The sequence below is a fragment of the Brevundimonas sp. 374 genome (genome assembly GCF_900102995.1).
GTDB classification, from domain to species: domain Bacteria; phylum Pseudomonadota; class Alphaproteobacteria; order Caulobacterales; family Caulobacteraceae; genus Brevundimonas; species Brevundimonas vesicularis_C.
The window spans coordinates 335,316-391,068 of record NZ_FNKT01000002.1 but is presented as its reverse complement, the minus strand read 5'-3'; the positions used below and the strand labels follow the sequence as shown (position 1 = coordinate 391,068).

Annotated in this window: 56 protein-coding genes, 1 tRNA gene and 1 pseudogene (1 of these 58 running past the window's edge); 40 read left to right on the top strand and 18 right to left on the bottom strand. The window is 68.3% G+C overall.

What is annotated here, in order from left to right:
• The 8 genes from BLR19_RS09370 to BLR19_RS14840 form a co-directional block, all read left to right on the top strand.
• A protein-coding gene (locus tag BLR19_RS09370) for an alpha/beta hydrolase (RefSeq protein WP_091749998.1) crosses the window boundary here: on the top strand, positions 1–984 show its 3' portion. Its footprint begins 483 nt before the window's first position; only the last 984 of its 1,467 coding nucleotides appear in the window; its start codon lies beyond the left edge, outside the window; its stop codon occupies positions 982–984.
• Between the two features lie 5 nt (positions 985–989).
• Positions 990–1,358 (top strand): hypothetical protein, encoded by a 369-nt coding sequence (locus BLR19_RS09365; protein ID WP_091749996.1) that lies wholly within the window; start codon positions 990–992, stop codon positions 1,356–1,358.
• A complete protein-coding gene (locus BLR19_RS09360; protein WP_091749993.1) occupies positions 1,355–2,218 on the top strand; it encodes a hypothetical protein in 864 nt (287 codons plus the stop codon). The genes BLR19_RS09365 and BLR19_RS09360 overlap by 4 nt, the downstream gene beginning before the upstream one ends.
• Positions 2,219–2,223: 5 nt before the next feature.
• Entirely contained in the window at positions 2,224–2,682 is a 459-nt protein-coding gene (gene ybgC / locus BLR19_RS09355) for a tol-pal system-associated acyl-CoA thioesterase (protein ID WP_091750457.1), read from the top strand.
• Positions 2,683–2,708: 26 nt separating this feature from the next.
• Entirely contained in the window at positions 2,709–3,143 is a 435-nt protein-coding gene (locus BLR19_RS09350) for a hypothetical protein (protein ID WP_091749990.1), read from the top strand.
• 140 nt (positions 3,144–3,283) lie between these two features.
• A complete protein-coding gene (gene tolQ, locus BLR19_RS09345) occupies positions 3,284–4,036 on the top strand; it encodes a protein TolQ (protein WP_055753946.1) in 753 nt (250 codons plus the stop codon).
• 3 nt (positions 4,037–4,039) lie between these two features.
• Positions 4,040–4,492, top strand: coding sequence for an ExbD/TolR family protein (locus BLR19_RS09340; RefSeq protein ID WP_066554427.1), 453 nt, complete (start codon positions 4,040–4,042; stop codon positions 4,490–4,492).
• 5 nt (positions 4,493–4,497) lie between these two features.
• On the top strand, positions 4,498–5,376 hold the full coding sequence (locus BLR19_RS14840; protein ID WP_091749988.1) for a hypothetical protein: 879 nt from the start codon (positions 4,498–4,500) through the stop codon (positions 5,374–5,376).
• A 3-nt stretch (positions 5,377–5,379) separates the two neighbouring features.
• On the opposite strand, the gene BLR19_RS09330 is transcribed toward BLR19_RS14840, so the two are convergent.
• Positions 5,380–5,814 carry a TA system VapC family ribonuclease toxin gene (locus BLR19_RS09330; RefSeq protein WP_066626804.1) on the bottom strand — a complete coding sequence of 145 codons (435 nt, stop codon included), beginning with the start codon at positions 5,812–5,814 and terminating at the stop codon, positions 5,380–5,382.
• The gene (locus tag BLR19_RS09325) at positions 5,811–6,044 is read right to left on the bottom strand and encodes a hypothetical protein (protein WP_017506756.1); all 234 of its coding nucleotides are present in this window, start codon (positions 6,042–6,044) and stop codon (positions 5,811–5,813) included. The genes BLR19_RS09330 and BLR19_RS09325 overlap by 4 nt, the downstream gene beginning before the upstream one ends.
• A gap of 141 nt (positions 6,045–6,185) precedes the next feature.
• On the opposite strand from BLR19_RS09325, the gene tolB reads away from it, so the two are divergent.
• From tolB to BLR19_RS09250, 15 genes are all read left to right on the top strand, one after another.
• A complete protein-coding gene (gene tolB, locus BLR19_RS09320; RefSeq protein ID WP_091749986.1) occupies positions 6,186–7,550 on the top strand; it encodes a Tol-Pal system beta propeller repeat protein TolB in 1,365 nt (454 codons plus the stop codon).
• Between the two features lie 140 nt (positions 7,551–7,690).
• The gene (gene pal / locus BLR19_RS09315; RefSeq protein WP_039246161.1) at positions 7,691–8,254 is read left to right on the top strand and encodes a peptidoglycan-associated lipoprotein Pal; all 564 of its coding nucleotides are present in this window, start codon (positions 7,691–7,693) and stop codon (positions 8,252–8,254) included.
• 127 nt (positions 8,255–8,381) lie between these two features.
• Positions 8,382–9,524 (top strand): DUF3667 domain-containing protein, encoded by a 1,143-nt coding sequence (locus BLR19_RS09310; RefSeq protein ID WP_091749984.1) that lies wholly within the window; start codon positions 8,382–8,384, stop codon positions 9,522–9,524.
• 41 nt (positions 9,525–9,565) lie between these two features.
• Positions 9,566–10,411 (top strand): tetratricopeptide repeat protein, encoded by an 846-nt coding sequence (locus BLR19_RS09305; protein ID WP_091749981.1) that lies wholly within the window; start codon positions 9,566–9,568, stop codon positions 10,409–10,411.
• Positions 10,402–11,646, top strand: a complete 1,245-nt coding sequence (gene tilS / locus BLR19_RS09300; protein ID WP_218119389.1) for a tRNA lysidine(34) synthetase TilS — start codon at positions 10,402–10,404, stop codon at positions 11,644–11,646. The genes BLR19_RS09305 and tilS overlap by 10 nt, the downstream gene beginning before the upstream one ends.
• Before the next feature lie 86 nt (positions 11,647–11,732).
• Positions 11,733–13,688, top strand: a complete 1,956-nt coding sequence (gene ftsH, locus BLR19_RS09295) for an ATP-dependent zinc metalloprotease FtsH (RefSeq protein ID WP_091749975.1) — start codon at positions 11,733–11,735, stop codon at positions 13,686–13,688.
• A gap of 167 nt (positions 13,689–13,855) precedes the next feature.
• Complete coding sequence (locus BLR19_RS09290) at positions 13,856–15,073, top strand: acyltransferase family protein (RefSeq protein WP_176758319.1); 1,218 nt, start codon at positions 13,856–13,858, stop codon at positions 15,071–15,073.
• Positions 15,074–15,137: 64 nt separating this feature from the next.
• The gene (locus BLR19_RS09285) at positions 15,138–15,791 is read left to right on the top strand and encodes a hypothetical protein (RefSeq protein WP_091749969.1); all 654 of its coding nucleotides are present in this window, start codon (positions 15,138–15,140) and stop codon (positions 15,789–15,791) included.
• 3 nt (positions 15,792–15,794) lie between these two features.
• Positions 15,795–16,097: a winged helix-turn-helix domain-containing protein gene (locus BLR19_RS09280; protein ID WP_091749966.1), complete on the top strand. Its 303-nt coding sequence runs from the start codon at positions 15,795–15,797 to the stop codon at positions 16,095–16,097.
• Positions 16,097–16,693 (top strand): YdeI/OmpD-associated family protein, encoded by a 597-nt coding sequence (locus BLR19_RS09275; protein ID WP_091749963.1) that lies wholly within the window; start codon positions 16,097–16,099, stop codon positions 16,691–16,693. Before BLR19_RS09280 ends, BLR19_RS09275 begins: the two co-directional genes overlap by 1 nt.
• On the top strand, positions 16,690–17,502 hold the full coding sequence (gene folP, locus BLR19_RS09270) for a dihydropteroate synthase (RefSeq protein ID WP_091749960.1): 813 nt from the start codon (positions 16,690–16,692) through the stop codon (positions 17,500–17,502). The genes BLR19_RS09275 and folP overlap by 4 nt, the downstream gene beginning before the upstream one ends.
• Positions 17,503–17,566: 64 nt before the next feature.
• A complete protein-coding gene (locus BLR19_RS09265) occupies positions 17,567–17,923 on the top strand; it encodes a DMT family protein (RefSeq protein WP_055806433.1) in 357 nt (118 codons plus the stop codon).
• 42 nt (positions 17,924–17,965) lie between these two features.
• Positions 17,966–18,310, top strand: a complete 345-nt coding sequence (locus BLR19_RS09260) for a DMT family transporter (RefSeq protein ID WP_055806430.1) — start codon at positions 17,966–17,968, stop codon at positions 18,308–18,310.
• Positions 18,307–19,107, top strand: a complete 801-nt coding sequence (thiD, locus tag BLR19_RS09255) for a bifunctional hydroxymethylpyrimidine kinase/phosphomethylpyrimidine kinase (protein ID WP_091749957.1) — start codon at positions 18,307–18,309, stop codon at positions 19,105–19,107. Before BLR19_RS09260 ends, thiD begins: the two co-directional genes overlap by 4 nt.
• Positions 19,104–19,679 (top strand): nucleotidyltransferase family protein, encoded by a 576-nt coding sequence (locus BLR19_RS09250; protein ID WP_091749954.1) that lies wholly within the window; start codon positions 19,104–19,106, stop codon positions 19,677–19,679. The genes thiD and BLR19_RS09250 overlap by 4 nt, the downstream gene beginning before the upstream one ends.
• On the opposite strand, the gene BLR19_RS09245 is transcribed toward BLR19_RS09250, so the two are convergent.
• Positions 19,676–20,065: a DUF983 domain-containing protein gene (locus BLR19_RS09245; protein ID WP_055753964.1), complete on the bottom strand. Its 390-nt coding sequence runs from the start codon at positions 20,063–20,065 to the stop codon at positions 19,676–19,678. The two genes, BLR19_RS09250 and BLR19_RS09245, sit on opposite strands and share 4 nt — an antisense overlap.
• A gap of 123 nt (positions 20,066–20,188) precedes the next feature.
• Between BLR19_RS09245 and BLR19_RS09240 the strand changes: the two genes are divergently transcribed.
• Positions 20,189–23,038 (top strand): tetratricopeptide repeat protein, encoded by a 2,850-nt coding sequence (locus tag BLR19_RS09240; RefSeq protein ID WP_091749952.1) that lies wholly within the window; start codon positions 20,189–20,191, stop codon positions 23,036–23,038.
• Positions 23,039–23,116: 78 nt separating this feature from the next.
• Here the strand turns inward: BLR19_RS09240 and BLR19_RS09235 are convergent, their stop codons facing one another.
• The 3 genes from BLR19_RS09235 to BLR19_RS09225 all read right to left on the bottom strand — a co-directional run bounded on the left by BLR19_RS09235 (position 23,117) and on the right by BLR19_RS09225 (position 24,765).
• Positions 23,117–23,395: an HU family DNA-binding protein gene (locus BLR19_RS09235; RefSeq protein WP_017506838.1), complete on the bottom strand. Its 279-nt coding sequence runs from the start codon at positions 23,393–23,395 to the stop codon at positions 23,117–23,119.
• A 114-nt stretch (positions 23,396–23,509) separates the two neighbouring features.
• Positions 23,510–24,283, bottom strand: a complete 774-nt coding sequence (gene fliP, locus BLR19_RS09230; protein ID WP_091750454.1) for a flagellar type III secretion system pore protein FliP — start codon at positions 24,281–24,283, stop codon at positions 23,510–23,512.
• 206 nt (positions 24,284–24,489) lie between these two features.
• Positions 24,490–24,765 (bottom strand): FliO/MopB family protein, encoded by a 276-nt coding sequence (locus BLR19_RS09225; RefSeq protein ID WP_091749950.1) that lies wholly within the window; start codon positions 24,763–24,765, stop codon positions 24,490–24,492.
• Positions 24,766–25,045: 280 nt separating this feature from the next.
• On the opposite strand from BLR19_RS09225, the gene flgB reads away from it, so the two are divergent.
• Genes flgB through BLR19_RS09210 form a run of 3 tightly spaced genes read left to right on the top strand, consistent with a single transcriptional unit; the run spans position 25,046 to position 26,208 of the window.
• Entirely contained in the window at positions 25,046–25,450 is a 405-nt protein-coding gene (flgB, locus tag BLR19_RS09220) for a flagellar basal body rod protein FlgB (RefSeq protein WP_017506835.1), read from the top strand.
• A 25-nt stretch (positions 25,451–25,475) separates the two neighbouring features.
• Positions 25,476–25,895: a flagellar basal body rod protein FlgC gene (gene flgC, locus BLR19_RS09215; protein ID WP_369796239.1), complete on the top strand. Its 420-nt coding sequence runs from the start codon at positions 25,476–25,478 to the stop codon at positions 25,893–25,895.
• Between the two features lie 10 nt (positions 25,896–25,905).
• Complete coding sequence (locus BLR19_RS09210) at positions 25,906–26,208, top strand: flagellar hook-basal body complex protein FliE (protein WP_045809720.1); 303 nt, start codon at positions 25,906–25,908, stop codon at positions 26,206–26,208.
• Positions 26,209–26,215: 7 nt separating this feature from the next.
• Here the strand turns inward: BLR19_RS09210 and BLR19_RS09205 are convergent, their stop codons facing one another.
• From BLR19_RS09205 to BLR19_RS09195, 3 genes are all read right to left on the bottom strand, one after another.
• Complete coding sequence (locus BLR19_RS09205) at positions 26,216–26,752, bottom strand: polysaccharide biosynthesis/export family protein (protein ID WP_176758318.1); 537 nt, start codon at positions 26,750–26,752, stop codon at positions 26,216–26,218.
• 55 nt (positions 26,753–26,807) lie between these two features.
• The gene (locus BLR19_RS09200) at positions 26,808–28,139 is read right to left on the bottom strand and encodes an FAD/NAD(P)-binding protein (protein ID WP_176758317.1); all 1,332 of its coding nucleotides are present in this window, start codon (positions 28,137–28,139) and stop codon (positions 26,808–26,810) included.
• 99 nt (positions 28,140–28,238) lie between these two features.
• Positions 28,239–29,099: a WecB/TagA/CpsF family glycosyltransferase gene (locus BLR19_RS09195; RefSeq protein ID WP_091749948.1), complete on the bottom strand. Its 861-nt coding sequence runs from the start codon at positions 29,097–29,099 to the stop codon at positions 28,239–28,241.
• A gap of 224 nt (positions 29,100–29,323) precedes the next feature.
• Between BLR19_RS09195 and BLR19_RS09190 the strand changes: the two genes are divergently transcribed.
• The 8 genes from BLR19_RS09190 to ptsN all read left to right on the top strand — a co-directional run bounded on the left by BLR19_RS09190 (position 29,324) and on the right by ptsN (position 35,214).
• Positions 29,324–29,410, top strand: a tRNA-Leu gene (locus tag BLR19_RS09190).
• Between the two features lie 167 nt (positions 29,411–29,577).
• A complete protein-coding gene (locus BLR19_RS09185; protein ID WP_091749947.1) occupies positions 29,578–30,192 on the top strand; it encodes a ribonuclease D in 615 nt (204 codons plus the stop codon).
• A 7-nt stretch (positions 30,193–30,199) separates the two neighbouring features.
• Complete coding sequence (lptC, locus tag BLR19_RS09180) at positions 30,200–30,859, top strand: LPS export ABC transporter periplasmic protein LptC (protein WP_091749946.1); 660 nt, start codon at positions 30,200–30,202, stop codon at positions 30,857–30,859.
• Positions 30,856–31,350, top strand: coding sequence for an LptA/OstA family protein (locus BLR19_RS09175; RefSeq protein ID WP_045809724.1), 495 nt, complete (start codon positions 30,856–30,858; stop codon positions 31,348–31,350). The genes lptC and BLR19_RS09175 overlap by 4 nt, the downstream gene beginning before the upstream one ends.
• 29 nt (positions 31,351–31,379) lie before the next feature.
• Positions 31,380–32,171 carry an LPS export ABC transporter ATP-binding protein gene (gene lptB, locus BLR19_RS09170; RefSeq protein WP_174087076.1) on the top strand — a complete coding sequence of 264 codons (792 nt, stop codon included), beginning with the start codon at positions 31,380–31,382 and terminating at the stop codon, positions 32,169–32,171.
• Positions 32,172–32,449: 278 nt separating this feature from the next.
• On the top strand, positions 32,450–33,949 hold the full coding sequence (gene rpoN / locus BLR19_RS09165; protein ID WP_091749945.1) for an RNA polymerase factor sigma-54: 1,500 nt from the start codon (positions 32,450–32,452) through the stop codon (positions 33,947–33,949).
• 74 nt (positions 33,950–34,023) lie between these two features.
• On the top strand, positions 34,024–34,668 hold the full coding sequence (gene hpf, locus BLR19_RS09160; protein ID WP_055754032.1) for a ribosome hibernation-promoting factor, HPF/YfiA family: 645 nt from the start codon (positions 34,024–34,026) through the stop codon (positions 34,666–34,668).
• 78 nt (positions 34,669–34,746) lie between these two features.
• Positions 34,747–35,214, top strand: a complete 468-nt coding sequence (gene ptsN, locus BLR19_RS09155; RefSeq protein WP_039244754.1) for a PTS IIA-like nitrogen regulatory protein PtsN — start codon at positions 34,747–34,749, stop codon at positions 35,212–35,214.
• 43 nt (positions 35,215–35,257) lie between these two features.
• On the opposite strand, the gene BLR19_RS09150 is transcribed toward ptsN, so the two are convergent.
• The 5 genes from BLR19_RS09150 to BLR19_RS09130 form a co-directional block, all read right to left on the bottom strand.
• Entirely contained in the window at positions 35,258–35,509 is a 252-nt protein-coding gene (locus tag BLR19_RS09150) for a DUF1150 family protein (RefSeq protein WP_017506777.1), read from the bottom strand.
• 64 nt (positions 35,510–35,573) lie between these two features.
• Positions 35,574–36,011, bottom strand: coding sequence for an Hsp20 family protein (locus tag BLR19_RS09145; RefSeq protein WP_091749944.1), 438 nt, complete (start codon positions 36,009–36,011; stop codon positions 35,574–35,576).
• A 115-nt stretch (positions 36,012–36,126) separates the two neighbouring features.
• The gene (locus BLR19_RS09140) at positions 36,127–37,440 is read right to left on the bottom strand and encodes an ammonium transporter (protein WP_091749934.1); all 1,314 of its coding nucleotides are present in this window, start codon (positions 37,438–37,440) and stop codon (positions 36,127–36,129) included.
• Positions 37,441–37,469: 29 nt separating this feature from the next.
• A complete protein-coding gene (gene gltB, locus BLR19_RS09135) occupies positions 37,470–41,981 on the bottom strand; it encodes a glutamate synthase large subunit (protein ID WP_091749931.1) in 4,512 nt (1,503 codons plus the stop codon).
• Positions 41,978–43,405, bottom strand: a complete 1,428-nt coding sequence (locus BLR19_RS09130; protein WP_091749925.1) for an NAD(P)-dependent oxidoreductase — start codon at positions 43,403–43,405, stop codon at positions 41,978–41,980. The genes gltB and BLR19_RS09130 overlap by 4 nt, the downstream gene beginning before the upstream one ends.
• A gap of 232 nt (positions 43,406–43,637) precedes the next feature.
• Here BLR19_RS09130 and BLR19_RS09125 point away from each other — a divergent pair, with 232 nt between their 5' ends.
• A complete protein-coding gene (locus BLR19_RS09125) occupies positions 43,638–46,049 on the top strand; it encodes a membrane-bound PQQ-dependent dehydrogenase, glucose/quinate/shikimate family (RefSeq protein ID WP_091749922.1) in 2,412 nt (803 codons plus the stop codon).
• Positions 46,050–46,226: 177 nt separating this feature from the next.
• Here the strand turns inward: BLR19_RS09125 and BLR19_RS09120 are convergent, their stop codons facing one another.
• Together BLR19_RS09120 and proB are read right to left on the bottom strand one after the other, a co-directional pair.
• Positions 46,227–47,489 (bottom strand): glutamate-5-semialdehyde dehydrogenase, encoded by a 1,263-nt coding sequence (locus tag BLR19_RS09120; RefSeq protein WP_091749919.1) that lies wholly within the window; start codon positions 47,487–47,489, stop codon positions 46,227–46,229.
• Positions 47,486–48,643: a glutamate 5-kinase gene (gene proB, locus BLR19_RS09115; protein WP_091749916.1), complete on the bottom strand. Its 1,158-nt coding sequence runs from the start codon at positions 48,641–48,643 to the stop codon at positions 47,486–47,488. The genes BLR19_RS09120 and proB overlap by 4 nt, the downstream gene beginning before the upstream one ends.
• 201 nt (positions 48,644–48,844) lie before the next feature.
• On the opposite strand from proB, the gene BLR19_RS09110 reads away from it, so the two are divergent.
• From BLR19_RS09110 to BLR19_RS15005, 4 genes are all read left to right on the top strand, one after another.
• Entirely contained in the window at positions 48,845–49,624 is a 780-nt protein-coding gene (locus BLR19_RS09110; protein WP_176758316.1) for a ZIP family metal transporter, read from the top strand.
• A gap of 230 nt (positions 49,625–49,854) precedes the next feature.
• Positions 49,855–52,092, top strand: a complete 2,238-nt coding sequence (locus BLR19_RS09105; protein WP_091750446.1) for a glycoside hydrolase family 3 N-terminal domain-containing protein — start codon at positions 49,855–49,857, stop codon at positions 52,090–52,092.
• A gap of 97 nt (positions 52,093–52,189) precedes the next feature.
• Entirely contained in the window at positions 52,190–53,350 is a 1,161-nt protein-coding gene (carA, locus tag BLR19_RS09100) for a glutamine-hydrolyzing carbamoyl-phosphate synthase small subunit (protein WP_066626847.1), read from the top strand.
• A 4-nt stretch (positions 53,351–53,354) separates the two neighbouring features.
• Positions 53,355–54,299, top strand: coding sequence for a hypothetical protein (locus BLR19_RS15005; protein ID WP_255366565.1), 945 nt, complete (start codon positions 53,355–53,357; stop codon positions 54,297–54,299).
• 10 nt (positions 54,300–54,309) lie between these two features.
• Here BLR19_RS15005 and galE read toward each other — a convergent pair.
• Both galE and BLR19_RS09090 read right to left on the bottom strand, forming a co-directional pair.
• Positions 54,310–55,299: pseudogene (galE, locus tag BLR19_RS09095) on the bottom strand (UDP-glucose 4-epimerase GalE); the annotation flags it as partial.
• Positions 55,300–55,377: 78 nt separating this feature from the next.
• Entirely contained in the window at positions 55,378–55,644 is a 267-nt protein-coding gene (locus BLR19_RS09090) for a hypothetical protein (protein ID WP_039244738.1), read from the bottom strand.
• Positions 55,645–55,753 lie beyond the last annotated feature (109 nt).

Genomic DNA, 55,753 nt, shown 5'->3' with positions numbered 1-55,753 from the left:
GCCTGTCTGAAGGGCTATCAGGCGCAAGGGATCGACCTGAACCAGTACAACGCCGCCGCCATCGCCGACGATGTGAAGGACATGGCCCAGGCCCTGGGTCTGACCAAGATCGACCTGTGGGGCGGATCGTACGGGCCGCGCATCGAGGCGGCGGTCATCACCCACCAGCCCCAGATCGTGCGCGCCGCCGTGATGGACAGCCCCTGGCCGCCCGAGGGCAACTGGGCCGTCGGCACGCCCGAACAGGTCTCCGCGGCGGTGAAAATCATCCTGGCCAAATGCGCGGCCCAGGCGGCCTGCGCGGCGCAGCATCCGGACCTTCAGGCGCGGTTCGAGGCCGAGGCGCGCAAATGGCTGGCTGGTCCGGTGACACGCAAGGACGGGCGCACCTTTACCGTCGACGACCTGTCGGCCTTCCTGATGGACACGACCTATAGCGCGGCGGGCGTGCGCAGCCTGCCGGTCGACCTGGACAAGATCATCGCCGGCGACCTGACGCCGGTCGCGGAGATCGCAGAGGACCGCACCTACTATTTCGAGGGCCAGCACATGGCCCATCTGTGCAAGGAAGAGCTGCCGTTCGAGTCCAAGGCGCGGCTGGCGGCCGGGGCGGCGGGCGATCCGGTCGCCGAGGTGCTGGTCCCGTCGCTGTCGCGGCTGTTCGACGTCTGCGCGGCGGTGGGCGAACGGCCGGCGCTGCCGATCGAGAACCTGCCGGTCCAGACCGACATCCCGACCCTCTTCGTCGCCGCCGAGATCGATCCGGGCTGCCCGCCGCCGCTGACCGAGGCCGCCGCCAAGGGCTATGCGAACAGCCAGGTGGTGATCGTGACCAACGCGACCCACGGCGTCATCAACGCCAGCCCCTGCACGCGCAAGATGGCGCGCGATTTCCTGCGTGATCCGTCCAAGCCGGTGGATCGGACCTGCCTGCCCGCCGCCGACACGCCGCTGGACTTCACCCTGGAAGCGCCCGCCGCATGAGGGTGATGCGCCATCGCAGCCCGCTTCAGCAGCGTGTGATGATCGCGGCGGCGCTGGTTCTGGCCCTGTGCGTGGTCGGCGTCTGGGTGCTGATGCAGCCGTCGAACACCCCGTCGCCCGAGCCGGCCGATGCGCGGGTGATGCGCCAGATCCGCACCCAGGCGGGGCGCGGCGCCGAACTGCGCTACGCCGAGAACGGCGAAAGGCGATCGGTGTGCGGCTATGTCGGGCGCGTCGCCGGCGGGCCAGCGGTGGGCTTCGTCTCCATCCCCAATCGCATCCTTTTCAGCGACGATCCCCTGCCGACCGAGTTCCGCGAAATGCGCCAAAGCTACTGCCCTGGTTTCATGGCTGCGCCGAACCGCCGGCCGTGATCCGTCGTCGGTTGAATGGGCCAGCACTCGCCCTGATCGCACAGATCACGGCGACAGCGGCGATCAGCCTGCTGGCGATCCGGGCGGCCGGGGCGGGGACAGCGTCGGTCGCGGTCCAGGGCGCGGCGTTTCTGATCGGGGCTGTAGCGCTTTGGGCGGCGTCGCGGATGGCGCGGCCGGGCCGGGGTCCGGTGCTGATCTCGGCGGCGGCGATCCTGGTCGTCGCCGTCCTGATGCTGACGACGGACGTGGAGATGCAGGGCGCGCATCGCTGGCTGGCGCTGGGGCCGGTTCTGATCCATCCCGCGTCGCTGCTGGGCGCGCCGCTTCTGTGGCTCGTGGCGCAGGATGCAGACGATGTGTGGACGGCAGGCGTCGCCGCCCTGGCGATCCTGACGTTCGGTCTCGGCTTCGACGGGGCCGCCAGCCTGGCCTTCGCGGTGGGAACGACAGGGTTGCTGACGGCGGCGAGAGGCTCGTGGAAGACGCTGGGGCCGCTGGCGGCCCTGTCCTGGATTCTGGCGCTCTGGAGCCTGACGCGTTCGCAGGCCCTGCCGCGCGTTCCCTATGTCGAGGATGTCGTGCCGACGGTTTGGGCTGTGTCGCCGGTGCTCGGCGCCGCGGCTGGGCTGGCGCTGATCCTGCTGTCAGTCCCGTTGCTTTGGGTGGGATGGCGCGCGCAGGGCGTCGGAGCCGCCGTCGGACTGGCCATGGCCGGATTCTGGATCGGTCTGTCGGCGGCCAATCTGCTGGGCGCCTATCCGGCGCCGGTGGTGGGATATGGCGCTTCGCCCGTGATCGGATGGCTTGTCGCGATCGGACTGGCTATGGCGTCTGCACGACGCACGAGGTTTCAGTGACCGCAATCTCCGACCAACCCACCGCCGGCCGTTTCGATGGGCGCGATCACCTGTTGCCGGTGCGCGTCTATTACGAGGACACCGATTTCACCGGCCTGGTCTATCACGCCAACTATGTGCGCTATTTCGAGCGGGGGCGGTCCGATTTCCTGCGCGCAATCGGGGTGGGCCACGCCGATCTGCTGGAAGAGGCCGAGCCGCTGGCCTTCGTGGTGTCGGAGCTGAACATCAAATATCTCAAGCCCGCGCGGATCGACGACGCCCTGGTGGTGCGCACCGTCTATGAGCAGGTGAAGGGCGTGCGGCTGATCATCCGCCAGAGCGTGGAGCGAGCCGGGGAGGTGTTGTGCCGCGCCGAGGTGACGGCGGTGTGCATTCATCTGGACGGGCGGCCGCGACGCCCCTCGAAGGGTCTGGTCGAGAAGGTCACGCCGTGGCTGGCGGCCGGCGGGGCCGCCGACTAGGATCGCGCCAACGAGGGGGAAACGTCATGGCCGCAGAAACCTACAAGATGTCCGCCAGCGGGGTGATCGTCACGATCCTGTTGTTCGTGCTGCTGGTCGGCGGCGGGCTGGTGGGCTGTCCCTATTACAAGGTTTGGGAGCGCAAGATGGCGGGTCAGGCCGAGCTGCAATACCAGCAGGGCGCGCGCCAGGCCCTGATCGCGCAAGCCGCCGCAGAAGACGAGGCGGCGATCAAGCGGGCCGAGGCGGCGACGCGCCGGGTCTTGGGCTGGACCGATGCGGCCAAGCGCGGCTGCGCCGAACTGGGCCGGGCGGGCGATCGCCAGTGCGAGGAGCAACTGCTGAAGGACGCCGCCACCTATTCCATCGCCAAGGAAGGCCACGAGGGCGTTATCATCAGCGTCGGCGCCCCGGTCTCTGTCGCGGTCGATCCGAACGCGCGGCGGCCGGCTTCCGAGTAACCTGCTGTTAACCCTTATGACGCGCCTGTCAGATGACGGGCGGACGGGTCGGGGCTAAACGGGCCGGACGCCACACAATGGTCACGCCCGCTCGGTCGAAGAGGGGACGTGACGATCTCGATTCCGCCCGGAGCGCCTGAATGACCACGCCTGTCGACGCCGCGATGATGAACCCGGTCGAGCTGTTCATGACCGCCGACTGGGTGGTCAAGAGCGTGATGATCGGGCTGGCGGCGGCCTCGATCTGGTCGTGGACCATCATCATCGACAAGGCGGTTCGGTTTACGGCGCTGAACAAGCGCGCCGACGAGTTCGAAAAGTCGGTTCAGTCCGGCCGGTCGCTGGAAGAGGTGGCGTCCCAGGCCGGACCCGAGCCGGACCACGCCCTGCCGCGCATGCTGGTGATCGCCCTGTCGGACTGGCGCGAGGCGCGTCAACGCGGGGCGCTGAACGAGCATCAGGGCGACCTGCTGCTGGTGCGGATCGACAAGGCGATGAACAGCCTGATCTCGCGCGAGGGGCAGCGGATCGAGAACGGCCTGGGCGTGCTGTCGGTGGTGGCCACCGCCTCGCCCTTCATCGGCCTGTTCGGCACCGTGTGGGGCATCATGAATGCGTTCGGGCGGATCGCGGCGGCGGGCAACACCAATCTGACGACGGTGGCCCCGGCCATCGCCGAAGCCTTGTTCGCCACGGCCATCGGCCTGGCGGCGGCCATCCCGGCCTATATCGCCTACAACAAGTTCTCGATCGACGCGGGCAAGTTCGTCGGCCGGCTGGAGGCCTTCGCCGACGATCTGCAGGCCGCCGTGGCGCGCCGCCTGGGCAGCCCATCGGCCCCGCCGCCTCCGCCCCCGCCGTCCAGCGACCTCAGCCTGAAGCGGGGCGTCTGAGCCATGGCCCTGGGCGGTGGTGCGAGCGGCGGCGGGCGTCGAGGGCGCAGGGGGCGTAAAGGGCCTCTGACCGAGATCAACGTCACGCCCCTGGTGGACGTGATGCTGGTGCTGCTGATCATCTTCATGATCTCGGCGCCCCTGCTCACGGTGGGCGTGCCGGTTGAGCTGCCCAAGACCGAGGCCAGCGCGGTCGAGATCAAGTCCGAACCCCTGTCGGTCAGCATCGACCAGCAGGGCGCGATCTTCGTCGGCGACAGCGAGACGGCGTTCGACGCCCTGTCCACGCGCCTGTTGACCGAGGCGGGCGGCGCCGACAAGGCGGCCGAGCGGCCGGTGTTCGTGCGGGCCGACGGGCGCGCGCCCTATCAGGCGGTGGCGCGGGTGATGGCGCGATTGAGCGCCTCGGGCTTCACCAAGCTGAACCTGATCACCGACACGGCGCCGGAGGCCTGAATTCTTTGCGTCGGCCGAGCCCCGCCATCTTCGGATCGCTCGCCCTGCACGCCGGGGTGGTCGCGCTCGCCTTCTTGATGGTGTCGCACAAGACGGACGAGGACGAGACGCCGCTGGTCGCCTCGGTGCCGGTGACCATCGTCTCGGAGGAGGTGATCCAGGCGGCGCCGGCGGACAATCCGCAGCCCGAACCCTCGCCCGACGACGCGGCGACCGCCCCGGTGCAGCAGCCCGATCCCGTGCCGCCGACGCCCGAGCCGACGCCGCCGCAACCCCAGCCGCGCCCGACCCCGACGCCGCCGCGGCCCACGCCGCCGCGCCCGGCCCCGACGCCCACGCCGACGCCGAAGCCCACGCCGACCCCGACGCCGCCGCGTCCGACGCCGCGACCCCAGCCGCCGACGCCGGCGCCGCCGACCAAGGCCCAGCCGACCCCGCGCCCGGCGACGCCCGCGCCCGCCCGCCCGGCGCCCCAGCGCACCGAGCCGAGCCTGGATTTGGACGCCCTGGCCGGACCGACGCGCCCGACCAACAATCGCGGCCGCCCGGCGACGGGGCAGCAGGGGGCGGGCGCGGCGTCCCAGGCCACGGGCCCGCAGATCACGGCCATCTTCAATCAGGTCTATCCGAACTGGATCCTGCCCTGCGACATCCCCGGCGCGGACCAGCTGCGCATTCAGGTCGAGCTGACCCTGTCGGCCGATGGGCGGATCACGCGCGGGCCCAGCCTGATCAACGCCCAGTCGTCGAACATCTATCGCGCCGCCGCCGACGGCGCCCTGCGCGCCCTGCGCCAGACCGCGCCCTTCGACGTGCCGCAGGGTTTCCCCGGCGGGGTCTATCGCCCCACCTTCAACACCGAACGGGCGTGCCGCAATCGCTGAGCGTCAGGCCGTTATGAGATGCAGGGCAGCCTTGCCGCCCTTCACCGCGTCGGGCGCCAGGCGTCGGTCGAACGTGGCCAGCCGCCCGCCGTTCGAGACGGCTAAGGCCAGCAGATAGGTATCCGTCAACTGGCCCGAGGTGAGCAGGCGATCCTGCGCGATCAAACGGTCGCTCAGCAGACTGATGTCGTCGGGCCAGAACACATGGCCGGGTTGGCTCAGCAAGGAATGAAGCGCGGGCAACACCTGCGCAGGCGCGCCCGGCGAGTTTGGATATTTCGGATTGCTGAGGATTCGAAGCGCGCCGTTTTCGGTCAGCGGGCAGGTCGCCCAACCAGCCTGATGCTCATTTGCGAACCAGGCGTGGGCGGTGAGATGCTCGGTATGGGCTGGATCGATCAATGCGATCAGGACGCTGACGTCCAAAAGCGCGATCAAGGCAGCTCATCGCGCAGAGCGTTGATCTGTTCGGTCGTCACTACAGCGCCCTTGCGGTGCGGCAGGAGACGAATGCCGTTGCGGAACTCGGGCGACGTGTCCGGCTTGGCCTGTGTGATCGAGCGGCGCGCAAGATCGGAAATGACTTCGCCCACAGAGGTTCGGGTCTGAACCGCGATGGCCCGTGCGGCGTTCAGCACGTCGTCGTCGATGGCGAGTGTAGTGCGCATGGCTGTAAGATAATGCATCACGCATCACGCATCAATGATCGCTCCCGTCCCGAATGTCGCCCCATTCCCCGTGAAGCTGGCGAAAGTCGAACGGCCCGGCGATAAGGGGCGGCGATCCTTCGAGACTTATGGGAGCATCTGATGCGTCTGAACCTTCTTCTGGCCTCCGTGGCGGCTGTCGCGATGGCGGCTCCTCTGACGACGGCGGCGCAGACGCCTCAGCAGAACCAGCCGGTCGAGGTCGAGATCGATCAGGGCGTGCTGCGCCCGCTTCAGATCGCGGTGGTGCCGTTCGCCGGAACGCACGGGTCGGACATCTCCAATGTGGTCAGCGCCAATCTGAAGCGGTCGGGCTTCTTCGAGCCGCTGAACCCGTCCAGCTTCATCGAGACCGGCCTGACCTTGGCCAATGCGCCGAACTTCCCTCAGTGGACGCAGATCGGCGCGCAGGCGGTGCTGTATGGCGGCGTGACGCTGCGCGGCGACCAGCGGCTGGACGTCGGCTTCCGCCTGTATGACCCCTACCGCCAGTGCCAGCTGGTCAGCTATCAGTTCACCGCGACCCAGGAGCAATGGCGCCGGATCGCGCACAAGATTTCCGACATCATCTATCAGCGCATGACCGGCGAGGCCGGCTTCTTCGATTCCCGCGTGATCTTCGTGTCCGAGGAGGGCACGCAGCTGAACCGGATCAACCGCCTGACCATCGCCGACCAGGACGGGTTCAATCCGACCTATCTGACGCAGGGCGACGAGGTGATCATGTCGCCGCGCTTCTCGCTGTCGCAGCCGGACGAGATCACCTATGTGGCGCTGGGCAAGGATTACAGCCGCATCTACCTGTATAATCTGACGACCGGCCGGCGCGAGAGCCTGGGCGAGTTCGACGGTCAGGTGCTGGCGCCGCGCTTCTCCAACGACGGCAACAAGATCGCGTTTTCGATCATCCGGGGCGGCAATACCGACGTCTATGTGATGGACCTGCGCAGCCGCCAGATCACGCGTCTGACCAGCGACCCGGGCATCGATACCTCGCCGTCGTTCAGCCCGGACGGCAGCCAGATCGTCTTCACCTCGGACCGTTCGGGTTCGGCGCGTCTGTATGTCATGCGGTCGGACGGATCGGGCCAGCGGCCGATCTCGCGCGGCGGCGGCATCTATACGGCCCCGTCCTGGAGCCCGACCGGCAATCTGATCGCCTTCACCAAACAGGGCGGCGGCCGGTTCTCGACCGGGGTGATGAACGCCGACGGCTCGGGCGAGCGCATCCTGTCGTCCAGCTATTTCGAGGAAGGCCCGAACTGGGCGCCGAACGGCCGCTACGTGATGTTCGCGCGCCAGACGCCGGGCGGCGACACGCGTCTGTGGACCGTGGACCTGTCGGGGCGCGTGGTGTCGCAGGCGGGCTATAACGGGCGCGGGACCGACCCGGCCTGGTCGCCGCTGCTGGACCGCGGCCCGAGCAATCTGGGCGTGAACCAGGGCGCCGACAGCTGCCCCGCCTAGACGCCGCACCGACACCGTCGGAGCCTTAAAGCTCAACTGTGCGTTATCGCCTCTAGCGTCGAAAAATCGCCCGAGGCAGACAGTAAAGCCAAGCTTGAGGCCCGCCCCTTGCCAGAAACGATACGTCAGGAGACGACCCCATGAAGACTTCCCGCATTCTCAAACTGGCGATGGTCGGCTGCGCCGTCGCCGCCATGGCCGCCTGCACCCGAAAGCCCCCGGTCGAGACCGGCGTGCCTGGTCCGAACGACGGCACGACGCAACCGACGGGCCCGGCCTATCCGACCGCGCCCACCGGGCCGGTGACCGGCGGAAACATGGGTTCGGCCGCGCCGGGCACCGAACAGGATTTCGTCGTCAACGTCGGCGACCGCATCTATTTCGACCTGGACTCCTATGAGGTCCGTCCCGAGGCCATGCCGCGCCTGGACGCCCAGGCCCAATGGCTGCAGCGCTATCCGTCCGTGACGGTCCGCATCGAAGGCAACGCCGACGAACGCGGCACGCGCGAATACAATCTGGCGCTGGGCGCTCGTCGTGCAGAATCGGTGCGCACCTATCTGATCAACCGGGGCATTCCGGCCGGCCGGATCGACACCATCAGCTTCGGCAAGGAGCGGCCGATCGCGGAGGGTTCGAACGAGGACGCCTTCGCCCGCAACCGCAACGCCCACACCGCTATCGTCTCGGGCGCGCCGCGCTGACGACCGGCTGATCGGCTGATCTGAAGGAGGCGCCGGCCGCAGGGTCGGCGCCTCTTTTCGTTTCCGCGCTTGTCCTGACGCCGGGCCGGCGGCAGAACCGTCGTCACAGGGATCGGGGGATCAGCGGATGGATATCGAAGGGGCGGGCGCCGTCGTCACGGCTGGACTGGTCGCAGGCGCGATTGAAAAGCCGACGGGCAAGGCCGGCGAGGCCCACGCCCACGGCGTCTGTTCCGACTGCGGGGCGGAAACGAGCGGCAACTTCTGCGCAAACTGCGGCCAGCCGACCCATGTCCATCGCAGCCTGCTGCACCTAGGCGAAGAGCTGCTGCACGGGGTCATGCATTTCGACGCCCGGATCTGGCGCACCCTGCCGCTGCTGTGGCTGAACCCCGGCCGGCTGACGCGCGAGTGGGTCGAGGGCAAACGCACGCGCTACGTCTCGCCGCTGGCGATCTTCCTGTTCACCCTGTTCGTGATGTTCTTCGCGCTCAGCTTCATGCCGCACCCGGAATCCAAGTCCGGCGAGGCGGCGGAGATGAGCGAACGGATCGCGTCTCAGCGCGTCGGCCTGGCCGAGGCCGAAAAGGCCCTGGTCCAGATGCGGGCCGAAAGCGGCGCCCAGCCGGACCCGACGATGCAGATGGCGATCAACGCCGGACAGAAGCTGGTCGACGACCGCCGCGCGGCCCTGGCCCGGCTGGAGATCGAGCAGCGCGACGGCCGCGCCGACGGTCTGAAGCCCGGCAGCTGGCAAGCCGGGATCAAGGACATGGCGACCGGCAAGAGCGGCGAGACCAAGCTGAAGGTCATGGGCAAGGATGCCAAGAAGGAAGGCCACGGCATCGGCGCCACCGTGCTGAAGAAGCTGCAGAACCCGGACCTGGCGGTTTATAAGTTTCAGCAGACGGTGTACAAGTTCGCCTTCCTGCTGGTGCCCTTGTCGATCCCGTTCGTGGCCCTGCTGTTCCTGTGGAAGCGGGGCTTCACCCTATACGACCACGGGGTGTTCGTTCTGTACTCGCTGACCTTCATGGCCATGCTGCTGATGCTGATGGTGCTGTCGGCGACGATCGCCGGGTGGCTGGGCGCCATCGTCATTCCGCTGGGCCTGCTGGCCGTGCCCGTGCATGTGTTCGCCCAGATGAAGGGCGCCTATTCGCTGTCGTGGTTCTCGGCCCTGTGGCGGACGATCGCTCTGTTGGTGTTTTGCAACATCGTCGTCGGCCTGTTCTTCGCGGCCATCGTCTATCTGGGTCTCGGCCACTAGCTCGGCCTTGCGGCGGCCCCAAATCGGTGAAAGCTAGACGCATGACTAAGCTCTCGATCTCTCGCGTCCATCTCCTCGCCGCCGCCGCCCTTGGCGTCCTACTGATCGGGGGCGGCGCGGTCGCCCAGCAGGCCCAGCCCAACATCATGGAGCGGACCGAGTGGGACAATCGCCGCCTGGACCAGCTGGACCGCAATGTGCGGCGGCTCGAGCGCGCCCTGACCCAGAGAAACGCCGCCGGCCAACCCGTGCTGGTCGAGCCGGACCCCGAGGTGGTGACGCTGCAGGGGCAGTTCGCCCTGATGGACCGCCGCCTGGGCGACCTGGAGGCCACGGTGCGCCGGATCAACGGCGACAACGAGCGTCTGACCTTCCAGCTGGACGAGGCCACGCGTGACAACCAGGCGCTGGTCGCCCGTCTGACCGAGGTCGAGGGGCGGTTGCAGAAGCTGGAGACCCAGGCTGAATTGAATGCGCCGATCGAGGCGACCTCGCCGACCGGCGATGCAACCCGCGACTTGGCGGCGGCGGTGGCCCTGCTGTCGACCGACAAGCCGCGCGGCGAGCGGGCGCTGGAAACGGCGATCGCGGCCTGGCCCGATACGCCGCAGTCGCGCGAGGCCAACTCTCGCCTGGGCGACCTGCGGGTCGCGGCGAACGACAAGGCGGGGGCGGTGCCCTATTACGCCGCCGCGCTGAAGGACTGGCCGCGCATTGGCTGGGCGGCGGACACGACGCTGAAACTGGCCGACGCCCTGTTCGCGACGCAGCGGAAGCCGCAAGGGTGCGCGGCCCTGGCTGAGTTCACGCGCCGCTATGCGCCCGCCGCCTCTGATCCGCAAAAGGCGCGGGCGGCCCAGTTGAAGACGACGGGTTCCTGCGCCTGACGTCTGACCCGGATCTCAGAGCGCGAGCCTTCGCGCGGCTGGATGCGCGACTGACGCAGGACACGGGCCGGCCGCTGGCGCTGGCCCTGTCGGGGGGCGGAGACTCCATCGCCCTGTTGCGGCTGACGACGGACTGGGCGCGGACGCGCGGGCGTTCGGTGCTGGCCTTGACCGTCGATCATCGGCTGAATGCGGACAGCGGCCGCTGGACCGACTTTGCGGGCCGGGCGGCGCGGAACGCCGGGGCGGACTGGCGCGGATTGAGCTGGGACGGAGACAAGCCCGCGACCGGGCTGACGGCGGCGGCGCGGGCGGCGCGGCATGGTTTGATTGCGGATGCGGCGCGCGAGGCGGGGGCATCGGTCGTCCTTTTCGCCCATACCGCCGACGATATCGCCGAGGCCGATCTGATGCGGAGCGAAGGTTCCACCCTGGGGCGGGTGCGCGAATGGTCGCCGTCGCCGGCCTGGCCCGAGGGTCGCGGCCTGATGCTGTTGCGGCCGCTGCTGGGCGAGCGGCGGGCGGGGTTGCGGGACTGGCTGGCGGGCGAGGGGGCGGACTGGATCGAGGATCCCGCCAACGCCGATCCCCGCTTCGGCCGCAGCCGGGCGCGGCACGCGCTGGCGGGCGCGGCGCCGCAATCGGTCAATCAGGCGCCGTCGAAAACCGGGGCGCGATCGATCATCGACGGCGAGGCCATGGTGCGTGTGGATCGGGACGTGGGCGCGCGGGCGCTGGCGGCGGCTCTGGTCTGCGTCGGCGGCGGATCGACGCCGCCTCGCGGCCCGCGGTTGGAAGCTCTGATGGCGCGGCTGAAGGCGGGTGAGGATTTCGCAGCGACCCTGTGCGGGGCGCGGATCGAGGCTTTCGGCGCGGCGGCGCGGCTGATGCGCGAGGCCGGCGAACTTCGCCGCCGAGACATTTCGCCGCTGGCGCTGACGCCCGGCGTCGAGGCGGTGTGGGACGGGCGGTTCGTCTTCTGCGCCGATCGTCCCGGCTGGTCTGTGGTTCCGGCGAGGGGGCGGTTGGCCAGCCTGTCGGACGCCGACAGGGCCGAGATCAATTGGCTGCCGGCGGCGACGCGCGGCGCCTGGCCTGTGTTGATCAGGGACGACGCGGTGGCCCCGGTTCTTGCAGGCGAGGGGGTCGAACGGCGCGGCCTTGTCGCGGAACGGCTCAGGCTGGCGCTGGACGAAACGACGCGCGAAGACGACCTGATTTCCGCCACCCGATAGCGTAACGCTGATTAAGCCCCTATTTTCCCAGACAGACACATCCAGACCGTCGATCCCACCGGGGTCGCGGACGACCGAGGACCTCAATGAACCTGCGTAATCTGGCGATCACCGGCGTGATCATTCTGGCGTTGCTGGCGGGCTATGCGGCGCTGTCGCAGGGCGGCGCCATGAACGGCGTGACGGGCCAGCCGGCCGGCAAGCCCGAGGCCATCAGCTATTCCCAGCTGGTGCAGCGCGTGAACGCGGGCGAGGTCAAACAGGTGACCATCCGCCTGGACAAGGTGAACGGCGAGCTGAAGAACGGCGAACGCTTCACCTCCACCACCGTCTATCCGAACGAACAGCTGGTGGCCCAGATGCTGCAGGCGGGCGTCGAGATCGACGCCAAGTCAGGCGGTCAGTCGATCTGGATGAGCCTGCTGCTGGGCATCCTGCCCATCGCGCTGCTGATCGGGGTGTGGATCTTCTTCATGCGCCAGATGCAGGGCGGGGCGAAGGGCGCCATGGGCTTCGGCAAGTCCAAGGCCAAGCTGCTGACCGAGCACAAGGGCCGCAAGACCTTCGACGACGTCGCCGGCGTGGACGAGGCCAAGGACGAACTGCAGGAGGTCGTCGATTTCCTGAAGGATCCGGGCAAGTTCCAGCGTCTGGGCGGCAAGATCCCCAAGGGCGCCCTGCTGGTCGGCCCTCCCGGCACCGGCAAGACGCTGCTGGCGCGCGCGGTCGCGGGCGAGGCGGGCGTGCCCTTCTTCTCGATCTCGGGTTCGGACTTCGTCGAGATGTTCGTCGGCGTCGGCGCCAGCCGCGTTCGCGACATGTTCGAACAGGCCAAGAAGAATGCGCCCTGCATCATCTTCATCGATGAGATCGACGCCGTAGGCCGCCATCGCGGCGCCGGCCTGGGCGGCGGCAACGACGAGCGCGAACAGACGCTGAACCAGCTGCTGGTCGAGATGGACGGCTTCGAGGCGTCCGAGAACATCATCCTGATCGCCGCGACCAACCGTCCCGACGTGCTGGACCCGGCGCTGCTGCGTCCAGGCCGTTTCGACCGCCAGGTGGTGGTGCCGAACCCCGACGTCTCCGGCCGCGAACGCATCCTGCGTGTCCATATGAAGGACGTGCCGCTGGCCGCCGATGTGAATGTGAAGACCATCGCGCGCGGCACGCCCGGCTTCTCGGGCGCCGACCTGGCCAACCTGGTCAACGAAGCCGCCCTGACGGCGGCGCGCAAGGACCGTCGCATGGTCACCCACCGCGACTTCGAAGACGCCAAGGACAAGGTGCTGATGGGCTCCGAACGTCGCTCCATGGCGATGAACGAGGAAGAAAAACGCCTGACCGCCTATCACGAGGCCGGTCACGCCATCGTCGCCATGAACGTCAAGATGGCCGATCCCGTTCACAAGGCGACCATCGTCCCGCGCGGCCGGGCGCTGGGCATGGTGATGCAGTTGCCGGAAGGCGACCGCTATTCGATGAAATACCAGCAGATGATCGACCGGATCGCCATCATGGCAGGCGGTCGCGTCGCCGAGGAGCTGATCTTCGGGCCGGAGAACATCACCTCGGGCGCCAGCTCGGACATCGAACAGGCGACGAAGCTGGCCCGCGCCATGGTCACCCGCTGGGGCTTCTCGGACAAACTGGGCACGGTGGCTTACGGCGAGAACCAGGAGGAGGTCTTCCTGGGCCACTCGGTCGCCCGCAGCCAGAACATCTCCGAAGAGACGGCGCGCACCATCGACGAGGAAGTCCGTCGTCTGGTGACCTCGGGCTGGGACGAGGCGCGCACCATCCTGACCACCAAGGCCGAGGATCACGAGAAACTGTCTCAGGCCCTGCTGGAATACGAGACCCTGTCGGGCGAGGAGATCAAGGACCTGCTGGAGAAGGGCGTCGCGCCGAACCGCGACGAGAACAACTTCCCCAACGCCGGGCCTTCGGTCTCGGTGCCGGTGACGCCGGTGTCGGACGGCACGGACATCGAGGTCCCGGTCGCCGCGCCGGCCGCGACCAGCGTGCCGACGGTCCACTAAACCCAGGCCTGATCTGAAGACGAACCCGCCGGGAGAGCGATCTCCCGGCGGGTTTTTTCTTTGGGCGTCTGGCTGACCCACTGGCCCACCCAAAGCATCATGATGAACAAGTTTGCATTGCAAACATGTCTGTGGGATATGGCGGTCTCGATCTTGGGAGGGACGTCATGGTGATATCGCAAGCAGAGCAGGTGGAGCGGCTGCACGGACTGGATGCGTTGCGCGCCGGGGCGCTGCTGCTGGGGGTGGTGCTTCACGCCAGTCTGTCCTTCCTTCCGCAGCAGATCTGGATCGTGGCGGACGACAGCCGGTCGATCGGCGCCGCCTGGCTATTCTTCGCCATTCATCTGTTTCGCATGACGGCCTTTTTCCTCATCGCGGGTCTGTTCGCCCATAGGATGCTGGCGCGGCGAGGCTGGGTCGCCTTCGCCAAGGATCGGGTGGTGCGGATCGCCGGGCCGCTGGCGGTCTTCTGGCTTCCGGTGATGGCTGGGATCGTCACGGCCCTGGTCTGGAACGCTCATGCCAATGGTCTGGTGACGCCGGGCGCGCCGCCGCCGCCTCCGCCGACCTATGACTGGACCAACTTTCCGCTGACCCACCTGTGGTTTCTGTGGGTGCTGACGCTCTTCTACGCCGTCGTCCTGATCGTGCGGGCCGTGCTCTCCGTGCTGGATCGCGCGGGGCGAGCGGGTCCGGTCGTGGACAGGATCACCAGCGCGCTGATCGGCCCGTGGACGCCTGCGGTGCTGGCCGCCCCGCTGGCTGTGGCCTTGTGGCTGGATCCAACGTGGATCGCCTTCTTTGCCGTGCCGACGCCGGACGGGGGCGTGATCCCGAACACCTCCGCCCTGGTCGGGTTCGGCCTCGCCTTCGGCCTGGGGTTCGCGCTGGACCGGCGGCGTGATCTGTTGGACCGCATCGCCAAGGGGGCGCCGCTGTTCCTCAGCATGGCGCTGGTTTCGGGCGTCGCGGCCTATGTGCTGGCGGGCGGACCCAGCATCGCGCCGATGGGCGAGCCGACGGCCGGCAAGGCCCTGGCCGCCGCCGTCACGGCGGTCGCCGTCTATGCCTCGGCCTTGGCGGCCGTGGGGCTATGCCTGCGGTTCGCCTCGGGCCACAGTCCGGTTCGGCGCTACCTCTCCGACGCCTCCTACTGGATCTATATCGTGCATCTGCCGCTGGTCATGCTGGCCCAGGTCTGGGTGCAGGACTGGGCCGGGCCGTGGTGGGTGAAGCTGATCGGCGTGTCGGCGGGCGTCTTCGCCGTGTGCCTGGCGTCCTACGAACTGCTGATCCGTCATAGCTTTATGGGACGGTGGCTGAATGGCCGGCGCGTGCCGTGGCGCAACCGGCCTGCGCCTGCCCTGGTCCCCGCCGAATAATTTGCAAACCCTTCCGGCGGCGTCCATCCGAGGGACGCGCCCGTCGCACAGGAATCACACAGCGATGTCCGACAAGTCCCGCACCGGCCCGGAGGCCGACCTGGCCTTCATGAAGGCCATTGTTCAGGGCGGCAATAATCCCAGGGCAACCCTGACGCTGGGCGTCGCCTATCTGGCGGGCGGTCTGCTCTATGGTCTGCAATGCCTGTTCCATATCGGTCAGGTGTGGGGGATCGTGCGCTGGCCGCCGCTGGGAAATCTCAGCTTCGTGGTCGCCATCACGGTCGCCTTCCTCATCGTCCTGACCTGGGCCGTGCGTGAGGACCGCAAGACGGGGACGGCCGGCCCCATCGTCACTCGCACCTTGAATGCGGCCTTCAGCGGCGCGGGCATGGCCAATCTGGCGATCATCATCGTGTTCGGCGTGGGCGCGCGCCGCGATCAGGACTTCGCGGTCTGGCTCTATTATCCGGCGATGATCTTCGCGCTTCAGTCGGCGGCCTGGTTTGTGGCCTACAGTCTGAAGAAGAAGGCATGGATGCTGGCGACGTCGTTAGGCGGCTGGATCACGGCGGTCGCGCTGGGGGTGCTGGTTCGCGACGCGGTGGTCTATCTCTACGTCTGCACCCTCGCCCTGTTCGTGCTCTTTGCGGGACCGGGCTGGATCATGACCCGTGCGGCGCTGAAGGCCCGCGCCAATGATGCGGACGTCGGCTGATCCATGGGGCTGGACGCGCTCGGCAAGATCGACGAAATCATCCACGGCCGGATGCGGCTGGGGATCATGGTCTATCTGGCCGACGCCGAGGCCGCCGACTTCACCGAGCTGAAGACCGTTCTCGAAGCGACGCAGGGCAATCTGTCCGTCCATATCAAGAAGCTGGAGGAGGCGGGATACGTCGCCGTGGCCAAGAGCTTCGTGAACAACAAGCCCCTAACCCGCGTGTCCATCACTCCGTCAGGGCGCAAGGCCTTCGCCGCCTATCTGGAGGCGCTGGGCGGCCTGATCGGGCGGTCAGCCTGATGGCACCGATGGTCGTTGATCCGGACAAGGTGCGGGCGTTCGAGACGCCCGTGGCGTTCGAGGCCTGGCTGGCGGCGAACCACGACCGCGAGACCGAGCTCTGGATCCGCATCTTCAAGGTCAAGTCGGGCGTCGCCTCGATCACCTGGGTCGAGGCGGTGGATGTGCTCCTGTGCTGGGGCTGGATCGACGGGATCAAGAAAAGCCTGGATGCTGGCAGCTTCCTGCAACGTGTCTCGCCGCGCGGTAAGAAGAGCGTCTGGAGCCAGATCAACGTCGCCAATGTCGCGCGTCTGATTGAGGAAGGGCGGATGACGCCGCACGGGATGAAACACGTCGAGGCGGCCAAGGCGGACGGGCGCTGGGACGCGGCCTACCGCATCAAGGGCTCGACCGCGCCGGACGACCTGATGGCCGCCATCGACGCCGAGCCGCAGGCACGGGCGACGTTCGACACCCTGACGGCACAGAACCGGTTCGCCCTGACCTATCGCGCCGAGGCGCCGAAGACCCCGGCGGGCCGCGCCAAGGCCATCGATCGTCTGGTGGAGATGCTGAAACGGGGCGAGACGCCCCACCCGCAGAAGAGGGCATGACCGTGTCGTTTTCGCAGGTGATGGGCATCGTCAATGTGACGCCCGACAGCTTCTCGGACGGGGGGCGGTGGGCCTCGACCGAAGGCGCGATCGATCAGGCCATGCGGCTGGTCGCGGACGGGGCCGATGTGCTGGATATCGGCGGGGAGAGCACCCGGCCGTGCGCCGAGCCGGTGGGCGAGGCCGAGGAGATCGAGCGGGTCACGCCGGTCATCGCCGGCGTCCGCGCGCGCTGGGGCGGGGCGATCAGCATCGACACGATGAAGCCCGCCGTCGCGCGCGCCGCCGTCGCGGCCGGGGCGACGATGTGGAACGACGTGACGGCGCTGAGCCATGCGCCCGACAGTGCGGCGGTTGCGGCCGAACTGGGGTGCGACGTGGTGCTGATGCACATGCGGGGCGAACCCCGCACGATGCAGGCGGACCCGCGCTATGACGACGTGGTGGGTGAAGTGCGGGATTATTTGCACGGGCGGGCCGAGGCGGCGATGGCGGCGGGCGTGGCGCGCGAGCGGATTTGGCTGGATCCCGGCATCGGGTTCGGCAAGACCCTGGCGCACAATCTGGCGCTGACGGCGCGGCTGCGGGCGCTGGTCGATCTGGGTTTTCCGGTGCTGTACGCCGCCAGCCGCAAGCGCACGATCCAGGCCATCGATGCGACGGCGGTCGCGGCAACCGATCGGCTGGGCGGGTCGCTGGCCCTGGCGCTGGAAGGCGCGCGGCGCGGGGCGCGGATGGTGCGGGTCCACGACGTGCGCGAGACGGTGCAGGCGCTGAGGGTTCAGGCGGCGGTGACGGCGGCGGATTGAAGGCCCGCGACGGACGGTCGCAGCCGGTGTAGAGGGCAGGTCTGCAACAGCCCTGATCTGCCTCATGCCCCTGACCGCCTACATCGCCCCCATCGTCATGTTGTGCCTGTCGAACGTCTTCATGACCTTCGCCTGGTACGGCCATCTGAAGTTCGATCACAAGCCGCTGTGGCTGCTGGTCATGGCCAGCTGGGGCATCGCCTTCTTCGAATACTGGCTGGCGGTGCCGGCCAACCGCATCGGCATCCAGGTCTATTCGCCGGCCGAGCTGAAGACGATGCAGGAGGTGATCACCCTGTTGGTCTTCGCCGGCTTTTCGGTCCTGTATCTGGGCGAGAAGCTGACGGTGAACCATCTGGTCGGCTTCGCCTTCATCGCGCTTGGGGCCTTCTTCATCTTCAAGGGGCCGCTAGGCGGCTGATCGCGGCTTGCTCCGGACCGCGGCCTGTTCCATCTGGTCGCCATGTCCTGGGTGATGTCGATCAATCCGTGGGCGACGCTGGTCGTCGCCGGTCTGCTGGAGGTCCTGTGGGCCTCGGGCCTCAAGAATGTGGGCGTCAGCCGGCCGTGGACCTCGCTGGGGGTGCTGGTCGCGCTGGCGGGCAGCATGATCCTGTTGTGGGTCGCCACGCAGAAGCTGCCGATCGGCACGGCCTATGCGGTCTGGACCGGCATCGGGGCGGTGGGCGCGGCGGTGGTCGGCATCCTCGTTTATGGCGAGCCGGCGACGGCGGTCAGGGCCGTGTGCATCCTGCTGATCGTGGCGGGCATCGTCGGACTGAAACTGTTTTCGGGAGCGGCGGCATGAGCGCGCTTCATCAAGGACGCGTCTTGATCCTGGCAGGGTCGGACTCGGGCGGCGGCGCGGGCATCCAGGCCGACATCAAGGCCGTGACGATGATGGGCGGGTTCGCCGCCACCGCCATCACGGCCATCACGGTGCAGAACACCCTGGGGGTCCACGGCGTCCATCCGCTGCCGCTCGATCTGATCGCGGCCCAGGCGCGGGCGGTGCTGGAGGACATCGGGACCGACGCCTTCAAGACCGGCATGCTGGGCTCGGTCGAGGTGGTCGAGACGGTCGCGGCCCTGCTGGACGAGGCGGACGCCCCGGCGGTCGTCGATCCGGTCATGGTGGCCAAGGGCGGGCACCCGCTGTTGCCCGATGCGGCGGTCGAGGCGGTGAAGCGCCTGATGATCCCGCGCGCGGCCTTGCTGACGCCCAATGCGCCCGAGGCCGAGGCCCTGACGGGCTTTGCGGTCCACGACCTCGACGGCCAGAGGCGGGCGGGCGAGGCGCTGCTGGCCATGGGGGCGCGGGCGGTGCTGATGAAGGGCGGGCACGTATCAGGGCCGACGGTGATCGACCTGCTGATGACCGCAGACGGCGAGACGGTGCTGGAGGCCGAGCGGGTCGACACCCGCCACACCCACGGCACCGGCTGCACCCTGGCCAGCGCCTGTGCAGCCGGGCTGGCGATGGGGCGGCCGCTGGAGGTCGCCGTGGCCGAGGCCTGGGCCTATGTCGGCGAGGCGATCCGCCGGGCGCCGGGCCTGGGCGGCGGGCACGGGCCGCTGGATCACGGCTGGCCGGTGCGGGGATGAGCGAGCTGGAGGCGGAACTGGCCGCCATCGTGCGCGCCGACGCTGGCCTGATGCATGTGCTGACAACGGTCCGGGCGCTGGACCTGCCCGACTGGCGGCTGGTGTCGGGGGCGGTCTATCAGGCCGTGTGGAACGCCAGGACAGGGCGGCCGGCGGGCTATGGGGTCAAGGACTACGACCTGGCCTATTTCGACGGTTCGGACCTGTCCTACGAGGCCGAGGACGTCATCATCAAACGCGTCGCCGCCGCCTTCGACGAACCGTTCCGCGGCCAGGTCGAGGTCCGCAACCAGGCGCGGGTGCACCTGTGGTTCCAGAACCGGTTCGGCGAACCCTATGCGCCGTTGCATTCGACCGACGAGGCGCTGGGGCGGTTCGTGGCGCCGACCTTTGCGGTCGGAGTGCGGCTGGAGGCGGACGACAGCCTCAGCGTCGCCGCGCCGTTCGGGCTGGACGACGTGTTCGCCCTGACGATCCGGCCCAACCCGAACCGGCCGGTGGCGAAGGGCTGGGCCAAGGCCGTCGACAGTGCGCGGGCGCGCTGGCCCGAGCTGACGGTGATCGAACCCTAGAAGGGTCCGTGCTTGCCGTTCGAGGAGAACTCGGGCGGGGCGGCCTTGTGGACATATTGTTCGGCGACCAGCCAGGCCTTGAAGGGGCGCAGGCAGCCCAGGCACAGGGCGACCAGGATCGGCAGGGTCACGACCAGATGCACCCAGATCGGCGGGTGGACGGTGAAGTCGAACACCATCAGCAGGATCATCCCCACCACCCCGACGGCCGTCATGACGAAGAAGGCCGGGCCGTCCGCCGGATCGGCGAAGGCGTAGCTGAGCCCGCACTCCGGACATTCCGTCTGTAGCGTCAGGTAGCCTTTGAACAGCGGTCCCTTGCCGCAGCGGGGGCAGCGACAGGCCAGGCCGGTCTTCAGGGTGCTGAGGCGAGGATAATCGGTCATGGGACGACTATGGGCGCTTAATACGGCGCTGTCGCGTGGACCGGTTGTCCTAACGCCATCCATCATCACGGTGAACGGCGGTTAACCGCGATTAAAGGCCTTGTGCGGCATGGGTCGGGAGATATGTCCGGGGCCTCGCCGACAAAGCGCATCCTGAAGACGACCGTGGCCGCCGCCACGGCCGGCGCCGTCGTGTTCGCGCCGATGGCGCCGCTGGCCCAGGAAGTCGGCCGGTCGCGCGATCCGCTGTCCATCAATATCGGCGCCAACGCCGAGTTCACGCGGGTCGAGTTCGGCGGCGTCATCGGGGTGCGCTCGCGCATCAGCCGCGAGGGCGACAAGGTCGTCGTTCGGTTGGGGACCACCGCCGCGCCCGACGTCTCGCGATTGAAGGTCGATCCGCCGGCCGGGGTGAAGTCGGTCGAGACGCGGCCGAGCCGGGGCGCGGGCGGCACGGACCTGATCCTGACGCTGGAACAGGGTGCGGATGCGCGCTCGGGCGTGGCGGACGGGGCGGTGTGGCTGAACCTCTATGCGCCCGGCAAGGCGCCGGAGGGCGGCGACGCCGCCGCGCCGCAGACGACCAAGGCCGTGGTGCCGGTGCGGGCCGAGACGGCCGGCGGTAAGACTGTCCTGACCTTCGACTGGGGCGCGCCGGTGGGAGCGGCCGTCTTCCGCCGTGGCGATGCGGTATGGGTCGTGTTCGACACGGCCGCCCGAATGGATATGAGCGGGGCCAAGGCGCTGGGATCGGCCAAGAACGCCCAGTGGGCGGCGGGGCCGGGCTATACGGCCCTGAGGATCGCTGAACCCGAGGGGCTGGGCGTCTCGGCGCAGGGCCAGGGCGGGACTTGGACCGTGACGCTGGGCGGCCCAGATGGTGCGGCCGGCGGGGTCGAGGTCGGCCGGTCCGACGACGGCGCGCCGGTGCTGGTGGCGCAGATGGCCGGGGCGACCAAAGCGGTCTGGCTGACCGATCCGCTGGTTGGGGACCGGTTCGCGGCGGTGACGGCCCTGGCGCCCGGCAAGGGTTACGCCGGCGGACGGCGCACGGTCGATCTGAGCCTGATCCCGACGGCGCAGGGCCTGGCGGTCGAAACGTCGGCCGACGACCTGAAGATCGAGGCGGCGGGCGATCTGGTGACGCTGAGCCGGCCCAAGGGGCTGGCCTTGTCGTCGCCGGCGGCCGGGCTGGAGACGGGTGACCAAAATGCGGATGCGCCCAAGCGGGCGGCCTATCCGGCGCTGATCGACGAGACCTGGGCCGCGACGGGCGAGGCGGGATTCTCTGACCGCTATCGCCGGCTGCAGGATGCGGCCGGGCTAGAGACGATCGCGGCGGCGGATAATCCGCGCGCGCCGATCGAGGCGCGGATGGCGCTCGCCCGGTTCCTGGTCGGGTCGGGACTGAACTATGAGGCCATCGGCGTGCTGAACGCCCTGATCGCCAAGGCGCCCAATCTGCAAGGCGAGCCCGAGGTGAGGGGGCTGCGGGGCGTGGCGCGCGTCGGCGTCGGGCGGCTGGAGGAGGCCCAGGTCGATTTCGCGGGCGCGGCCCTGGCCAACGATCCGGCGACCAAGGTCTGGCTGGGCTATATCGCCTCGGAGATGGGCGACTGGGAAGGAGCGCGTCGCAACTTCGCCGCCGGCGCCCCGGCCATCGACAGCTTCCCCAAGGAATGGCGCGCGCGGTTCGGCGCGGCCCACGCCATGGCCGCGATCCAGTTGAACGATCTCGCCGCCGCCCAGCAGCTGTTGGCCTATGTCTTCAGCCAAGATGCGCCGGCGGTCGATCAACTGACCGCGCGGCTGGTGCAGGCGCGGATGTTCGAGCTGAACGGCGACAAGAATCGGGCGCTGGCGGTCTATAAGGCCGTGGCGCGCGCGCCGCTGGACGGGATCGCCACGCCGGCGAAACTGGGCGCCATCAGCCTGGAGCTGGACAAGGGCGCGATCACCCCGGATCAGGCGACGGCCCAGTTGGAACAGCTGAAATGGCGCTGGCGCGGGGATGCGACCGAGATGGCGGTCGTGCGCAAACTGTCGGGCATCTATCTGCAGCAGGGGCGATATCGCGAGGCGCTGGACGCCCTGCGCGGCGCGGGCAAGCGGATGGCGGGCGTGCCGGGCGCAGCCGAGGTGCAGGCGGATCAGGCCAACGCCTTCCGCGCCCTGTTCCTGGACGGGGCGGCGGACGGTTTGCAGCCGGTGCAGGCGCTGGCGCTATTTTATGACTTCCGCGAACTGACCCCGATCGGGGCGGACGGCGACGAGATGGTGCGGCGTCTGTCGCGCCGGCTGATCGACGTGGACCTGCTGGATCAGGCCGCCGAACTGCTGAAGCACCAAGTGGACGAGCGTCTGGACGGGGTGGCCAAGGCCCAGGTCGCGACCAATCTGGCCACCGTCTATCTGATGGACCGCCAGCCGGAGAAGGCGTTGCAGGCCATCTGGGGCTCGCGCACCACCCTGCTGCCCAATGCGATGAACAGCGAGCGCCGGGCGCTGGAGGCGCGCGCCCTCATGGATCTGGGCCGGTTCGACCATGCGCTGGAGGTGCTGGACCGGGATCAGTCGAACCCGGCGCGCGAGGTGCGTGCCGACATCTTCTGGAAGCAGCAGAAGTGGGGCGAGGCGGCGCCGATCTATGAGGCGCGGCTGGGCGATCGCTACAAGACCGCGACCATGCCGCTGACGCCGGCCGAGGAAAGCTGGCTGATCCGTGCGGGCGTCGGCTATTCGCTGGCGGGCGATCGGGCCGCGCTGCAGCGGCTGAGCGGGCGCTTTGGGCCGATGGTTCCCGGCGCGCGCTCGGCGGCGGCGCTGCGGGTCGCGCTGGACGACAATCTGTCGGGCGTGGCGGGGACGGGCGACTTCGCCAATCTGTCCAGCCAGGCCGACACCTTCGTCGGCTGGGTCAACAGCGCCAAACAGGCGTTCAGAAAAGAAGCTGACGCGAAGAGCGCCGCCTGAAATTGAAACGGGCGGAGATCGCGTCGCGACCCCCGCCCGTCGAGCATTGCCGGTCCTGCATCGCAGGACCGAAAAGGCTTAGCCGTTGACGGCGTCCTTCAGCGGCTTGGAGACGCGGAAGCGCACGGCCTTGGAGGCGGCGATCTTGATGGTCGCGCCGGTAGCCGGGTTGCGGCCTTCGCGCTCGGCGCGGTCGGCGGTGTCGAAGACGCCCAGGTTCGAGATGCGGATGTCGCCGCCCGACTTCAGGGTCGAGTGGATGTTTTCGACGATCGCGGTCAGCACCTTGCCGGCGTCGGCCTGCGAAACACCAGCGTCTTTGGCGACGGCGGCGATCAGTTCGGCTTGAGTGGTCATAAGAAGCGTTTCCAGTGTTAGTCGCCCGATTCCGAGCGAGGACCGGGGGATCAACACGGATTTCCATACGCTTTGCAAGCGCCGATGACGCTTAAAGCCATATGGGGCGGGGGATTATCCGGTACCGGACGCCCGCTGGAAGCTCTCGACCAGGCTTCCGGCGACCAATCGCCAGCCGTCCACCAGCACGAAAAAGATCAACTTGAAGGGGAGGGAGACCACCACCGGAGGGAGCATCATCATGCCCATGGACATCAGCACGCTGGCCACCACCAGATCGATCACAAGGAACGGAACGAAAAGGAGAAATCCGATTTCGAACGCCTTCTTCAGTTCGCTGATCATGAAGGCCGGGGTGACCACGCGCAGGGGCAGGTCCTGGACGTCCTGGGGCGGGTCGATCTTCGAGAGACGGGTGAACAGGGCGAGGTCCCCGCGGTCCACCTGGGCCAGCATGAAGGTTTTTACGGGTTCGGACGCCTGATCGAAGGCCTGGGGCAGTTCGATCTGCTGATCCATCAGCGGACGGATGCCCGAATCATAGGCGTCCTGCCAGGTCGGGGCCATGACGATGGCGCTGAGGAACAGCGACAGAGACACCAGGACGGCGTTCGGCGGCGACTGTTGCAGGCCCAGCGCCGTGCGCAGCAGCGACAGCACCACGATGATCCGCACGAAGCTGGTGGTCATGATGACGATCGACGGCGCCAGGGACAGGACGGTCATCAGACCGACCAACTGGACCACGCGCTGGGTCAGGCCGGCGCCGGTGCCCAGGTCGATGTTGAGAGCCGAGCCGCTTTGCGCCGCCTGCTGAGCCAAAGCCGCGACAGGCCAGGCCAGACAGACCAGGGTGGTGAACAGCGACAGCAGGGCCGCGCGTTTCAGCTCGGCGCCGGTGGGGGTTACGAAAACCTTCTCCCTCCCCCGGCGGGGGAGGGTGGTCGCGGAGCGACCGGGTGGGGGCGGCTCGGAACAGGCGTGCGATGTGATGCGGAACAGGCGTGCGATGGATCGCCCGGCCGCCCCCACCCGACCTCGCTGCGCTCGGCCACCCTCCCCGGCGCGGGGAGGGAGAGGCGTGTTGGCGCCGCTCATTGGCCTAGCCCCTGTTGACGCGGTTCGATCAGTTCGCGGCCTTCGCCCAGCAGGATCAGCCGTTCCTCTTCGTCGACGCGGACCAGAACGAGGCGACGGGCGGGGTCCAGCACCAGGGTCTCGACGACCTGAAGCCGGCGCTCGCCGCGCTCAGCGTTCAGCCGGGCCAGGATTTGCGGCGCATAGCGGCGCGCAGCCCAGGCCGCGATCCCGATCAGGCCGAGGGTGAAGGCCAGGCCGAAGACCGCCCGGGCGAGATCGAGGAAATTCATGACGCTGCAAAGGCCCCGCGCAGTCCGCGCTTGAGCGTGATCGCTTCTGCCGGAACCGCTACAGCGGTTCCGGCAGAAGCGTGAATCACGCTCTCGCATAAATCTGGAGCCTGATTCACGGCATCGTCGGAATCGCGAAGCGATTCCTCCTCAACCGATCAGGCTCTAGACCCTGAATGTTAACCAGCACGGTTAACGACCCGTTGAGATAACCCCCTATTAACCATCCAGGCGGCATTTTCTGCCCATCGCGCGCATTCGCGTCGCACGGGAGACCGCCATGGGCGTCGCCGACATTCCGCTGCTGGGGCAGATCAAGGGCCGGCTGGGCTGGCTGGACGCACGCCAGCGGGTCATCGCCGAGAACGTCGCCAACGCCGATACGCCGGGCTTCGTCGGGCGCGACCTCAAACAGCCGACCGACTTCGCCGCCGCCATGCGCTCGGGCGGGGGGCTGCAGATGGTGCGCACCAATGCGGCCCACATCGCGCCGGCCGGTTCGCCGGTCCGGTTCGCTCCGACCAAGGCGCCCGATTCGGAGACCACGCTGGACGGCAACTCGGTGGTGGTTGAAGAGCAGATGCTGAAGATGGCCGAGAGCCGCATGGCCTATGACGCCGCCATCGGCTTCTACCAGAAATCCATGTCCATGATCCGCATGGCCGCCAAGCGGCCGGGCGCCTGAGCCGATGGCCGATAAGGACTGACCCATGCCTGATCCCATCCCCCCTTCGAACAGCGCCATGGCGGTGGCGGCCTCGGCCCTGAAGGCGCAGCAGTCGCGCATGCGCGTGATCGCCGAGAACATCGCCAACGCCCAGTCGACGGCGCGCACGCCGGGCGGCGAGCCCTATCGCCGCCAGATCCCGGTCTTCCAGGCGCGCGAGGTCGATGGGGCGACCGGCGTCACCCTGGCCGAGGTCCGGCCCGACCAGGGCGACTTCAAGATGGACTATGACCCGTCGCACCCGGCCGCGAACGCGCAGGGCTATGTGATGCGGCCCAATGTCGACACCTTGGTCGAGGCGATGGACATGCGCGAGGCGCAGCGCGCCTATGAGGCCAATCTGAACGTCATCGAGACGGCGCGGTCGATGGACAGCCGCACCCTCGACATCATCAAACGCTGAGGACTAGGCCATGAATCCGATGATGGCCGCCAAGGCCTATGCCGCCGTTCAGGGCGGCGCCATGCCGACAGCAGCCCAGGCGCCCGGCGTCGGGGACGGCGGCTTCGCCGACCTGGTCAAGAACGCCATGACCGACATGACCCAGCAATCGCGCGCGGCCGAAACCCAGATGACCCGCTCGGTTCAGGGCCAGGGCAATCTGATCGACGTGGTCACGGCGCTGAGCTCGGCCGAGGCGTCCCTGGAGACCGTGATCTCGGTCCGCGATCAGGTAATTTCCGCCTATAAGGAAATCATGGCGATGCCGATCTGACAGCGGGTCAGAAGTAGCGTTCGCCGATCCGCAGGGTGTCGCCGGGCGAAACACGCGCATCGGCGGTCAGCGGCTGGGCCTCTTCGACCCGTGATCCGGCGCGACGCACGAAGACACGGCGCGTGTTGGCGCGATAGGTGAAGCCTTGCGCCGTCGCCACGGCGTTCAGCACCGTCAGGTCCGGCAGATAGGGGTATTCTCCCGGCCGATTGACCTCGCCCAGGATGTAGATCGGCCGATAGGTCAGGACCTGGGCGGTGACGCGCGGCTGGATCAGATAGCCCTGGCTCAAGGCTTGAGCGACGGCGTCCTGAAGCTGGGCGCCTGTCAGGCCGGCAGCCTGGACCTCGCCGATCAGGGGCAGGGCGATCCGGCCGTTGGCGTCGATCACGAACTCGCCGCCCAGCGCCGCCTCGCCGAAGACATCGATGCGCACGTTGTCGCCGGAGGCGAGGCGGTAGTCCGACACGCTCTGAGGCGCAAAGGCCGTCAGGCCCAGCGACAGGATCGCGATCAGCAGGCCGATGCCTGTCCTTGCCCCCATGTCATCGCCCCCGATCGTTTCGGGTGTGAAGGCTAAACGCGTCGGTTGTTCGGGTCTAGGGGCGGTCCGACAGGATACGGGCGGCGAGATCGCGGGCCTGGCCGCGCAGGTCGGGCACGGCCGTCATTTCCCAGAAGGCGCCGCGCGTCAGGGGGCCGATGGCGTGAAGACCGCGTGCGGGCGCGCCCACCCCGTCCAGCAGACCGCCCTCGTCATCGACCTGCAGGCCCAGGCCTAGGGGATCGGGGCGACCGTAACCCTTGTCCAAGATGTCGCGGATCATCGGTTCGGTGCTCTTGGAGATCACGCCCAGCGGCCCGGTGCAGTTCACGACCAGATCGAACCGTTCCTTGATGGCGCGCTTCTTTCCGCGCGGACGCCACGAGACCTCGATGACGTCGGTCGCCTTCAGCTCGGTCAGCTTGCCGGCCAGGATCGTCAGTTCGCCGGCAGCCAGCATGGAATGGATGTCGCGCGCCGGGCCGGGCGACAGGCGGTGGCGATGCACGTCCCACAGGGGACGCAGATGGCGCAGGAAGCGGCTGCGCTCGACCCGCGACCAGCCGCGCCAGATGTCGCGCGCGGAATGGCGCAGGCGGTCGAACACGGCGCGCCAATCGGCCTCGGCGGTCGCGGCGCGGATCTGACGCAGGATTTCGGCCGGGCTGCCCGAAAAGGCGCCGACATAGGGCGTGGGCGGAACGGTTGCGTGGGCGCGGGGCAGAAGCCCGTGACGCGACAGGGCGGTCAGGCGGCGTCCGGGCCGGCGCAGGGTGATGGCCGCATCCACCATCGTCAGGCCCGACCCGATCAGCAGGACATTGCGGGCGTCGCGCGCCGTCTGGGGATCGAACCGCCAGGGGTTTTCGACATAGGCGGGGGAGGCGCGCACCGCCTCCTCGACGCCGGGGGGCGAGGCGGGCTCCAGATTGCCCAGCGCCAGCACGACCTGATCGGCCGCGACCTCTCCGTCGCTGGTCAGGATGCGCCAGCCGTCGTTCTGACGATCGATGGACTGCGCCTCGGCGCCGATCAGGGTCAGGCGGTCGGGGGCGTCGTCCAGCGCCTCGTCCAGCAAGGCCTGAAGATAGTCGCCATAGACGCCGCGGGTGATGAAGCCGTCCTGGGCGCGCCACGACGGCTGTTCGGCCAGCCAGTCGGCGAGGTGGGCGGGCTGGTCAGGAAAGGCGCTCATATTGTCCAGGCGGACGTTCAGCAGATGGCCGGGATTTCCGGTGTCATAGGCGGTGCCGGGACCGAAAACGCCGCGCCGTTCGATCAGGGTGACGCGCACGTCGCGCGAGGCCTTCAGCAGATTGACGGCGGTCAGCAGGCCGCTGAAACCCGCGCCGACGATGGCGACATGCGGTCCATTCTGCTGCGGCACGCGCACCCCCGTTTCCCGTTTCCGTCGCTGTCGATAACACGCGGCGGTCCAGAGGGATCATGGCGATAAATATCTATCTGGCCAGTAGGAATAACGTGATCAGCGGTTGCGACCCCTGGCCTTTAGGATGTCGCGCAGGGCCAGCGGGAGGAGCGTCCAGGGCTCGACGCAGTAGCGGACGAACAGCCGTTTGGGATCATGCAGCAGGCGATAGGCCCATTCGACGCCCGCGCGTCCCATCCAGCGCGGGGCCGCGCTTTGAACCCCTGCCTCATAGTCGAAGGCGGCGCCGACCGACAGGATGACGCAATCGGGCAGGCGCTCGAAGTTTTCGGCGATCCAGAGCTCCTGGCGCGGCATCCCCATGCCGACGAACAGGATATGGGGCTGGAAGCCCGTGATCCGATCCAGGACGGCGGCGTTCTCGGACGAACCGGGCCGGGCGTCGAAGAATCCATGGTGGATGGCGATGTCGGCGTCGGGATAGCGGAGCTTCAGCCGGCGGGCCGCCTCGTCGCCGACGCCGGGCGCGCCGCCGACGGACAGGACGCGCCAGCCCTTACGGTTCGCCACGCTCCAGAAATGGTCGCGCCAGTCCAGATAGGTGCAGCGGTGAAAGCCCCGGCTGTGCAGGCCCAGGGCGCGCGAGAAGGCCAGCAGCGGCGTCGAATCGACCTCGATCAGATCGGCGTTGTCGTAGAAGGCGCCGAGTTCAGGCCGCTTCTGCATCAGATACAGGCTGTGCAGATTGTGATTGGCGATCAGGCTCTTTGCGCCCTGTCGCACCGCCTGCTGGATATGGTGCAGCACCTCTTCCGGCTTCACCAGATCCATCGATTGACCCAGGATCGTCACCCGCTCGCGGGCGCGGCGGTTCTGGCGGAACGGCGCGCGCGGCCGGGCGCGGCGCTCCGTAGCGAAGCGCTCCGGCGCAGAGGGGCTGAGAGACGGGTCCGCCATCAGGCGCTTGTAGGCGACCGGGCTTCAAGACGAGGTTAGAAAACAGGCTTAGCGCCCATTAAGTCGCCGCCGAACGCGGATCGAAAAGTCCGTGCGGCCAGGCTTGTCGCGCCGCCTGAGCAAGAAATCTCGCAAAGGCGAAAAATCGTTGTTGACCCCGCCCGGAGCCTCCCTTAGAGGTCCGCGCCTTCCCGATGGAAACGCCGCAAGGCGCTGCCGACGGGGCCCAGATGGCGGAATTGGTAGACGCGCTGGCTTCAGGTGCCAGTGGCTTAACGGCCGTGGAGGTTCGAGTCCTCTTCTGGGCACCATCTTTCAGAAAGCGTCGCACCGAACGGTGCGGCGCTTTCTTTGTTTTGGCCTTTCGGAATGCGCGCGGCGCATTCCTGCTTGAGGCCGTTTCGTGAATGCGGCGCGCGGCGCTCAGCATTGCTGTAGGCCGTTTCGCGCGCCGCGTTCGCCGTGTAAGAGCCTGAGCATGACCGTTTACCTGCATGAGGGCGACCTGCCCGACGATCTGGACCTGGGGTCCGAGGTCGCCATCGATTCCGAGACGATGGGTCTGCGTTTTCGCCGCGATCCGCTGTGCGTGGTGCAGCTGTCGTCGGGCGACGGAAACGCCCATGTCGTGCGGCTGAACCGGCCCGCCTACGACTGTCCGAACCTGAAGCGGGTGCTGACCGATCCGGCGGTGACCAAGATCTTCCACTTCGGCCGGTTCGACATCGGCATGTTCCTGCTGCACCTCGGCGTCGAGACGCGGCCGGTCTATTGCACCAAGATCGCCTCCAAGCTGGCGCGCACCTACACTGACCGGCACGGGCTGAAGGATGTGGTGCGCGAGACGGTGGGTGTGGACCTGTCCAAGGCGCAGCAGTCCTCGGACTGGGGCGCCGAGACGCTGAGCCAGGCGCAGCTGGACTATGCGGCGTCGGACGTCCTGTATCTGCATGCGGCCAAGGCCAAGCTGGACATGATGCTGGCGCGCGAAGGGCGAACCGAACTGGCCGCCAAATGTTTCGACTTCCTGCCGACGCGGTCGGCGCTCGACCTGGCCGGCTGGGACGAGACCGACATCTTCGCCCACAGCTGAGGCGCGCTTGACCGAACACGGCGAACAGTCCCGCATCGAGGCCGACGAGGCCAGGGTCGCCCTGGCCGGCGCGCGCTGGCGTGCGCGCTCGCGGCGGGTGAAACTGTATCGCCGCGTTCTGCCGATCATCATCCTGGTGCTGGCGGGCGGCGCCCTGACCTGGACCGTGTTCCGCACCGTCATGTCGGGGGTGGAGCGCAAGGCCAGCCAGAGCCAGGAAGTTCGCCTGGACGCCCCCCTGTTCCACGGTCAGGACGCGCAAGGCCGCGCCTTCACCGTCGGCGCGCAGGGCGCCGTGCGTGACCCCAATACCGGCAAGTTCAAACTGATCGGCCCGGCGCTGAAGCTGAACCTGGGCGGGCGCAAGGTCACCGAACTGACCGCCGACGGCGGCATCTATGACGAGCAGGCCAAGACGGTGACGATCGGTCCGAACGTGCGCATTTCGGACGGGGGGACGGGCTTTGTCCTGACCACGCCCGAGGCGGTGGTGGACACCTCGACCGGAAACGTCACCGGTTCAAAGGGCGTTCAGGGTTCCGGCCCTATTGGAACCATCAACGCATCGTCCTATGCGATCTACGATCAGGGACAGCGCGTCGTGTTCGACGGCGCAGGCGACAACAAGGTGAAGGGCGTTCTGACGCCCAAGGGGTCAGGCGGATGATCGTGACGAAGATTTCGAAGACGCTGGCCGTCGTCGCAGCGGCGGCCGTCGTGGGCATGCCGGCCCTGGTCGATGCCCAGGCCCAGGCGACCAATCAGCCCGTCGCCTATGGCGCGGACTCGGTCGAGTACGCCCCCAACCGCATCATCCTGCGCGGCCGGGCCGAGGCGACGCAGGGCGGCAATCGCTTTCGCGCCGACACCCTGACCCTGGTCAGCGGCGAGGGCGGCGATCTGCAACGCGCCGAGGCCAGCGGCACCGTCTATTTCGTGACGCCCGACCAGTCGATGCGCGGCGACCGCGCCGTCTACAATCTGGGCAACGGCGAGATCGTGGTGACGGGCAACGTCATCCTGACCCAGGGCAAGAACGTCCTGACCGGCTCGCGCCTGGTCTACAACATCAACACCGAGACCGCCCGCATGGACGGCGCGCCGCGCGGCGCCGCCGGAAGCCGCGTGCAGGGCGTCTTCTATCCCAACTCGAACTGAGGCCGTCTGGCCGTCACGGACCTGAGCATTTGGCGCGCAAGGAACTGTCAGCCCTGAACCTGGACGAGCGGCCGCAACCGGCCGCCGTGGCGCCCGCGCCTGCGGAAAAGGGCCTGCGGGTGATGAACCTGGCGCGGTCGTTCGGCCAGCGTCAGGTCGTGCGCGACGTGTCGCTGACGGTCCAGCGCGGCGAGGTCGCGGGCCTGCTGGGTCCGAACGGCGCCGGCAAGACGACCTGCTTCTACATGATCACCGGCCTGATCCCGCCGGATTCGGGCGCAATCTGGCTGGACGGCGAGAACATCACCGGCCAGCCGATGTATCAGCGCAGCCGCATGGGCCTGGGCTATCTGGCGCAGGAAGCCTCGATCTTTCGCGGCATGACGGTCGAGCAGAACGTCAAGGCGGTGGTCGAGCTGAACTATCCGCGCGACCAGATCCGCGCCGAGACCGACCGGCTGCTGAACGAACTGCACATCGACCATCTACGCCATGCGCGGGCCACGGCGCTGTCGGGCGGCGAGCGTCGGCGAGTGGAGATCGCGCGGGCGCTGGCCGGACGGCCGTCCTTCATGCTGCTGGACGAACCCTTCGCCGGCATCGACCCCCTGGCCATCGCCGACATCCGCACCGTGATCCGCTATCTGGCCAGCCAAGGCATCGGCGTGCTGATCACCGACCACAATGTGCGCGAGACCCTGGACATCACCGATCGGGTGTCGATCATCTCGAACGGCGCGGTGCTGTTCGAAGGCACGTCCGACGAGGCGATCCACGACGCCGAGGTGCGCCGGGTGTATCTGGGCGAAAACTACATCTGATCGGCGGGTGTCGTCATCCTCCGGCGAGCGTAGCGAGACCGGGGGACCCAGCGGCGCGCGACAGCGCGAACCTGTCGCGGACCAGGATTTTCCAACATCGTGCGGCTGAAGCATCGCCTGCGGCGCCGCTGGGTCCCCCGGTCTGCGCCGCGAAGACGCGGCTTGCCGGAGGATGACGAAAGGGTCTGAGGCCGCGTTCGTCTCGCGTTAACCGGTTCGGCGACATTCTGTCCCAGCAAGTTCCGGGCCACTCGGCGCCGGGCGGGAAGATTTCGAACGTGATCGGGCAAAGGTTAGAGGTCAGGCAGGGGCAGGGGCTGGTCATCACGCCCCAGCTGCAGCAGGCGATCAAGCTGCTGCAACTGTCGAACCTCGAGCTGGAAGACTTCGTTGAGGCCGAGCTGGAACGCAATCCGCTGCTGCAACGCGAGGAGCCGGAGGGCGATGCGCCCGAGCCGGTCGAGCGCGTCGAGGCGCCGGCGGACGGTGAAATGTCGTTCGGCGACGGGGTCGGCCATGAGGCCGTGTCCGGCATGGATGCGGGTTCGGACGATGTCTATGGCGACGCCGCGCCGGGCGAGCGCACCAGCGACCGGATGACTGACGAAGCCCAGCCGGGGCTGTCGGACTGGTCCAGCGCCGGCAAGGGTGGCCAGATGTTCGAGGGCGAGGGCGAGCGGCCCGACGCGCACGAGTTGACCCTGTGGGAACATCTTCAGGCCCAGGCGTCGAGCGCGGGCCTGACGCCGGCCGACCACGGCATCGCCCTGACCCTGATCGATGCGACCGACGAGGGCGGCTATCTGCGCGGAGAACTGACCGAATTCGCCGACCGGCTGGGCGTGCCGCTGGGGCGGATCGAGGCGGTGCTGAGCGTTTGTCACGGCTTCGAGCCGACCGGGATCATGGCGCGGTCGGTGCCGGAATGCCTGAAGCTGCAGCTGATCGAGCGCAATCGGTTCGATCCGGCGATGGCGGCGCTGCTGGACAATCTGGACCTGCTGGCCAAGCGCGATCTGGCGGGCCTGCGCCGCGTCTGCGAGGTCGATGGCGAGGACTTGACCGACATGATCGCCGAACTGCGGGCGCTGACGCCGCGTCCGGGCGCCGGCTTCGGCGGCGAGCCGGCGCAGACGGTCGTGCCCGATGTGCATGTACGGCCCGATCCCGCCGGCGGCTGGCGGGTCGAGCTGAACGCGGACACCCTGCCGCGCCTGTTGGTCGACAAGCGCTATCACGGTCTGGTCCAGGCCGGCGCGCGATCGGATACCGAAAAGACCTTCGTCGCCGACTGCGCCGCCCAGGCCAACTGGCTGGTCAAGTCGCTGGATCAGCGGGCCAAGACCATTCTGAAGGTCTCGTCCGAGATTGTGCGCCAGCAGGACGCCTTCCTGGCCTTCGGCGTCGAGTTCCTGAGGCCGCTGAATCTGAAGACCGTCGCCGACGCCATCGGCATGCATGAATCGACCGTCAGCCGCGTCACCTCGAACAAATATATCGCCACGCCGCGGGGCGTGTTCGAGCTGAAATTCTTCTTCACCGCCGCCATCCAGTCGGTGGACGGCGCATCGACCCATTCGGCCGAAGCCGTCCGTCACAAGATCAAATCCATGATCGACGGCGAAGGGGTTGAGGGTGACGTTTTGTCCGACGACCGGATCGTGGAAATCCTGAAGGAAACGGGCATCGACATCGCCCGCCGCACCGTGGCCAAATATCGGGAAGCCTTGAGGATTCCGTCCTCGGTCGAGCGCCGCCGGATGATGAAGACCGGCTGACATCCACAGCCAAGCGTGACCACAAATCGGTGATCTGGATTGACACCAAATCGGGTCGGGCGCGTTCTATCGGCATGCAAGTCCAAGTCAGCGGCAAGCAAGTGGATGTCGGCGAAGCGTTAGGCTCGCGCATCTCCCAGGAACTCGAAGACGGGGTCGGAAAATACTTCGCCCGAGGCGGTGAAGACGCCGAGGTCGTGGTGTCCAAGGACGGCCACAACTTCAAGGTGGACTGTTGGGTCCGCCTCGCGTCGGGCCAGACCCTGGTGACGACCGGAATGGGCGGCGACGCCCACTCGGCCTTCACCGAGGCGCTGGATCGGCTGGAAAAGCGGGTTCGCCGCTACAAGCGCCGGCTCAAGGATCACCACATCGGACCCAAGGGTTTGTCGCCCGAGAAGACCGAAAACGCCGCCCGCGAAGTCGCACGCAGCATCGTGCTGCGTGATCCCGACAGCGTGGAAGACGACGTCTTCGGCGACACCGGCGAGAATGACGGCCCGCCGCCGGTGGGCATGGTCATCGCCGAGACCGAGCACGAAATCCGCACCATCACGGTCGGACGGGCCGTGCTGGAGCTGGACATGACGGGCTATCCGGTCGTGCTGTTCCGCAATGCGGCGCACGGCGGTCTGGCCGTCGTCTATCGTCGCCCGGACGGCAATGTGGGATGGATCGATCCCGAGCGGACGGCCAAGTCCAACGGTTCGGTGAACTAAGCCTCAGTTTGACTTCGGCGCGGTTGTCTCTAAACGGGCGGCCGCGCCGTTGTCTGCTGCGTGTATCGAGGTTGTGTAATGGACATCGGTGATCTGCTCGCGCCCAAGGGCGTGGTGCTGCGCAGCGGCGCGTCGTCCAAGCGACAGGCGCTTCATGCCCTGGCCGAGGCGGCGTCGCATGCGCTGGGCCTCGACGAAGCCCGCATCTTCGACGCCTTGATGGAACGCGAGACGCTGGGATCGACCGGGCTGGGATCCGGGGTCGCGGTGCCGCACGCGCGTCTCACCGAGGTCGAGAAGGTGACGGCGGTGTTCGTGCGGCTGGATACGCCTGTGGCCTATGATGCGGTGGACGACCGGCCGGTCGATCTGATCGTCGGCCTGTTCGCCCCGCCCAAGGCGGGGGCCGAGCATCTCAGGGCTCTGGCGGCGGTGTCGCGCGCGCTGCGGTCTCCCGAACTGCGTGAACAGCTCAGACAGGCGCGCACGACCGATGCGATCCGCGCCCTGTTCGTTAAGGACGCCACGGCCGCGACGGCAGCCTGATTGCGTGATGGAAGGCGGCGCCTGCGCGCCGCCATCCCTAAGATCAGTGAACGGAAACCGGCTCCAGCTCATGCGCCACGGCGGCGGCGAAGGCGGTGTCGCGATCGATCATGACCGCCAGACGCTCGCCGTCGGCGCTGTGTACGGCATAAAGCATCTGGCCGGGGTTCAGATCCACGTCCTTGATCTCGACCGCTTCTTCAAGCAGGTCCGAAGCCTTGATCTCGCGCACATACACGAGGTCGGGGGCGCCCAGTCCGGCAAAGTCTTCCTTGGTCATCGTCATCGGCGTCATTAGGACCGCCTCCTTCATATTTGACAACGCCCGGATCGCCGGGCGGTTCGAATGGCTGTGGTTTTCACCCGGCCGTGATGGGCCCAGACGTAATCGGAATGCGCCGCACCTGGCGCTCGGCCTCGGGCCGGATCAGGTCGACGTGGAGCAGGCCGTGCTCCAGTCGGGCGCCCTCAACCTCCAGCCCGTCGGCCAGGACGAAGTTGCGCACGAATCCGCGCGCCGCGATGCCGCGATGCAGAAAGGCCTGTTCACCCCTGCCGGCGTCGTCGCGCTTGCCGGCGATGGTCAGCTGGCGGCCGTCCAGAGTTATGGCCAGTTCGTCAGGCGCGAACCCGGCGACGGCCAGGCTGATGCGGACGCCCGCATCGCCGATCTGTTCGACATTGTAGGGCGGATAGCTTTCGGCCGCGGCCTTGGCGGCGCGGTCGATCAGGGCGCGGGTGTGGTCGAAGCCCAACAGAAAGGGGCTGTCGAACAGGAGGGTGCGCGTCGTCGTCATCTGGGGTCCTTGCGTCAGCGACCAAGCGGTCAGTCTCCCGCAATCGGCAAGACCGTCCGTCACAGATGAAGATGGGGGCTGGCGAGGGCGGGATCAACCGGCAGCGCCTGCGGGGTCAGTGGATGGCCTCGCCGTGCTGGGTATAGTCCAGCCCCTCGACCTCTTCGTCCTTGGTGACGCGCAGGCCCGTGGTGAACTTGCAGATCATCAGGACGACGAGGGTGCCGACGGCGCTCCAGGCGATGACGCCGACCAGGCCGACCGCCTGTTTCCACACGGTCGCCCCATCCGACAGGGCGTTGACGGTTGTCGTGGCGAAGACGCCGGTCAGCAGGGCGCCGACGATGCCGCCCACACCGTGAACCCCGAAGGCGTCCAGGCTGTCATCGTATTTCAGCGCGTGCTTCAGCCAGACCGCGCCCGCATAGCAGGCCGGGCCGCCGATCAGGCCGATGAAGAAGGCCCCCTTGGGATCGACGAAGCCGGCGGCGGGGGTGATGGCGACCAGACCGCCGACGACGCCCGACAGCAGGCCCAGCAGGGTCGGGCGCTTGCGGTCGAACCATTCGACGGTCATCCAGCCCAAAGCGGCGCTGCCGGCGGCCAGGATGGTGTTGAAGGCGGCCGTGGCGGCCAGCGCATCCGCCGCGCCCGCCGATCCAGCGTTGAAGCCCAGCCACCCGACCAGCAGCAGGCCGGTGCCGATGGCGCTATAGACCAGGTTGGCGGGGGCCATGTTGTCGCGGCCGAAGCCGTGACGCGGCCCCAGCACCAGGGCGCACACCAGCCCGGCGACGCCAGCATTGACGTGGACCACGGCGCCGCCCGCGAAGTCGAGCACGCCCAGCCCGCCCAGATAGCCGCCGCCCCAGACCTGGTGACAGATCGGCGCATAGACGATCAGGTGCCACAGAGCGAAGAACAGCAGGCTGGCCGAGAACTTCATCCGCTCGGCGAAGGCGCCGGCGATCAGGGCCGGGGTGATGATGGCGAAGGTCATCTGGAAGCTGACGAACAGCAGCTCAGGCAGGCCGGGCAGCAGGCTGTGGGCCGTCTGGGCCGTCACGCCGTTCAGGAAGGCCGCCTGCACGCCGCCGATGACGCCGTTGATCGCCTCCGGCCCCTTGCCGAACGACAGGCTGTAGCCGACCAGGAACCACAGGACCGAGACGATGGCGAAGGCGGCCGCCGACTGGGCGACGACGCTGATGATGTTCTTCTTCCTGACCATGCCGCCGTAGAACAGGGCCAGGCCCGGCAGGGTCATCAGCAGCACCAGGGCCGTCGAGGTCAGGATCCAGGCTGTCGCCGCCGTATCGATGACCAGCGGCGCCTGATGCGCCAGCAGGGCCGGGGCCGCCAGGGCCGGTGAGGCGAAGGCCGCCGCCCCGGCGACGAGCGTGACGGCGAGGGCGGCGGATCGGGTCATGGCGGCTTTCTGGGGCAGGCGGTTCGGTGTCAGGCGGAGGTCTTCAGGCGTTCCGTGCGGGCGGCGATGTCGGTCAGGGGCACGATGCGGACGAAGCGTTTCAGGCTGTTGCCCCAATCCGCCAGCAGACGCCGCGCCAGGGGCGAGGCCGTCGCGGCCAGATGGGCCTCGATCAGGCCCTTCAGTCGATCGGCCGCCTGTGCGTCAATGTCGGTCACGCCCGCCAGGTCGCCGTTCAGGGCGCGCTCGGCATGGCCCGGCTGGTCCAGCACGAACAGCTCGCCGCCGCTCATGCCCGCCGCCAGGTTCCAGCCGACCGAGCCCAGCACGACCACGCGCCCGCCAGTCATATATTCGCAGCCGTGCGCGCCCAGCCCCTCGACCACGGCCTCGGCGCCGGAGTTCCTGACCGCGAACCGCTCGCCCGCCGCGCCGGCGACGAACAGACGGCCCGAGGTCGCGCCATACAGGGTGGTGTTGCCGCAGATCAGCTGATCCTCGCGCCATTCCGGCGTGCGGATCGAGATTTCGGCGCCCGACAGCCCCTTGCCGACATAGTCGTTGGCCTCGCCCGTCAGGTGCAGTTCCAAACCCTTGGCCGCAAAGGCGCCGAAGCTCTGCCCCGCGATGCCTTCCAGTCGCAGCTTCAGCCGGCCCGCCGGGCCTTGCGCGCCGAAGCGGCGCACGATGGCCGAGGACAGGGCCGCGCCGACCGTGCGCTGGGTGTTGTTCAGCGGATAGGACAGCTCCAGCGTCTGGCCACGATCCAGGAAGCGGACGGCGTCCTTCAGCACGGCGGCGTCCAGGCTGTCGGCGATGGGCTTGCGGGTCGTCTTGTCGGCCCATTTGCCGGCCGCGCCCTCGTCCACCTGAACCAGCAGCGGATTCAGATCGAGGTCGTCCAGGTGCGAGCCGCCGCGACGGACCTGACGCAGCAGGTCGGTGCGGCCGATGATCTCGTCCATAGTGCGCGCGCCGATGGAGGCCAGGATTTCTCGCGTTTCCTCGGCGATGAAGGTGAACAGGTTCACCACCTTGTCGGGCGTGCCGGTGAACTTCTCGCGCAGCCGCTCGTCCTGGGAGCAGACGCCGACGGGGCAGGTGTTGGAATGGCACTGCCGCACCATCAGACAGCCCATGGCGATCAGGGCGGCGGTGCCGACGCCGTACTCCTCGGCGCCCAGCATGGCGGCGATGACCACGTCGCGGCCGGTGCGGACGCCCCCGTCGGTTCTCAGCGTGACTGAGCCGCGCAGATTGTTCAGCGTCAGCACCTGGTGGGCCTCGGCCAGGCCGATCTCCCACGGCAGGCCTGCGTGCTTGATCGAGGTCTGCGGCGAGGCGCCGGTGCCGCCGTTGTGGCCGGCGATCAGGATGGCGTCAGCGTTGGCCTTGGCCACGCCCGAGGCGATGGCGCCGATGCCAGAGGCGGACACCAGTTTCACTGTCACCCGCGCGTCGGGGTTGATGGCCTTCAGGTCGTAGATGAGCTGGGCCAGATCCTCGATCGAATAGATGTCGTGGTGCGGCGGCGGGGAAATCAGGGTGGTGCCGGGCACGGCGTGGCGCATCCGGGCGATGAACTCGGTGACCTTGAAGCCGGGCAGTTGCCCGCCCTCGCCGGGCTTGGCGCCCTGCGCGACCTTGATCTCGATCTCGCGGCACTGGTTCAGATATTCGGCGGTGACGCCGAACCTGCCCGAGGCCACCTGTTTCACCGCCGAGTTGGCGTCGTCGCCGTTCGCACGCGGGTGATAGCGTTCGGGATCCTCGCCGCCCTCGCCCGAGACCGACCGGGCGCCGATGCGGTTCATGGCGATGTTCAGCGTCTCGTGCGCCTCTGGCCCCAGGGCGCCCAGCGACATGGCCTGGGTCAGGAAGCGGCGGCGGATGTCCGACACGCTCTCGACCTGGTCCAGCGGGATGGGCGTGCCTTCGCGGAAGTCCAGGAGGTCGCGCAGGGACAGGTCGGCCTGGGCGCGGACGACCTCGGAGAACTGCTTGAAGCGGCGATAGTCGCCGCGGTTGCAGGCGTCCTGCAGCAGGTGGATCGTCTTGGCCTCGTGGGCGTGGGCCTCGCCGCCCGACCGGATCTTGAAGAAGCCGCCGATGGCGGGCGACGGCACGGCCTCGCCCCAGGCGATGCGGTGCCGCTTCATCGCCGCCTGCTCCAGACCGGCCAGGCCGATGCCGGAGATGCGCGACGGGGCGCCGGGGAAGAACTCGGCGGTCAGGGCGCGCGACAGGCCCAGCACCTCGAACTCGCAGCCGCCGCGATAGGCGGAGATGACGCTGATCCCCTTGCGGGCCAAGGTCTTCAGCAGGCCCGCCTCGATGCCGGCCTTGTAGTTCAGGCAGGCGTCGCGCAGCGTCAGGCCGGGATACAGGCCCCGGTCCAGACGCTCCTGGAACAGGTCCTGGGCCAGCCAGGCGTTGACGGTGGTGGCGCCGACCCCGACCAGGACCGCGAATCCGTGCGGGTCCAGCGTCTCGGCGGTGCGCACCACGATGGAGCAGTAGGAGCGCAGGCCCGCCTTGGTCAGGCGGCCGTGGACCCCGGCGGTGGCCAGGATCATCGGCGCAGCCAGACGATCCGCCGAGCCGGCCTGGTCTGTCAGAACGATCAGGGCCGCGCCGTCGCGGGCGGCGGCCTCGGCCTCGTCCATGATGCGGTCCAGCGCGGCGCGCAGGCCGGGGCCCGGACGGGCCTCGTCCGAGGGAACGTCATAGCTGCAGTCGATGACCACGGTGGAGCCGGCGCCGACCGTCTCGACCATCCGCTCGTACATGCCGTTGGTCAGGACCGGGCTGTCCAGCACGAAGACGTCGGTCTGGGCTTCTTCCTCGGCCAGGATGTTGCCCAGGTTCTTGAACCGGGTCTTCAGGCTCATGGCCCCCGCTTCACGCAGGGGGTCGATCGGCGGATTGGTGACCTGGCTGAAGTTCTGGCGGAAATAATGCGATAGCGGACGCGGCAGGGCCGAGAGCACAGCGGGCGGGGCGTCGTCGCCCATGGAGCCGACCGCCTCCTTGCCGTCGCGCACCAGAGCGTCCAGCAGCAGGTCCAGATCCTCGCGGCTGTATCCGGCGGCGATCTGGCGGCGGGTCAGGGCCTCGCCCGAGGCCGAGCGCGGCTCGGGTCCGGGGCCGATGATCGGCTCCAGATCGACCATATTGTCCAGCCACTCGGTATAGGGGTGGGCGGCGGACAGGGCGTCGATGGCCTCATGCTCGTCATAGACGCGGCCGTGCTTCAGATCGACCGCGATCAGCTTGCCGGGGCCGATGTGCAGGCGGCGCTTCACCCGGCTTTCGGGGATCGGCACCAGGCCGGCTTCGGAGCCCGCCATCAGCAGACCATCGACCGTCTCGACGGCGCGCAGGGGACGCAGGCCGTTGCGGTCCTTGCCCGCCACGATCCATCGGCCGTCGGCGGCGCAGATGGCGGCCGGGCCGTCCCACGGCTCCATCACCGCGTTGCAATAGGCGTAGAAGGCCCGGTGTTCGGCAGGCATGACCACGTCGTCCTTGGCCCAGGCCTCGGGGATCAGCAGGGCCTTGGCCATCGGCGCGGGGCGACCGGCGTGGACCAGCACCTCCATGACATTGTCCAGGGCCGCGCTGTCCGATCCGCCCGGCTGAACCACCGGCTTCACCTCGCCGTCGCGGTCGCCGAAGGCCTGTGCGGCCATGCGGATTTCGTGCGACTTCATCCAGTTCAGATTGCCCTTCAGCGTGTTGATCTCGCCGTTGTGGGCCATCATGCGGAAGGGCTGGGCCAGCTTCCATTCCGGGAAGGTGTTGGTCGAATAGCGCTGGTGGAAGACCGCGTAGGCCGAGACGAAACGCGGGTCCTCCAGATCGGGATACAGGTCGCCCAGCAGTTCGGCCCGCACCATCCCCTTGTAGGCGATGGAACGCGCGGACAGGGTGCAGATATAAACGCCGGCCAGGTTCTCGGTCTTGACCGTCTTTTCGATGCGGCGGCGGCACAGATACAGTTCGCGCTCCAGCGCCTCGCCGTCTAGCGGTTGGCCCGCGTCGTCCAGCGGCGGGGCCAGCATGATCTGTTCGATCTCGGGCCGGGTCGCGCCGGCCTTGGTCCCGACGACCGACAGGTCGATGGGCGTCTGACGCCAGCCATAGATCCAGAAGCCGGCGCGCAGGGCCTCGGTCTCGACGATGGCGCGGGCGCGGTCCTGGGCGCCCAGATCGGTGCGCGGCAGGAAGACCTGGCCGACGCAGATGGGCCCAGGACGCAGGGACTGACCGATCGAGGCCACCTGTTCGGCGAAGAAGCCCTGGGGCAGTTCGGCCATGATGCCGGCGCCGTCGCCCGACAGGCCGTCGGGATCGACCGCGCCGCGGTGGGCCACGGCCTTCAGGCTGCGGATCGCATATTCGACCACGTCGCGGCGGGGCGTGCCGTCGATGGAACAGACCAGGCCGACACCGCAGGCGTCGCGCTCGGAACTGCGATCGTAAGCATTGCCGGCTTCCAGCCGGTCGCGCGTGTCGTTGTACTTGTCTAACCAGGTCATGCCGCGACCTCCTCGGTGCGGGTCTTGAAGTAGCGATCGATCTCGGCGGCGGCGTCCTGGCCTTCGCGGACGGCCCAGACGACGAGCGATGCGCCGCGCACGGCGTCGCCGGCGGCGAAGACGCCGGGCAGGCTGGTGGCGAAGCTGACCGAACCCACCTTGATGGTGCCGTCGTCGCGCAGGCGCAAATTGGCCTCATGCGCCGCGAACGGCTCGGGCGAGAAGCCCAGGGCCTCTATGACGATGTCAGCCGGCACGTCGAAGTCGGCGCCGGGAACCGGCACGATGTCGCGACGCTGGCCGGGAGCGGCCTCGGTCAGTTGCATGCGCGCGGCGCGCACGCCCGTGACCTGGTCGCCTTGCGAGAGCAGGGCCTTGGGCGTGGCCAGCCATTCGAAGACGACGCCTTCTTCCTCGGCGTTGACGACTTCGCGGGCCGAGCCCGGCATATTCTCGCGGTCACGACGATACAGGCAGGTGACGCTGGCCGCGCCCTGACGGACGGCGGTGCGGACGCAGTCCATGGCCGTGTCGCCGCCGCCGATGACGACGACCCGCTTGCCGCGCGCCTCGTGCCAGCCGTCCTGTTCGGCGTCGCCCAGGTCGCGGCGGTTCTGGTGGGTCAGATAGGACAGGGCGGCGACGGTCGAGTCCGGCCCGCGACCGGGCGCGGACAGGATGCGGGGTTGATAGACGCCCATGGCCAGCAGGACGACGTCGTGGCGGTCGCGCAGCTCGGTCAGGGTTACGTCCTTGCCGACCTCGCAGCCCAGAACGAACTGGACGCCGCCGTCGATCAATCGGTCCACGCGGCGCTGGACGACATGCTTTTCCAGCTTGAAGCCGGGAATGCCGTAGATCAGCAGGCCGCCGGCGCGGTCGTGGCGATCATAGACCGTGACCTGATAGCCCTCGCAGCGTAGGCGGTCGGCGGCGGCCATACCGGCCGGGCCGGCGCCGACGATGCCGACGGTTTCGCCGCGTTCGGCCGCCGGGCGGATCGGCTCGACCCAGCCGTTGGCGAAGGCCTGGTCGCCCAGCCAGGCCTCGACCGAGCCGATGGTCACGGCGTCCCAGCCGGACTGGTTCAATGTGCAAGATCCTTCGCACAGCCGGTCCTGCGGGCAGATGCGGCCGCAGATTTCGGGCATGGTCGAGGTCAGGGACGCGACGCGCCAGGCCTCGCGCGGCTCGTTCTCGGCCGACAGGCGTAGCCAGTCGGGAATGTTGTTCTGAAGCGGGCAGGCGTTCTGGCAGAAGGGCACGCCGCAGTCGGTGCAGCGCGACGCCTGTTTCTCGGCCGTCTCGGTGGAGGGCGGAATCGTGATCTCCCCGAAACCGCGTGCACGCAGTTCGGCCGAGGCCTTGGACAGGCGGCGGGGTTCGACGACGAATGTCCCGCCTTGCTTCAGGGTCTTATGCATATCTCGCATATGCCGCAAACGACGCGTTAGAGGCAAATATTATTGCCGCGGGGCGTTCTCAGCGAAACAAAAAGAATAAATCATCCAATCGGACGCGTTTCGTCGTCAAAACTTGCTGATGGTAGTCGTTTGCGCCGCAACAGGATTTTGTTCCAGGGGTGCGACAATAGGAACCGGCGCGGCCTCGAGGCGTTCGAAGGACTGATTTCAGCAGACCACAGAGAGTGCGCCCATGCCCCGATGGACAACCCCGACCGGCCTTGGGGGATGGCTGACGTTGCTTCTTGGGGTCCTGCTGGCCGTGATCGGTTTGGTTCTGACGGTCGGCGGCGTGCAGCTCGCGATACTGGGCGGCTCCTGGTATTATCTGATCGCGGGCCTGGCGCTGATCGTGTCGGGCCTTTTGCTGGTCTATCGCGACGTGCGCGGGGCCTGGCTCTACGGCGCGGTCTTTGTCGCCACGGTGATCTGGGCGCTGTGGGAGAAAGGCCTGAACGGCTGGGCCATGATCCCGCGCCTGGTCGGACCGCTGGTGCTGATGTTCCTGGTGCTGGCGACGCTGCCGGTGCTGCGGTCGCGCGGCGGCGGCAAGACGGCGGGCCTCGGCGCGCTCGGGCTGGCGGTCCTGACGGTCGTCTTCGGCCTTGTGGTCGGTCAGATCAACGCGCCTGGCGTCGACAGCCCGGTGCCCGGCGCGCGGGGACCGTTCGGCGATCCCGCCCTGATCAAGGCCGGCCTGGACTGGCCCGCCTACGGCGGCTCGGACGCGGCCCAGCGCTATTCGCCGCTGAACCAGATCAACAAGACCAACGTCGGGCAGTTGGAGCGGGCTTGGACCTTCCGCACCGGCGATCTGCCCGGCGAACGGTTCGGCGCCGAGACCACGCCGCTGAAGATCGCAGACACCGTCTATCTCTGCTCGGGTCGCAACAAGATGTTCGCCCTGGACGCCAACACCGGTCGGCAGAAATGGGCCTATGATCCCAAGGTGGCGGACGAGCAGATCCCCTACACCGCCGCCTGCCGGGGCGTGACCTACTACGCCGCGCCGAACGTCGACCAGGCCCAGCCCTGCGCGACGCGCATCATCGAAGGCACGCTGGACGGCCGCATCATCGCAGTCGATGCGCGCACCGGAGTGCCTTGCCCCGCCTTCGGAACCAACGGCGCCGTCAGCATCAAGGAAGGGATGGGCAATCCCTATCCCGGCATGGTTTCGATCACCTCGCCGCCCGTCGTCGTGCGTGGCGTCATCGTCACGGGCCATCAGGTTCTGGACGGCCAGAAACGCTGGAACGCCTCGGGCGTCATTCAGGGCTATGACGTCGTCACCGGCCAGCTGCGCTTCGCCTGGGACATGATGCGTCCCGACATCACCACCGCCCCGCCGGCCGGTCAGACCTACACGCCGGGCACGCCGAACATGTGGACGACGGCGACGGGCGACGAAGCCCTGGGCCTGGTCTATCTGCCGATGGGCAACTCGGCCGCCGACTATTATTCGTCGCTGCGCCGGCCTCAAGAGAACCAGTATTCCAGCGCCTTGGTCGCGCTGGACGTCACGACCGGCAAGCCGCGATGGAGCTATCAGACCGTTCGCCGCGACGTCTGGGACTATGACCTGGGTTCGCAGGTGACGCTGGTCGACATGCCGACCGCAGGGGGCGTGACGCCTGCGGTGATCCTGCCGTCCAAGCGCGGCGAAATCTTTGTGCTGGATCGCCGCACGGGCCAGCCCCTGCACGGCGTTCAGGATCGTCCGGCTCCGCGCGGCGGCGTCGAACCGGCGCAGCGCGCGGCGACCCAGCCCTATTCGCTGTTCAACACCCTGGCCAAGCCCGACCTGCGCGAAGTCGACATGTGGGGCATGTCGCCGATCGATCAGATGATCTGCCGCATCCAGTTCAGGGAGGCGTCGTATCAGGGCCAGTTTACGCCCCCGACCGCCGACCGTCGCTTCATCGAATATCCGGGCTACAACGGCGGGTCGGACTGGGGCAGCGTGGCGCTGGATCCGCGTCGCGGCGTGATCATCGCCAATTACAACGACATGCCCAATTACAACCGTCTGGTGCCGCGCGCCGAGGCGAACAAGCGGGGCTGGTTCCCGCGCGACGACCCTCGCTATCAGGCCGAGACGACGGGCGAAGGCGCCAAGGCCGAGGGCGCGGGCGATCCGCAGATGGGCGTGCCCTATGCGATCGACGTCAACGCCGGCTGGCGGATGCCCTTCACCGGCCTGCTGTGCAAAGAACCTCCGTACGGCGGCATCCGCGCCATCGATGTCCAGAGCGGCAAGACCCTGTGGGACCGTCCGTTCGGCACGGCGCGCAAGAACGGGCCGTTCGGCATCCCCTCGATGCTGCCGCTGGAGATCGGCACGCCGAACAACGGCGGCTCGGTGGTCACGGCGGGCGGCCTGATCTTCATCGCCGCAGCGACCGACGACCTGATCCGCGCCATCGATATCGAGACGGGCAAGACCGTCTGGTCCGACGTCTTGCCCGCCGGCGGTCAGGCCAACCCGATGATCTACGAACAGAACGGCCGCCAGTATCTGGTGATCGTCGCCGCCGGCCATCACTTCATGGAAACGCCGGAAGGCGATTACGTGATCGCCTATGCTTTGCCGCAGCGCGGTTGAGACGAAGCATCAATCTCCCTCCCCCGCGGGGGAGGGTGGTCGCGCCAGCGACCGGGTGGGGGCGGCTCGGAAACGAGCCGCCTTTTCTCGTTCAGCGGGATGTCGCCAGCCGCCCCCACCCGGCCTCGCCTTCGGCTCAGCCACCCTCCCCGAACGGGGAGGGAGAGCGTGCGCGACCTACGGCCTGATCTGTCCCTGGCCGCGCACCACATATTTGTAGGTGGTCAGCTGCTCCGCCCCAACCGGGCCGCGGGCGTGGAGGCGGTTGGTGGAGATGCCGATCTCGCCGCCGAAGCCGAACTCGCCGCCGTCGGCGAACTGGGTCGAGGCGTTGATCAGGACGATGGCGCTGTCGACCTTGGCCGCGAACCGCTCGGCGGCCTCGGCGTCGGTGGTGACGATGGCCTCGGTGTGGCCCGAGCCGTAGCGGGCGATGTGATCGCTGGCGGCATCCAGATCGTCCACGACGCGGACGGCGAGGATCGGGGCCAGATATTCGGTGGTCCAGTCGGCCTCGGTCGCGGGCGTCATGGCGGGGACTAAGGCGCGGGCGTCGGCGTCGCCGCGCAGTTCGCAGCCGGCGGCGATCAGGTCGGCGGCGACGGGGGGGAGCAGGCGCTGGGCCGCCGCCCGGTCCACCAGCAGGGTCTCGGTGGCGCCGCAGACCGAGACGCGGCGCATCTTGGCGTTCAGGACGATGGCGCGGGCGGTCTCAAGATCGGCGGCCTCATGCAGATAGGTGTGGTTCAGGCCTTCCAGGTGGCTGAGCACGGCCGTTCGCGCCTCGGCCTGGACGCGGGCGACCAAGCTTTTGCCGCCGCGCGGCACGATGACGTCGATGGCGCCGCTCAGCCCGGTCAGCATCAGGCCGACGGCCTCACGGTCGGGGGTGTCGACCAGCTGCACCGCATCGGCGGGCAGGCCGGCCTCAGCCAGGGCTTCCGCGATCAGGGCGGCGATGGCCAGGGACGACTGAAGGCAGTCCGAGCCGCAGCGCAGGATGGCGGCATTGCCCGAGCGGATGCACAGGGCGGCGGCGTCGGCGGTGACGTTGGGGCGGCTCTCGTAGATGACGCCCAGCACGCCGATCGGGGTGCGGACGCGGGCGATGTCGAGGCCGTTGGCGGGGGTCCAGCGTTCGGTCTCGACGCCCAGCGGATCGGGCACGGCGGCGATGGTCGCCACCGCCTCGGCCATGCCGGCGATGCGCGCGGGGCTCAGCGACAGGCGGTCGATCAGGGCCTCGGTCATGCCGTTCGCGCGGGCGGCCTCAACGTCGCGGGCGTTGGCGGCGATCAGGGCGGGTTCGGCCGTCGTCAGCTTTGCGGACAGGATTTCCAGCGCGCGGGTGCGGGCGGCGGCGGGGGCTTCGCGCAAGAGCACGGCGGCGGTGCGGGCGCGCTGGCCCAGATCGAGCATTCGGGTCGAGAGGTCGGTCATCGGTCGTCCAGCACCATGTCGTCGCGGTGGATCAGGACCGAGGCCCCGCGATAGCCCAGCAGGGTCTCGATCTCGTCCGAGCGGCGGCCGCGAAGGCGCGCAGCCTCGTCGGCGGCGTAGGCGGCCAGCCCCACCCCGACGGCGCGACCGTTCGGATCGATCAGCCGCACGCAGTCGCCCTTCTCGAAGCCGCCCGTGACCCCCGTGACTCCGGCCGGCAGCAGGCTCTTGCCCGCCTTGAGCGCCGTGACCGCCCCGGCGTCCAGCGTCAGGGTTCCAGCGGGAGACAGGCTGCCGGCGATCCACTGCTTATAGGCGGCCATCGGCCCGTCGGGGGCGGCGATCAGGGTGGCGCGCGCGCCGTCGCGGATGGCGGCGAGGGGCGACAGGGTCTGGCCTGAGGCGATGATCGTGGCGCAACCCGCCGAGCGCGCGATCTGGGCCGCCGCCAGCTTGGTCGCCATGCCGCCGGTTCCGACGCCCGCATCGGCGTTGGCGCCCCCGCCCATGGCCAGGATGTCTGGGCTCAGCGTCTCGATCAGAGGTAGATGGGCGGCTTTCGAATCACGGCGCGGGTCTGCGGTATAGAGGCCGTCCACGTCCGACAGCAGGACCAGCAGGTCTGCGCGCGCCAGCTGGGCCGTGCGCGCCGCCAGCCGGTCGTTGTCGCCGTAACGAATTTCCTCGGTCGCCACCGTGTCGTTCTCATTGACGATGGGGATCACGCCGTGGGTCAACAGGGCCTCGACGGTCGCGCGGGCGTTCAGCCACCGCCGACGGCGTTCGGTGTCGTCGCGTGTCAGCAGAACCTGGCCCGCGATCAGGCCGTGCGGGTCCAAAGCCCCGGACCAGGCCGCCATCAGCAGCGACTGTCCGACCGAGGCCGCCGCCTGCTTGTCCTCCAGCCGTGCGCCCAGCGCGGGCAACCGTCCCCGGCCCAGGGCGATCGAGCCGGACGAGACGACGATGACCTCGCGCCCCTCGGCCTTCAGCGCCGCGAGATCCGAGGCGACGGCCGCCAGCCAGTCGCGCGTCGGCTGGCGCGTGGCCGCGTCGATCAGCAGGGAGGATCCGATCTTGACCACGACCCGCCGGGCGGCGCCCAGCGCCGACGCAGCGTTCGGGCCGACGGGGAGGGCGGCGCGCTGGGACATGAAGCTTTCTCTAGAGCCTGATCCGCCTGAGTTGAAGCGCTTCGCGCTTCGACGACGCGGTGAATCAGGCTCCAGATTCAAGCTGGACCTTGATTCACGGCTTCAGCGGAATCGCGAAGCGATTCCTCATCAGCCGATCAAGGTCTGGCGCCACGGTTCGGGCTTGTCTCTTGCCGTGTCTCGCCGCAATGCAGACGAATGATGGAATCCCTTTCCCCCATCGCCGCAGGCGGTCTGGGCAGTCTGGCGGCGGGCATGATGACGGCGGTGGGCGCCGTGCCTCTGCTGTTCTTCCGCATGGCGGGGGTGCAGACCCAGAGCGCCCTGCTGGGATTCGCCGCCGGGGTCATGCTGGCGGCCTCCTTCTTCTCGCTGATCATCCCCGGCGTGGACGTGTTGCAGGCGGGTGGGGCCAGCCAGGCGGCGGCGGCCGGCGTCATGGGGGCGGCGGTGCTGATCGGGGCGACGGTGATCGGCCTGATGAACCGGTTCGCGCCGGTGGACATGCTGGCCATCGGGCCGGCGGGATCACGCGACCTGTCGCGGCGCATCTGGCTGTTCATCATCGCCATCACCCTGCACAACTTCCCTGAGGGCGCGGCCGTGGGCGTCAGCTTCGGCGGCGGCGACATGCATCAAGGGCTGTCCACGGCGCTCGGCATCGGCATCCAGAACATGCCCGAGGGGCTGGCGGTGTCGGCGGCGATGGCGACCCTGGGATACGGCCGCTGGCCGGCCTTTGCGGCGGCGCTGGCCTCGGGCCTGGTCGAGCCGGTCGGCGGGCTGATCGGCGCCAGCGTGGTCGATCTCTTGCCCGGCGCCCTGCCGTGGGGCCTGGGCCTGGCGGCGGGAGCCATGATCTATGTCGTCACCGCCGAGATCATTCCCGAGACCCGCGAGAAGTCCAAGGGCGAGGGGTCTATGATCGGCCTGATGATCGGCCTGGTCGGAATGATGTTCCTGGATATCGCCCTGGGATGATGCGGGCGAAACGCGGCGTGACCGCGCAGCGGGGCGTTACATCGATTTACATGGCAGGCGGGGGTTGAAGCCGTCGGGGCCGAGAGGCTAGGCCTCTCGCTTCGCTGCTCGATTGTCCCCCGAAAGGAGCGCCAGCCTAAATGACGCGACCTCTCAAGCCTGCGGCTTCCCGTAGAAATTTCTTGTCTGGCCTGGGGCTTTTGGCCCTGATGGGCGCCGGAGTGTTCCCCATGCCTGTTTCCGCCCAAGCGTCTCGCACCGTCGCCCGTCACCGCCAGAAGATCGAGGATCTGATCGCGGCCATGACGGTCGAGGAGAAGGCGGGCCAGCTGAACCTGCTGGCCGATCCGTTCCGCTGGATGCCGACGGCGGTGAACCCGCTGGACGGCACGGGCGATCCCGCGCGCGTCACGGCCCTGATCCGCGAAGGCAAGGTCGGCAGCCTGTTTAACGGCATCGGCGCCGAGGCGGGCCGTCGCATCCAGCGCGTGGCGATGGAAGAGAGCCGGCTGAAGATCCCGCTGCTGTTCGCGGCGGACGTGATCCACGGCCTGTCGACCATCTTCCCCGTGCCCCTGGCCGAGGCGGCGGCCTTCGATACCGAACTGGCGCGGCGCACGGCGCGGGCCGCGGCGGTCGAGACGGCGGCGTCGGCCGTTCACCAGACCTACGCCCCCATGGTGGACGTGGCCCGCGACCAGCGCTGGGGCCGCAACGTCGAGGGCGCGGGCGAGGACGTTCTGCTGAACAACCTGCTGGCCGCCGCGCGCGTGCGCGGCTTCCAGGGCGAAAAGGGTCTGGACGACCGTGACGCGGTCTTAGCCACCGCCAAACACATGGCCGCCTATTCCGCCGCCGTCGGCGGGGTCGAATACAACACCACCGACATGAGCGAGCAGACGTTGCGTGGGGTCTTCCTGCCCCCGTTCAAGGCGTCGGTGGACGCCGGCGCCCTGTCGATCATGAGCGCCTTCAACGACGTCAACGGCGTGCCGGCGTCGGGCAGCCGCAAGCTGCTGACCGACATTTTGCGCGGCGAATGGGGCTTCGAGGGCTTCGTCGTCTCCGACTACACCTCCGAGCAGGAACTGGTGGCCCACGGCTTCGCCGAGGACGGCCGCGACGCCGCCCGCCTGGCCTTCAACGCCGGGGTCGATGTGTCGATGGTGTCGGGTCTGTATCTGGAACATCTGCCCAGCCTGGTCGCCTCGGGCGAAGTGTCGATGGCGCGGCTGGACGAGGCGGTGCGCCGCGTCCTGAACACCAAGGCGGCGCTGGGCCTGTTCGACGATCCCTATCGCGGCACGGACCCGGTGCGTGAAAAGGCGGTGGTCGGGTCGCGCGAGCACGTCGAGCTGTCGCGCGAGGCGGGCCGCAAGTCGGTCGTGCTGCTGAAGAACGACAACGGCCTGCTGCCGCTGAAGAAGAACCAGAAGATCGCCCTGGTCGGCCCGTTCGCCGACGACGTGGACAATGTCTGGGGGCCGTGGACCATCTGGGGCGCGCCCGAGCGACGCGTTTCGCTGGAGACGGGCTTCCGCGCGGCCATGAGCGATCCGCAGAACCTGACCCTCGCACGCGGCTCGGGCGTCGAGACGCCGCTGGACGGCGGGATCGAGCAGGCCATCGCCGCCGCCCGCGACGCCGAGGTCATCGTCCTGGCCATCGGCGAGGCGACCAACATGTCGGGCGAGGCCCAGTCGCGCACCGAGATCGTGGTGCCCGCGCCGCAGGTCGCCCTGGTCGACGCCATGGCGGCGCTGGGCAAGCCCATGGTCATCCTGCTGAGGAACGGCCGGGCGCTTGCGTTGGAAGGCAATGTGAAGAACGCTCAGGCCATCGTCGTGACCTGGTTTCTGGGCGAACAGATGGGCCATGCCGTCGCCGACGTCCTGTTCGGCGATCACGGCCCGTCGGCGCGCCTGCCGGTCAGCTTCCCGCACAAGTCGGGCCAGCAGCCCTATTCCTACGACCGCAAGACCACCGGCCGCCCGGCCAATCCCGATCTGGCGAGCGAGGAATACAAGGCCCGCTATCGCGAGACGACAAATACGGCGCTGTATCCCTTCGGCTACGGCCTGACCTATGGCGCGGTCAGCTATGGGCCGGTCGAGATGGAGAGCGACAAGCTGGCCTGGGCCGGCACGCTGGATCTGGCCGTGACCGTAACCAACACCGGATCGCATCCGGCCGAGGAGTTGGTGCAACTGTATATCCACGACCGGGTCGCCAGCCTGACCCAGCCGGGCCGGCTGCTGAAGGATTTCAAGCGCGTGTCGCTGAAACCGGGGCAAAGCGCCAAGGTGACCTTCACCCTGAACGCCCGCCAACTGGGCTTCATCGGCGCGGACGAGACCTGGCGCATCGAGCCCGGTCTGTTCGACGTCTGGCTGGCGCCGCACGCCCAGGGCGGGGCCAAGGCGACGTTCCAGCTAATCGGTCCGGCGTCCATCACCGACGGGCGGTGACGCGCGCCACGTTGACGGGGCAGGCGGCAGGGCTTAACGACGCCGCCGTTTGCCTTCGGCCTTCGTATCGGCCGGATTCGATTTTAGGAGCGCGCCCATGACGACGAAGATTCTTCCGGGCGCCACCGGCGTTCTCGCGCTCGCGGACGGCACGATCCTGCAGGGCATTGGCGTGGGCGCCGTCGGCTCGGCCCTGGGCGAGGTGGTCTTCAATACCGCCATGACCGGCTATCAGGAAATCCTGACCGACCCGTCCTACATGAGCCAAATCCTGGCCTTCACCTTCCCGCACGTCGGCAATGTGGGGACCAATGTCGAAGACATCGAGCAGATGGGCGGCGGGTCCGACACCTCGGCGCGGGGCGCCATCTTCCGCGACGTGCCGACCGATCCGGCCAACTATCGCTCGGACGCCAGTTTCGACGACTGGATGAAGCGGCGCGGCGTCGTGGGTCTGGCCGGGGTCGACACCCGCGCCCTGACCAAGATCATCCGCGACAAGGGCGCGCCTCACGCCGTCATCGCGCACGACCCGGACGGAAACTTCGACCTGGAGGCCCTGGTGGCTCAGGCCAAGGGCTGGACCGGGCTGGTCGGTCTGGACCTGGCCAAGCCCGCCTCGACTCTGCAGGCGTTCGAATGGAACGAGGGTCTGTGGGACTGGCCGGAAGGTCACCCCAAGACCGAAGGCCGCAAGGACGTGGTCGTCATCGACTACGGCGTGAAGCGCAACATCCTGCGCGCTCTGGCCTCAACCGGCGCGCGCATCACCGTGGTCCCGGCCACGACGACGGCGGAAGAGGTTCTGGCCCGCAATCCCGACGGCGTGGTCCTGTCCAACGGTCCGGGCGATCCGGCCGCGACGGGCGAATACGCCGTGCCTGAAATCCAGAAGCTGGTCGCCAGCGGCAAACCGTTGATGGGCATCTGCCTGGGCCACCAGATGCTGGCCCTAGCGCTCGGCGCCAAGACGGTGAAGATGGATCAGGGCCACCACGGCGCCAACCATCCGGTCAAGGATCTGACCACCGGCAAGGTCGAGATCGTGTCGATGAACCACGGCTTCACCGTCGATCGCGACAGTCTGCCCGACGCCGTGACCGAGACCCACGTCAGCCTGTTCGACGGCACCAACTGTGGCATCGCGGTCAAGGACAAGCCGATCTTCAGCGTCCAGCATCACCCCGAGGCCTCGCCCGGGCCGACCGACAGCCTGTATCTGTTCGACCGGTTCGCCGATCTGATGGGCGATCGCTGACGCCATGAAACAGGGGGCGGTTCGGTCGGACTATCTGGACTGGCTGGCCGAGGCGTTCGAGGTCGGTCGCCGGTTTACGCCCTTGCCGGACGGCGATGTCGTCGTTGGTTATGCGACGGGATACGACGCGGCCGACATCGCGCCCTTCGTCCTGTCGCTGCGGGCTGAGTTCGAGGGCCCTGTGGCCCTCGTGGTCGACGCCCAACCGGATTTGCGCGCCTTTCTGGCCCAGCATCGGGTGACCGCCGTCGATGCGCCGGTCTGGCGCGGATGGGCGCCGCATCCGGTGATGCAGCGGTTCGTGGCCTTCGCTGGTTTGCTGGGCGAGCGGCCGGGCGCGGCCCTGGCCTGCGACGTGCGCGATGTGATCTTTCAGGCGCCGCCCTTCGATCCTGCGCCCGAGGGGCTTGAGGCCTATGTCGAGGCCGAGACGCCGCTGGCCGATCACGCCTTCAACATGAAGTATCTGCGCGCCCTGTTCGGCGAGGCGCAGGCGCGGCAGCTGGCTGACAAGGCCTGTCTGTGCGTCGGCACCATCGTTGGGCCGCGCGCCGACGTCTCGCGCCTGTCACGGCTGATCCTGTCGCTGGCGGCGACGCCGCGATCCGAGATCGGCGGGGCGTTCGGCGCCGATCAGGCAGCCTTCAACATGGCGATCCATCAGGGTCTGACGGCGATGCGCGTGCGCCCCAACTACGGGCGCGTGGCGACCTTGGGCCTGACGCCCGGTGAGACGCTGAGGTTCCAAGGCGGCAAGGTCGTCAATCCCGACGCCAGCGTCAGCCCCATCGTCCATCAGCATGATCGCCATCCGCATCTTGAAGCGCCGGTCCATGCGCTGTGGGGTGGAGGGCTGGAGCTGCGTCGGCGGGTAAGGCCCAAGTCGGCGGGGCAGAAGTTCGAAAAGCTGAAAGCCTCGCTGCGCCGCCGGATGCCCGAACTGCGCTGAGCCGGCTGTGCCAGGCCCAGGCGCTGGCGACGATGGAGGCCAGGTCCGACTGGCGTGGCGCAAAGCCCAGCGCCTGACGCGCCAGAGTGATGTCCGACACAAGATGCGGCGGGTCGCCCGCGCGACGTGCTCCGGCCACGTCGCGCGGGCGGAGGCCGCTATGGTTCGTGATAGCCTCAAGCACCTGCCGCACCGAATGGCCGCGACCGGCGCCCAGATTGCAGGCGAAGAAGCCGCGTCGGTCGCCGAGCAACTGGGTCAGGGCGGCAAGGTGGCCCTGGACCAGGTCGCAAACGTGGACATAGTCGCGCACCGCCGTGCCGTCGGGCGTCGGATAATCGGTCCCATGAACGGCGAAATCGTCGATCTGGCCGCGTAGGGCCATCATGGCGCGCGGGATCAGATGGGTCTCGACCGGCCGATCTTCGCCGATCAGGCCTGATGTCGAGGCGCCGCTGGCGTTGAAATAACGCAGCGCGATCACATTCAGCCCGTGGGCGGCGCTGGCGTCCGACAGGATCTGCTCGCAGCTTAGTTTGGAGCGGCCATAGGGGGTGACGGGCGCCAGCGGCGTCGCCTCGGTGATCGGATCGTCGCCGGGATCGCCATAGACGGCGCACGTGCTGGAAAAGACCAGCCGGTTTAAACCCGCTTCCCGCATCCCGCCCAGCAGCCCCAACAGACCACCGACATTGTTGCGGTAGTAGTCCAGCGGCGCGCGCACCGATTCAGGGACCACGGACGAGCCGGCGAAATGCATGACGGCACAGATGTCGTGGGCGATCAGGGTGTGGCGCACCTTGTCCGCGTCCCAGACATCGCCCTCGACCAGCGGCCCCCAGCGCACGAACCGGCGCCGGCCGGTCGACAGATTGTCATAGGTGACGGGCCGATAGCCGGCGGCCGCCAAGGCCTCGCACACATGGGCGCCGATATAGCCCGCGCCGCCCGTGACCAGGATCGCCTTCGCAGATGTCAGCGCCGATCCGACTTCGCCCATCCGCTCTTGTCGGATACCGAGGGTCGGTAAATCAACCCCAAATCACCGGCGAATGTATCCAGGGGTGTGCGGCGACCCTCAGGGGATCGGCGAGAAGCTGCGCTCTTCGCGCAGGGCGCTGGCTTTCCGGACGGCGATCGGTGCGGCATGCAGCCAGTAGTCGGCGTCTTCGAGACGCTGCTCTCTGCGGCGCTCCAATCCGCGCAGGCGGCGCAGGGCGGCGTTCTGGAGAAGGCGCGCATGCAGGGCGCGGGGCGACAGTTCGGCGATGGCGGGAGAGCCGGGGACGGCGACGGCGTCGGGGCCTTTGGGCTCCACCGCCGGGCGGGCGATGGCGATAAACATGAGGATCTCGGTGCAGGAGGGAGAGGCGCTTCTGCGCCGAGCTAACGAGGGGTTAACCACAGTCCCTGTGGATAGTTCCTGACTGCGTCCGAAAAAAGTCCGTGAATCG

Excerpts from the sequence above, each read along its gene's own strand:
- BLR19_RS09365 (WP_091749996.1), top strand. The coding sequence starts at position 990 with ATGCGCCATCGCAGCCCGCTTCAGCAGCGTGTGATGATCGCGGCGGCG.
- BLR19_RS09350 (WP_091749990.1), top strand. The coding sequence starts at position 2,709 with ATGGCCGCAGAAACCTACAAGATGTCCGCCAGCGGGGTGATCGTCACG.
- tolQ (WP_055753946.1), top strand. The coding sequence starts at position 3,284 with ATGACCACGCCTGTCGACGCCGCGATGATGAACCCGGTCGAGCTGTTC.
- BLR19_RS09340 (WP_066554427.1), top strand. The coding sequence starts at position 4,040 with ATGGCCCTGGGCGGTGGTGCGAGCGGCGGCGGGCGTCGAGGGCGCAGG.
- BLR19_RS09325 (WP_017506756.1), bottom strand. The coding sequence starts at position 6,044 with ATGCGCACTACACTCGCCATCGACGACGACGTGCTGAACGCCGCACGG.
- tolB (WP_091749986.1), top strand. The coding sequence starts at position 6,186 with ATGCGTCTGAACCTTCTTCTGGCCTCCGTGGCGGCTGTCGCGATGGCG.
- pal (WP_039246161.1), top strand. The coding sequence starts at position 7,691 with ATGAAGACTTCCCGCATTCTCAAACTGGCGATGGTCGGCTGCGCCGTC.
- BLR19_RS09310 (WP_091749984.1), top strand. The coding sequence starts at position 8,382 with ATGGATATCGAAGGGGCGGGCGCCGTCGTCACGGCTGGACTGGTCGCA.
- BLR19_RS09305 (WP_091749981.1), top strand. The coding sequence starts at position 9,566 with ATGACTAAGCTCTCGATCTCTCGCGTCCATCTCCTCGCCGCCGCCGCC.
- ftsH (WP_091749975.1), top strand. The coding sequence starts at position 11,733 with ATGAACCTGCGTAATCTGGCGATCACCGGCGTGATCATTCTGGCGTTG.
- BLR19_RS09290 (WP_176758319.1), top strand. The coding sequence starts at position 13,856 with ATGGTGATATCGCAAGCAGAGCAGGTGGAGCGGCTGCACGGACTGGAT.
- BLR19_RS09285 (WP_091749969.1), top strand. The coding sequence starts at position 15,138 with ATGTCCGACAAGTCCCGCACCGGCCCGGAGGCCGACCTGGCCTTCATG.
- BLR19_RS09280 (WP_091749966.1), top strand. The coding sequence starts at position 15,795 with ATGGGGCTGGACGCGCTCGGCAAGATCGACGAAATCATCCACGGCCGG.
- BLR19_RS09275 (WP_091749963.1), top strand. The coding sequence starts at position 16,097 with ATGGCACCGATGGTCGTTGATCCGGACAAGGTGCGGGCGTTCGAGACG.
- folP (WP_091749960.1), top strand. The coding sequence starts at position 16,690 with ATGACCGTGTCGTTTTCGCAGGTGATGGGCATCGTCAATGTGACGCCC.
- BLR19_RS09265 (WP_055806433.1), top strand. The coding sequence starts at position 17,567 with ATGCCCCTGACCGCCTACATCGCCCCCATCGTCATGTTGTGCCTGTCG.
- BLR19_RS09260 (WP_055806430.1), top strand. The coding sequence starts at position 17,966 with ATGTCCTGGGTGATGTCGATCAATCCGTGGGCGACGCTGGTCGTCGCC.
- thiD (WP_091749957.1), top strand. The coding sequence starts at position 18,307 with ATGAGCGCGCTTCATCAAGGACGCGTCTTGATCCTGGCAGGGTCGGAC.
- BLR19_RS09250 (WP_091749954.1), top strand. The coding sequence starts at position 19,104 with ATGAGCGAGCTGGAGGCGGAACTGGCCGCCATCGTGCGCGCCGACGCT.
- BLR19_RS09245 (WP_055753964.1), bottom strand. The coding sequence starts at position 20,065 with ATGACCGATTATCCTCGCCTCAGCACCCTGAAGACCGGCCTGGCCTGT.
- BLR19_RS09240 (WP_091749952.1), top strand. The coding sequence starts at position 20,189 with ATGTCCGGGGCCTCGCCGACAAAGCGCATCCTGAAGACGACCGTGGCC.
- BLR19_RS09235 (WP_017506838.1), bottom strand. The coding sequence starts at position 23,395 with ATGACCACTCAAGCCGAACTGATCGCCGCCGTCGCCAAAGACGCTGGT.
- BLR19_RS09225 (WP_091749950.1), bottom strand. The coding sequence starts at position 24,765 with ATGAATTTCCTCGATCTCGCCCGGGCGGTCTTCGGCCTGGCCTTCACC.
- flgB (WP_017506835.1), top strand. The coding sequence starts at position 25,046 with ATGGGCGTCGCCGACATTCCGCTGCTGGGGCAGATCAAGGGCCGGCTG.
- flgC (WP_369796239.1), top strand. The coding sequence starts at position 25,476 with ATGCCTGATCCCATCCCCCCTTCGAACAGCGCCATGGCGGTGGCGGCC.
- BLR19_RS09210 (WP_045809720.1), top strand. The coding sequence starts at position 25,906 with ATGAATCCGATGATGGCCGCCAAGGCCTATGCCGCCGTTCAGGGCGGC.
- BLR19_RS09205 (WP_176758318.1), bottom strand. The coding sequence starts at position 26,752 with ATGGGGGCAAGGACAGGCATCGGCCTGCTGATCGCGATCCTGTCGCTG.
- BLR19_RS09195 (WP_091749948.1), bottom strand. The coding sequence starts at position 29,099 with ATGGCGGACCCGTCTCTCAGCCCCTCTGCGCCGGAGCGCTTCGCTACG.
- BLR19_RS09185 (WP_091749947.1), top strand. The coding sequence starts at position 29,578 with ATGACCGTTTACCTGCATGAGGGCGACCTGCCCGACGATCTGGACCTG.
- BLR19_RS09175 (WP_045809724.1), top strand. The coding sequence starts at position 30,856 with ATGATCGTGACGAAGATTTCGAAGACGCTGGCCGTCGTCGCAGCGGCG.
- hpf (WP_055754032.1), top strand. The coding sequence starts at position 34,024 with ATGCAAGTCCAAGTCAGCGGCAAGCAAGTGGATGTCGGCGAAGCGTTA.
- ptsN (WP_039244754.1), top strand. The coding sequence starts at position 34,747 with ATGGACATCGGTGATCTGCTCGCGCCCAAGGGCGTGGTGCTGCGCAGC.
- BLR19_RS09150 (WP_017506777.1), bottom strand. The coding sequence starts at position 35,509 with ATGACGCCGATGACGATGACCAAGGAAGACTTTGCCGGACTGGGCGCC.
- BLR19_RS09145 (WP_091749944.1), bottom strand. The coding sequence starts at position 36,011 with ATGACGACGACGCGCACCCTCCTGTTCGACAGCCCCTTTCTGTTGGGC.
- BLR19_RS09140 (WP_091749934.1), bottom strand. The coding sequence starts at position 37,440 with ATGACCCGATCCGCCGCCCTCGCCGTCACGCTCGTCGCCGGGGCGGCG.
- gltB (WP_091749931.1), bottom strand. The coding sequence starts at position 41,981 with ATGACCTGGTTAGACAAGTACAACGACACGCGCGACCGGCTGGAAGCC.
- BLR19_RS09130 (WP_091749925.1), bottom strand. The coding sequence starts at position 43,405 with ATGCATAAGACCCTGAAGCAAGGCGGGACATTCGTCGTCGAACCCCGC.
- BLR19_RS09125 (WP_091749922.1), top strand. The coding sequence starts at position 43,638 with ATGCCCCGATGGACAACCCCGACCGGCCTTGGGGGATGGCTGACGTTG.
- BLR19_RS09120 (WP_091749919.1), bottom strand. The coding sequence starts at position 47,489 with ATGACCGACCTCTCGACCCGAATGCTCGATCTGGGCCAGCGCGCCCGC.
- proB (WP_091749916.1), bottom strand. The coding sequence starts at position 48,643 with ATGTCCCAGCGCGCCGCCCTCCCCGTCGGCCCGAACGCTGCGTCGGCG.
- BLR19_RS09110 (WP_176758316.1), top strand. The coding sequence starts at position 48,845 with ATGGAATCCCTTTCCCCCATCGCCGCAGGCGGTCTGGGCAGTCTGGCG.
- BLR19_RS09105 (WP_091750446.1), top strand. The coding sequence starts at position 49,855 with ATGCCTGTTTCCGCCCAAGCGTCTCGCACCGTCGCCCGTCACCGCCAG.
- carA (WP_066626847.1), top strand. The coding sequence starts at position 52,190 with ATGACGACGAAGATTCTTCCGGGCGCCACCGGCGTTCTCGCGCTCGCG.
- BLR19_RS15005 (WP_255366565.1), top strand. The coding sequence starts at position 53,355 with ATGAAACAGGGGGCGGTTCGGTCGGACTATCTGGACTGGCTGGCCGAG.
- BLR19_RS09090 (WP_039244738.1), bottom strand. The coding sequence starts at position 55,644 with ATGTTTATCGCCATCGCCCGCCCGGCGGTGGAGCCCAAAGGCCCCGAC.